The sequence below is a fragment of the Pseudomonas sp. B26(2017) genome, assembly GCF_002113045.1.
Classification (GTDB): Bacteria; Pseudomonadota; Gammaproteobacteria; order Pseudomonadales; family Pseudomonadaceae; genus Aquipseudomonas.
On the sequence record NZ_NEJJ01000016.1, the window covers coordinates 54,730 to 110,403 of the forward strand.

The following is a 55,674-nucleotide window of genomic DNA, read 5'->3' on the forward strand; positions in this document are numbered from 1 at the left end:
GTCGCTGAGACCTGTCACTGAAGGAAAACACGATGCCCGATCGCAAAATCATCATCCCCGAATCCATGAAGCCCATCGTCGAACGCGCCGGTTACGCTCCGGCGGTGCTGGTCGGCGATACGCTTTACTGCGCCGGTCAGGTAGGCCGCACGGCAGATCTGAAAGTCATCGAAGACCCCGAGCAGCAATTCGTTCGCGCCTGGGAAAACCTCGACGAGGTGTTGAAGGCCGGCGGTTGCACCTTCAACGATGTGGTGGAGATGACCACCTATCACGTCGACATGAGCCAACATATGCCGGTGTTTCGTGACGTGAAGAACCGCGTATTCCCCAAAGGCTTCTGCGCCTGGACCTGCATCGGCGTCAGCGAACTGGCCCATCCGGGGCTGCTGGTGGAAATCAAATGTGTGGCAGTGCGCAGGCGGGCTATACCTGTGTAGTGTTTTTCACTATCTCCGCGAGGCGTTGAACCATGGACTTGACCCTCTACTACCATCCGTTGTCGTCCTACTGCCACAAAGCCCTGATTGCCCTGTACGAACACGGCATCGCCTTCGAAAAACGCCTGATCGACCTGTCCAGCGAAGCCGAGCGGGCCGAGTTGCGGGCGCTGTGGCCATTGGTCAAGTTCCCGGTGCTGCAGGACCGCGCCCGCCAGCGCAACGTGCCGGAGTCGAGCGTGATCATCGAATACGTGGACCGCTATCACGCCGGAGCAGGCCGCTTGATCCCCGACGATTGGGACACCGCGCTGCAGGTTCGACTCTGGGACCGTTTCTTCGACAACTACGTGATGACGCCGATGTCGCAGATCGTCGCCGACCGCATCCACAGCAGAAACGCCGACCTGAGCAGCCAGCGCACCTTGCTGAACACCGCCTACGACATGCTGGAAAACCAGTTGGCGACCCATCAATGGATCGCCAGCCCGGACTACAGCATGGCCGATTGCTCGGCCAGCCCGGCGCTGTTCTACGCCAGTACGCTGGTGCCGTTTGGCGCCGACCGCCCTCGCCTCGGCGCCTATTTCGAGCGACTGGTACAGCGCCCGTCTTTCAGCCAGGTGATCGACGAAGCCAGACCCTGGTTTGACTTCTATCCCTTTGCTGAAGCGCTTCCCCAACGGTTTCGCTGAGGAACGGCCTCACGCCGGCTGGTGACTGGTCACGCAGTGAATCCCGCCACCGCCGGCCGCGATCGCGTCGATGTTGATCTGCACCACGTCGCGGTTCGGGTAGAGTTTTTTCAGCAGGTCGAAGGCTTTCTTGTCGGCGTCCTTGTCGCCAAACTCCGGGGCGATCACCGCGCCGTTGATCACGAAGTAGTTGATGTAACCGGCCGCGAAGTCGTCGTTGTCCTTGTTGAATTTGGTGCTGCGCGGTTTCAGCGGTGGCGATACGGTGTGGATCTGCAACGGGCGACCGTCAGCGTCGGTGGCCTTTTTCAGGATTTCCAGGTGCGCCAGCGTGACCTTGTTGTCGTAGGAACGCGGGTCGGTGTCGAGGTTGGCGATCACCACGCCGGGCGTGACGAAGCGCGCGTAGAAATCGACGTGGGCATCGGTGATGTCCTTGCCCTTGATGCCCGGCAGCCAGATGATCTTGCGCAAACCGAGGCGCGCTTTCAGTTCCGCCTCGACATCAGCCTTGCTCCAGCCGGGGTTGCGGTTTTCGTTGACCCAGCAGCTTTCGGTCATGATCGCGGTGCCGTGGCCGTCGACTTCAATGCCGCCGCCCTCGCCCACCAGTTCGCTGCGGATGTAGGTTGCTTGCGCGTCTTGCGCTACACGTTTGGCGATCTTCGCGTCCTTCGAGTGCTGCTGCTTGTTGCCCCAGCCGCTGAAGTTGAAGTCCACTGCGCCCAGGCCGTTCTTGTCGTCGATGACAAAATTGGCGCTGATGTCGCGCATCCAGATGTCGTCGAGGTTGGCGATCTGGTAGGTGATGTTGGACGTGCCGCAAATCTCTTCCGCCAGGCTGCGTTCGCTGCTGCGGCAGTAGATGGTCAGCGGTTCGTAGCGAGCGATGGCACGGGCGATCCGGCCCAGCGCTTCCTGGACGTCTTCGGTGAAGTCTTCCCAGATTGCGTCCTGCGCGCCGAAGGCCATGTAGGCGCGTTCGTGCTTGTCGCCCTCGTCGGGCATGAACCAGCGACCTTCGCTGGCCGCCAGCACGCGCGCCGGGGACAGGCCGAGGCCCATGACGGCAGCGCCTACGCCGGCGGCGACTGAAACCTGTTTGATGAACTCGCGACGAGTCGGCATGTGTACGTTCCTGATGTGTAAGGGGGCCACCGAAACGGCCCGGAAAAATCACTTGGCAGTGGCGGTCTTGAACTTGGTCCAGGTGCGCATGCGGGCGCGCATGTCAGCCTGGGGGATATCCTTGCCCGGTATCAGACGAGCATAGGTCGCTTCGTCAAGGTAGATGTCCGGGTTGTTGCGCATCGCCTCATCCACGCTTGGCCGGGCCTTGGCGTTGGAGGTCGGGTAACCGGTGAAATTGCTGATCGCAGCCATGTTCTCCGGACGCATCACGAAGTTGATGAACGCGTAAGCGTATTCCGGATGTCTGGCATCGACCGGAATGGCCATGGTGTCCATCCACACCGTGGTGCCCTCGCGGGGAACGCGGTACTGGAAGCGGGTCTGCTTGCCGGCGCTGTCCGAGGTGCGCTGGGCCTGGGTCATGTCGCCGCTGTAGCCGAGGGACAGGCACAGGTTGCCGTTGACCAGATCGGTCACCGGTTGCGACTGGAACTTGCGAATGTACGGCCTTAGCTTCATCAGCAAGTCACTGGCCGCTGCCAGATCCGCAGGCTTGGCGCTGCGCGGATCGCGCCCCAGATAATTGAGCACCACGGCCAGCACTTCGTCCGGCGAGTCGATCATCGAGATTCCGCAATCGGCGAACTTGGCCGCCAACTCCGGTTTGAACAGCATGTCGAGGCTGTTGACCGGCGCATCGGCCATGCGCTGCTTGATCTGCTCGGCGTTGTAGGTCAGGCCGATGGTGCCCCAGGTGTAGGGCACCGTAGCCTTGTTCGAATGCTCGTAACGGCTGCGCAGTTTTTGCAGGCCCGGTTCGATGTCGTTGATCGCCGCGACTTTCGAAGGATCCAGCGGCAACAGGCTGCCGGCGCGCATCAGGCGTTCAGCCACGGTGTCACCGGGGAAGATCAGGTCGTAGCCGCTGCCGCCGGAGAGCATCTTGGCTTCCAGGGTTTCGCTGCCGTCCATCACGTCGTAGATCACCTTGATCCCGGTTTCGGCGGTGAACTTTGTCAGCGTGTCTTCGGCGAAATAATCCGCCCAGTTGTACAGGCGCAATGTCTTGTCTTCGGCGTGCACGGCCGGCATCAAACCGGCCAGCGCGAGGCCCAGTGCGCCCAGCAACCACTTGTGTGAAGTAGGCATATCAGACTCCTTGGGGATTCCAGCGGGCGTTAAGGTGACGGCCGTCCTGGCTGAGCAAAGCGCCATACATTTCCGGACGACGGTCGCGGTAGATGCCCCAGCTCAGGCGATCTTCGCGCATGGCCGACAGATCCAGGCTTTGCACCAGCACGCCGGTGCTGGCGCGGTCGGCTTCGGCGAGCACTTTTCCCTTGTGGTTGCAGATGAACGATGAGCCGTAGAAATTCATTTGCAGCGTCGCATCGGTGCCGGCCACTTCGCGGCCAACCCGGTTGGAGGCGATCACCGGCAGCAGATTGGCAGCCGCGTGGCCGCGCATGGTCATCTGCCAGTGGTCGCGCGAATCCAGATCCGCACAGCCCGGTTCCGAGCCAATGGCGGTCGGGAACAGCAACACTTCTGCGCCCATCAATGCCAGGCAGCGGGCGGTTTCGGGGAACCACTGGTCCCAGCAGATGCCCACGCCCAGACGGCCGAACGCGGTGTCCCAGACTTTGAAACCGGTGTCGCCGGGGCTGAAATATTCCTTCTCCTGATAGCCGATGGCGTTGGGGATGTGGGTCTTGCGGTACACGCCCAACAGGCGCCCGTCGGCATCGGCCACGCTCAGGGAATTGAAGTAGGCATTGCCGGCCTTCTCGTACCAGCTCAGCGGCAGCACCACGCCCAGTTCACGGGCTAGCGCGGCGAAACGCGACAGCACCTGACTGTCGCGGTACTCCTCGGCCAGCGCCATATGGTGGTGGCTCTGCTCGATGCAGAAATACGGCGTGGCGAACAGCTCCTGCAACAGGATCACTTGCGCGCCCTGCGCCGCCGCTTCACGCACCAGTTGCTCGGCGCGGTCGAGGTTGCTGTTCAGGTCCCAGGTGCACGGCATCTGGGTGGTGGCGACTTTGAGCATCGTCATCGATCAACCCTCCACCGGCCAGGCAGGCTGCTGTTGGGTGATGCAATGCACACCGCCACCACCATGGGCCAGATGATTGATCCGCACCGGCACCACTTCACGGCCCGGGAACGCCTTGGCCAGGGTTTCTGCCGCGACATGGTCGGCCTCGATGCCGTACGCCGGCATGATGATCGCGCCGTTGGCAATGTAGAAGTTGGTGTACGAGGCGCAGAACACTTCGGCTTCGGTGTCCACCGCATCGGTGGCTTCGTACAGCTCGATCAACTCGAATTGGCGGCCCTGAGCGTCGGTCGCCAGTTCCAGTGCACGGCGGTTTTCCCGCACGACTTCGGCGTACACCGAGCTGCGATCGTGAGTCGCGTCCACCAGCAACACACCGGGACGGGCGAAGGCGCAGACGCCATCGACGTGGCCATCGGTCATGTCGCCGGTAACGTAATCCGGATCGCCCGGCAGCCAGATGGTTTTCTTCACACCAAGCAGGCGGCTGAAGATTTCCTCCATCTCGGCCTTGCTCACGCCGGGGTTGCGGTTGGGATTGAGCAGCACCGATTCGGTGGTGATCAAGGTGCCCTCGCCGTCCACGTGAATCGCGCCGCCCTCGTTGCTCAGCGCCGTGCCGAAGCACTCGCCGCCCAGGTGATTGAGCACGCGACGGGCCAGACTTTCGTCCAACTCGTGGGCCGACTTGCCGCCCCAGGCGTTGAAGCGCCAGCTCACACCGGCCAGACCTTGCTCAGGATGAACGACGAAGCTCGGGCCGGAGTCGCGACACCAGCTGTCGTTGACCGCCAGCGGGATCAGTTCGATGCTCGGCCCGCACAAGGCTCTGGCGCTGGCGATGGCCGACGGATCGACGACCATTTTTACCGGTTCGAACCGGGCGATAGCATTGGCAACGCGGGCGAAATCTTCCTGCACCAATGGCAGTGTCACGCGCCAGCCCGACTCCCACAGGGCCTTGTTGTGGGGCCAGACCATCCAGGTCGCGGCGTGCGTCACCCACTCCGCCGGCATCATCCAACCGCTATTGTTGTTTTTGGTCTGCTGCATGGTAAAAAGCCCTTTGAGTTAAGCCATTGTGTTCAATGAAAACAGCCTTGGCGGCGTTGACGTGCATGCTAATGGCGGCCTGAAGGGCAAACAAACGATGGATTTAGCGGAAAAATGATTAGAGGAACTTATCGATCATGCTGAAACACTGGCCACCCCTCAGCTCGTTGCGCGGCTTCGAAGCCGCTGCAAGATTGGGCAGCTTTCACAAGGCCGCCGAGGAACTGAGCCTCACGCAGTCGGCCATCAGCCAGCAGATCCGCAGCCTTGAGGCGTATCTGGAACAGCCACTGTTTTTCCGCCGCGGGCGCAGCGTCGCCCTGACCGACGCCGGCCACGACCTGCTCAGCACGACTCAGGCCATGCTGCAGCAGCTGTCGGTGGGCATTCGGCGGCTGGGGCAATACCAGAAGCCCAATCAACTGGTGCTCAACACCACGCCGGCGTTTGCCCGGCACTGGTTGCTGCCGCGTCTGGCGGATTTTCGACAACAGCACCCGCAGGTCGATCTATGGATCTTCAGCACCGACGAAGTGCCGGACATGGCGACACAAACCATCGACATCGCCGTGCGCGACGACATCAGTTCCCAGGCTGAATGCAGCTTCAAGGTGCTGCACGCTGATCGGCTCTATCCGGCGTGTCATCCGAGCCTGCTGGGCGTACCGGGCGCGCAGCGGACAACGCTGCACGGCGAGCGGGAAATGGACTGGAGCCATTGGGCGGTGGAATCGGGAATCGATGTCGGCCAGCAGGATCAGGGTTTGAATTTCTCTGATCCGGGCCTGTTGCTGGATGCGGCTTGCTCAGGTCTGGGGATTGCGCTGGTCAGTCAGTTACTCAGCCGTAAGGCCCGGGCCGACGGGCTGTTGCAGCCCTTGGTGGACGACACCATTCGCGGCCCGAACTGGGCGATGCTGACCCATCGCGACAGCGAGAATGACCCGATGGCGCGAAGTTTCAGTCAATGGCTGTCAACTCGACTGGCAGAACCCGACCTGCAGGCTCAGACCGTCGTGAAATGACCTGCGCCGAGCCGGCCTTCCAGCCGACCGAACAGAACGTAGTGCTGATAACCGCTGGTGAATGCCCCGGTGGAAATCGCGTTTTTGACGTCCTGGTTCATATGCAGGTATTGCGCTTCGTCGAAGTTCTCGGCACTGACTTCGCCATTGCGACCAAGTTTGTGGCTGTCGACCGGCACGCCCATGATCGTGTGCCGCTGGAAGTCGATGATCCGGTTGACGGCGTGACTCTCCAGCGGTCCCCGATTGGAGTGCGCCGAGTAGATGTGCAATCCGTTGTTCGCGCAGCGATTGCACATGTCGATGCAGTTCGACTGAGTGGACTTGCGTTCGGTCAATTGCGCCAGCGGCATGTCGAGATATTTGCCGACCTGATATTCGGTCTGATTGAAAATGGAACAACACAGGATGGTGTTGCCATTGCAGTCGAGCACCAGCCAGTCATCCTTGAGCGTGCAGGCCTGCTGCGGGTAATGGCGGACCAGATTGACCAGATCGTCGTAGGGCGGCAGCGCGAGCCGCTGCAAGGTTTCGCGATCGGTGTCGGTTACCGACGGGTCACGCTCGATCAGCGCCAGCGTTTTCTCCAGCGGCATCATCACGGAATAACCTGTCGAGAACTCGAAGCCCAGACGCTGGCTGAATTCGCGCATCAGCCCTTCTTCTTCCATGTTGTCCAGGTAGCGGTGGTAATAGACCTCGATCCGCGTGTTCAAGCCATGTTGCTGCTTGAGTTCATGCAGTTTGATCATATTGGCCTTGACGACTTCGATGTCACCGCCCACATGCCCTTGTTCGTACGTCTGCTGATAAAACCCGGACAGCGAGATGCGGAAAAACCATGGATTGGCGAGCATCGCCGTCTCCATGTTTTTTGCCAGATTCAAATTGGAACTGATACCGCTGCGCAAACCGGCCGCGTTGATGATTTCGACAAACTCACCGATTCGCGGATGGATCAACGGCTCGGTCCAGTTATACAGAAAGATCGACTCGACTCCTTCGCCTCGAGCCTTCTCGACAATCTTCCTGAACATGTCAACTTGCATGGCTTTTTTGAAGTTGACGTTTTCCGAGTTCCCCATCGGACACGAAGGGCAGCTCAAATTGCACGCGCCGACAATATCGATGTACATGTTCATTGCGGGTGACGCTCCATGTGTGAATAGCGGTGCATCCAGACTGTCGACTGTTGTGATTGCCGTTATTCGCTATTTATTTGACAGTCCGGGAGCGCAGCGAGCAAGTTCCGGGCCATTGGCATGCTCGGCCATCAACTCCACGATCCAATCGATAAATACCCGCAGCTTTTGGCTGATATGCCGGTTCGGCGGATACGCGACGTACAGCGGCATCGGCTCAAGATCCCAATCTTCGAACAGCGCCACCAGCTCACCCCGTGCCTCATATTCAGCCGACATGTAGCGAGGCAGCCAAAGCACACCCAGACCGGCAAGGCCGGCCGCCAGATAGGCGTTGCCATCATCGACCGCCAGCACATGCCGGCCCTTGATCAGGAGAGACTCGTTGGCGTTGCGCAAGGCGTAAGGCACCGGTTTGCCGGTGCGCGCCCAGAGAAATCCCACCACCCGATGCTGCGTGTCTTCCAGCTCCGCCGGATGCACAGGAGTGCCGGCGCGCGCCAGATAGCTCGGCGCCGCAAATACCCCCAGTTGCAGATCGGCAACCCGACGGGCCATCAGCGACTGATCCAGCAACTCGCCGCCGCGCACCACGCAGTCCACGTTTTCATCGATGATGTCGACGATGCGATCACTGACACCCATGTCGATCTGAATGTCCGGATAACGCCGGTGAAAGTCCGGCAACGCCGGTATCAGGATCAGGCGCGCCAGCGGGCTCGGCACATCCACCCGCAACCGCCCGCGGGGCGCCACAGAAGCCTGGTTAAGACCGGTTTCAGCATCGTCCAGGTCCGCCAGCAATCTGACAACCCGCTCGTAGTAAATAGCACCGTCAGCGGTAACGTTGACCTTGCGCGTAGTGCGGTTGAGCAACTTGACCCGCAGCCGCGCCTCCAGTTGCTGGACGAGCTGAGTCACGGTGGTCTTGCTCATGTGCAGGGTTTCGGCGGCCTTGGTGAAACTGCCCGCCTCCACGACACGGGCGAAGGCTTGCATCGCATCAAAACGGTCCATACCCCACCTCTGATAGCGGTTCGATTGTTTGGGATTTGCAAACAGTGAACGCCAAGGTTGCGCGTTTATCGTGTCAGCGCAAGCCCCTAAAGTTTCTCCATCGCAGGTTTTCAACCCATTGAAGGAGACACCTCATGACCCGTGCCCAACCAAAACGCGACGTGGTTTTCCCACCTGGACGCCATGCCCTGTACGAACGCAATCGCTATTCGCCGGCGGTTCGTTCCAACGGATTTCTGTTCGTTTCCGGCCAGGTCGGCAGCCTTGAGGACGGTTCGCCGGAACCTGATCTCAAGCAACAGGTGCGACTGGCCTTCACCAACCTCAATGCCATTCTGGGCGCGGCTGGCGGCAGTTTCGACGACGTGGTGGACGTGACGGTGTTCATGGTCGACCCGCAATCCACGTTTGAAACCATCTGGGAAGTGGTGCCGGAGTTCTGGGGTGAAGCGCCGCATCCGACCATCACAGCGGTCGGCGTGACGTGGCTATACGGGTTTCAATTCGAGATCAAGGTGATTGCCAAACTGCCGGAATGACCTGGCATCGCATCGATTTGCAGCACGGGCCGACAGTCTTCAGACTGTCGGCCCGCATTCCTTCTGCGATCCATCGCCATGCCCGACATCTTGTTGAAGCCCAGTCTGCCCGGCATTGCCCTACGCCGCTGGCGCGTGCTGCACCGCGTCAAGCAGGGCCATGCCGCCGAGTTGTTCAAGGTCACTCAGTCGACCATTTCCCGCTGGGAAAGCGGCGTGCAGGCGATGGACCCGGACGCCCATCTTCAGCTCGAAAGGCTGCTCGCGGCGCGACTCGACAGCGCCGCCGATCAGGCCCTCGCGCGACTGGTCACGGACAGCGCGCGCCCGGTTCACCTCGTCTGCGACCTGACCCATCGCCTGCTGGCCTGTTCGCCGGCTCGCGCCGCACAGTTCGCCAGCCCGCTGAGCGATCTGCTGGGGCAGTCGCTGTGGCGTTTTGCGACAGTGGAAATCCGGCACAAGGAATCCTTGCTGGATGACGCCGGTTGGCGAGAAGTCCAGGCGCCGCCGGCTCTGGAATTTCTGACGGGCAGCAATGACTCCGCCCTCGTGCCGATCCAGCCGGGCCTCTGCCGCTGGACGCGGATCGCCCTCTCCGACGGCACCGCCGCACGGCTGGTGGAAACGCTGTAGGCCATCCGCCGCATATTTTATGCGTGGACGATAAACGAGGCCGGGCCTAGGCTTTGAGCCCTGCTCTCTTTATCCCGGCCACCGTATGAACCTCGAAAAAATCAAGGGACGCCTCGACTTCCTGCGCGAAGCAGAACGGCTCAAGGACGTCCTCAGAAGCGCGCACACTTCCTCCGGGCGCAGCGAAAGCACCGCCGAACACAGCTGGCGCCTGTGCCTGATGGCGATCGTGTTCGCCGACGACCTGGCCGGGCTCGATGTGCTGAAAGTCCTGAAAATGTGCGTCATCCACGACCTCGGCGAAGCCATCAACGGTGACATTCCGGCGGTCGATCAAGCCGGTTTTCCCGACAAGGGCGAACAGGAGCGCAACGACTTGCTGCTGCTCACCCGCTCCCTGGACGACGCGTTGAGAAGCGAAATCCTCGCACTCTGGGACGACTACGAAAACGCCCGTTCTCCCGAAGCCAAAGCCGTGAAGGCACTGGACAAGCTGGAAACACTTTTACAACACACTCAAGGGAAGAATCCGCCAGACTTCGACTATGGCTTCAACCTGGCCTACGGCAAGCAATACACCAATGCCGATCCGCTGTTCGAAACCCTTCGGACCCTGATCGACCGCGATACCCGAGAACGCATGAACACAAACATCACAATCCGCAACGAACACCCCGAAGACATCGACGCCATCGCCCGAATCACCGAGGCCGCGTTCCAGCACGAAGAACACTCCAGCCACACTGAACAATTCATCGTCAACGCCTTGCGCCACGCCGGCCAGCTCAGCGTTTCGCTGGTGGCAGTGGAGAACGACACGGTGGTCGGCCATGTGGCCATTTCACCGGTGACGATTTCCTCCGGCACTCAAGGCTGGTATGGCCTGGGCCCAATCTCCGTGTGCCCGACCCGCCAGCAGCAAGGCATCGGCTCGGCGCTGATGAAAGCCTCGCTGGCGGAGTTGCAGCGAATTGGCGGCGTTGGTTGTGTGGTGCTCGGCGACCCGGGCTACTACAGGCGTTTTGGCTTCAAGGCCCATGCGGGTCTGGAGTTGCCGGGGATTCCGGCGGAGTACTTTCAGGCGTTGGCGTTTGGCGGGGAGTTGCCGGTGGGCGTGGTGAAATATCACGAGGCGTTCGAGGCTACCGAGTAGCGCCCCATCGCTTTTGATTGCTCACATTTCGTGGTCTATGGCTTCACCAAAGCGCTCTTGATGCCGTTTCGGCGATCAATGACTCTGTCCGTACGTTGTTTTTGCACTGACAGAAAAGAGCCAACGCCATGCCCAGCCCCAGAACCCTGTATCAGAAGCACATCGACAGTCACACCGTCTGCACCCTCGACGATCAGGGCCACGTGCTGCTTTACATCGACCGCCAGGTCGCCAACGAATACACCAGCCCGCAAGCCTTCAGTGGATTGCGCGAGTCCGGGCGCGATGTCTGGCGACCTGCTGCGACACTGGCGGTGGTCGATCATGTGAATCCCACCGCACCGAAACGCATCGCGTCCATGCCTGACGCCGGGGGCGCGCGGCAGGTGTCGTACTTCGAAGAAAACTGCCGCGACTTCGGCATCGAACTGTTCGATGTACTGGACAAACGCCAGGGCATCGAACACGTGGTGGCGCCGGAACAAGGCTTCATTTTGCCGGGCATGGTGGTCGCGGCCGGTGACAGCCACACCACCACTTACGGCGCACTGGGCGCGTTCGGTTTTGGTATCGGTACTTCGGAAATCGAGCACCTGCTGGCGACACAGACTCTGGTTTACAAACGCCTGAAAACCCTGCGGGTGATGGTCAACGGTGAGCTGGCCGAAGGCGTCACGTCCAAGGACATCATCATGGCGCTGATCGAAAAGATCGGCGCGTCCGGCGCCACCGGTTACGCCATCGAATTCACCGGCCCGACCATCAGCGCCCTCAGCGTCGAGGCGCGCATGACCATCTGCAACATGGCCGTCGAAGCCGGCGCCCGAGGTGCATTCATGGCGCCCGACGACAAGGTGTTCGCGTATCTGCAACTGAAGCCGCGTGCGCCCAAGGGCAAGATCTGGGAACAGGCCGTCGAGCGCTGGAAAACCCTGCACAGCGATCATGGCGCGGTGTTTGATCGTGAAGTCAGCCTCGACGTCGCCGCGCTGGAGCCGATGGTGACCTGGGGCACCAGCCCCGATCAGGCCTCACCGGTCAGCGGACACGTGCCGGACCCGGCCTCGCAGCCCGATCCGATCCTGCGTCAGGGCCTGCAGCGCGCCCTCGACTACATGGGACTGAAACCCGGCATGCCGCTGAACGAAGTGACGATCAGCCATGCCTTCATCGGCTCCTGCACCAATGCGCGGATCGAAGACTTGCGTGACGTTGCCCGCGTGGTGCGCGGCAAGCGTGTGGCGACCCACGTGCGGGCGATGATCGTTCCCGGCTCGACGCTGGTGCGCAATCAGGCCGAGGACGAAGGCCTGGCGCAGATCTTTCTCGACGCCGGTTTCGAATGGCGGCAATCAGGCTGCTCGATGTGCCTGGCGATGAACGATGACGTGCTCGCGCCGGGTGATCGCTGTGCGTCGAGCACCAATCGCAACTTCGAAGGCCGTCAGGGCGCCGGTGCGCGCACCCACCTGATGAGCCCGGCAATGGTCGCAGCGGCGGCCATCACCGGACATTTGACTGACGTGCGCAGCGTCGCGCTGGAGGCTTGAACCATGCAACCTTTCGACACTGTCAGCGGCAGCGCCGCGCCGTTTCTTGCGTCCAACATCGACACCGACGTGATCATGCCCAAGCAGTTTCTCAAGGGCATCGATCGTCGGGGGCTGGATCGCGGGTTGTTCTTCGATCTGCGCTTTCTCGCTTCCGGCGAACCCAACCCTGAATTCGTGCTCAACCAACCGGCCTGGCAAGACGCGGCGTTTCTGGTGACCGGCCCCAACTTCGGCTGCGGTTCCAGCCGCGAACATGCGGTGTGGGGCTTGAAGCAAGTCGGCATCCGGGCCTTGATCGGCACCACGTTCGCCGGAATTTTCTACGACAACTGCCAGCGTAATGGCGTGTTGGCGATTCAGCTCGACGAGGCTCGATTCAAGCGACTTGCCGATGTCATCAGCGACCCGGCGACCGCACAGATCAGCGTGGACTTGCCCCGACAGACGATCCGGCTGGCAGACGGCACAGAGGTCACGTTCGAGATCGATCAGTTGCGCAAGCAATCACTGCTGCTGGGACTGGACGCCATCGGCACCACGCTGCAACGCACCGAGCAGATCCGCGCCTTTGAAGCGCGGCATCTGGCGGACAATCCCTGGCTGCGCTGAACACAAAAAACGGGCGACTCACTTGAGTCGCCCGTTTTCATTCCACAGACAAATAGCGGAAGTACTCTTCCAGAAATTCCACGCACACCCGCAATTTCGCCGACTCACTGAGCCGCACCGGATAGACCGCCCAGACGTTGGCGCTTTGGGTGTACTCCTCCAGCACCTGCACCAGCCGCCCTTGCTCGAGCATCGGTTTGACGTCCCACATCGAGCGCAACAGAATCCCGCCGCCGCTCAAGGCCCACTCCAGCACGATTTCGCCGCTGTTGGAGGACAGCGGGCCATTGACGCGCACCGTCTCCTCTTGCCCGTCCTTGCTCAGGGCCCAGATACCGAACGCGTTGTTGCGTTCCTTGAGTACCAGACAATCGTGGTCTTTCAGGTCTTCAAGGGATTGCGGCGTGCCCCGGCGTTCAAGGTATTCGGGCGTGGCGCACAGCACGCGCCGGTTACTGACCAGTTTGCGTGCGATGTGCTGACCCGGCACGTCGTCCCCGACGAGGATTTCCAGATCGAACCCCTCGCCCACCAGATCGACCACGCGGTCGAATACGTCCAGCCGGATATCGAGTTTCGGGCACGTTCGAGACAACTGGCTGATCGCGGGCGCCACATGATTACGGCCGAAACCGAAGCTGCTGCAAATGTGCAGCGACCCCGCCGGTTGATGCCGGGCCTGGGAAATCTCGCCGAGGAACTGATCGAAATCTCCCAGCAGTTTCTCGGCCCAAATCCGCACCCGCTCGCCGTCGTCGGTCAGCGCGATGCGCCGGGTGGTGCGGTGCAGCAGTTTGCTCGCCAGCGTGGTTTCCAGCACCGAGATGCGTTTGCTGACATAGGCCGGTGAGAAGCCCAACTCATCGGCGGCGCTGGCAAAACCGTTCTTGCGGATGACGGTAAGAAAAACCCTGAGGTCTTCGGGCAAGGGAAACTGGTCACGATTCGTGTTCATAGGCCGGTCGCCCTCGCTGTTTGTCACACATTTTGCGAAGGATAACATCGAATCAACGCCTCGCCAGCCGGGGCCCGGCGTGGGCTGAGCCCCGGCGCCGTGATCAGGGTTGTCGAGTACTGGCGGTTTGCGTGCCCGGCTCGAACATTGCTTCGAACCGCGATTTGTTGGCCGCGTAATAGGCCGCGACCGCCTGGTCCGATGAGGTCTGGCGTGCCTGCATCATCAGGGTTTCCAGATCTGCCTGCGGGATCGAGTAGTGAGCGAAAAAGTACGCCACCTGCGGATATTCCTGGCTGAACCCCTTGCGCGCCATCGCGTGAATCTGCTCGGCGCCACCGAAAATCTGCTTCGGATCATCCAGATAGCGCAGCGACCATTTGGAGAACATCCAGTGCGGGCTCCAGGCATTGACCAGTGACCATTTGTCCCGCTTCAGGTTTCGATCCAGCTCATTGAGCATGCCGCTTTCCGAAGAGGCCACCAGTTTGTAGCCATCAAGCTTGTACTCCTCGATCGCCTTGACCGTGAGCTTGTACTGGCCGTTGCCCACCTCCGAGGTGAGGATCTTGCCTTCGAGTTTTTCCTTTACTTGCGGCTTGTTCAGATCCTCGACACTGGCCACTTCACTGATCGGCACCGAGGTCGGGACGGCCATGCCGATCCGCCCTTCATACAGCACGCCGAGGTCTTCGAGGCGATCTTTGTATTTGTCGTAGAACGCCTTGTGGGTACTCGGCAACCAGACCATCGGGATCAGGTCGATATTGCCGCTGGCCAAGGCCTGAAACTGAATGCCGATATCGGCCATCACCAGTTTCACCGGTTGTTTGAGGTGATCCTGAAGCGCGGCGCTGGCGAGTTTGACGGTGATTTCGGTGTCCGACCAGTTGACCCAGCCAATGCGCACGGGTGCAGGTTCGGCGGCCTGGGCCTGTGCAGCGAGCGTGGCCAGGGTCAGGGCGAAAAGCGTATTTCGATAAGGCGAATGAGCGTTCATCAAGCGTCTTCCTGTGAGGTGGGATCGGCAGGTATGTCTCAATCTGGACGGCCTTGCGGTTGAGGCGTCTGGCGCAATCCTATGCCTGGCCGAAGCACCGCGCAAGCAAAATGTACACATGTGTCAACCATGATTGACACGCCTGTACAGTTGACCTAATTTCAAGTCGCCGAGCCTGATCAAGCCCACCCCGGAGCGCATTACCATGTCCAGCGATCCCCTGTTGCAGCCTTACAAAATCAAGAACCTGACGCTCAGAAACCGGATCATTACCACCGCTCACGAACCGGCCTACCCGGTAGACGGCATGCCCAAGGATTTGTATCGCGCCTACCACGTCGAACGTGCCAAGGCTGGTGTCGCGCTGACCATGACGGCCGGTTCCGCCGCCGTTTCCAGGGACAGCCCGCCGGTGTTCAATAACGTGCTCGCCTACCAGGATGAGGTGGTGAAGTGGCTCAAAGATCTGACCGACGAATGCCACGAGCATGGCGCGGCGGTGATGATCCAGTTGACGCATCTGGGCCGCCGCACCCGCTGGGACAAGGCCGACTGGTTGCCAGTGGTTTCGCCGTCGCACCATCGCGAAGCGGCGCACCGTTCCTTCCCGAAGAAAATGGAAGACTGGGATATCCAACGCATCATCAAGGACTATGTGGACGCCGCCGAGCGGATGCATGCTGCCGGCATGGACGGTCTGGAGTTGCAAGCCTACGGGCATCTGATGGACCAGTTCTGGTCACCCTTGACCAACGAACTCGACGGGCCGTACGGCGGCTCGCTGGAAAACCGCATGCGCTTCACCTTCGATATTCTGCGCGGGATTCGTCAGCGGGTCGGCGAGGACTTCCTGCTGGGCGTGCGCTACACCGGCGATGAAGGCTTGCCCGGTGGCTTCGATGCCAGCGAAGGTTTGCAGATTTCTCACCTGCTGAAAGACAGCGGGCTGGTGGATTTTCTCAATGTCGTACGCGGCCACATCGACACCGATGCGGGCCTGACCGATGTCATTCCGATCCAGGGCATGCGCAATTCGCCGCACCTGGATTTTGCCGGTGAAATCCGCGCGGCCACCGGTTTCCCGACCTTCCATGCGGCGAAAATCCCTGACGTCGCCACCGCTCGCCATGCCATCGCCTCAGGCAAGGTCGATATGGTCGGCATGACCCGGGCGCACATGACCGATCCGCATATCGTGCGCAAGATCATCGAAAAACGTGAGGACGATATCCGTCCCTGCGTCGGCGCCAACTATTGCCTGGACCGCATCTACCAGGGCGGCGCCGCTTACTGCATCCACAACCCGGCGACCGGCCGCGAAACCACCATGCCCCACGAAATTCCCAAGGCCGCACGCAAACGCAAAGTGCTGGTGATCGGCACCGGCCCTGCGGGACTTGAAGCCGCGCGGGTCGCGGGTGAACGCGGTCATGACGTTACGGTGCTGGAAGCGGCGGATCGCCCCGGCGGGCAGATCCGTCTGTCCGCCCTCAGCGAACGGCGGCGGGAGATGATCAGCATCATCGACTGGCGCATGGCGCAGTGCGAACGTCTGGGCGTGAAGTTTCACTTCAACACCTGGGCCGAAGCCGACACGGTACTGCAGCATGAACCGGATCTGGTGATTGTCGCCACCGGCGGTCTGCCCCACACGGACGTGCTCAGTGCCGGCAACGACCTGGTGGTTTCAACCTGGGACATCATCGCCGGTGACATCAAACCGGGCCGGCATGTCTTGATCTATGACGATGCCGGCGACCACGCTGCGCTACAGGCTGCCGAAGTCATCGCCGCCAGCGGTGCGAGTGTCGAAATCGTCACCCCCGATCGCAGTTTTGCTCCGGAAGTCATGGCGATGAATCTGGTGCCTTACATGCGCAGCCTGCAGGATCTGGATGTCACCTTTACCGTCACTTATCGCGTCGATTCGGTCGAGCGCCGCGACGGGCGCCTGGTGGCAACGCTCGGCAGTGATTACGGTACGGTGCACAAGCAGCGGGTGGTGGATCAGGTAGTGGTCAATCACGGCACGATTCCGCTGGATGATCTGTATTTCGACCTGCGCGCGCATTCGAGCAACGGCGGCGCGGTGGAACAACACAACCTGATTGCCGGCAAGGCTCAGGACATCGTCACTCACCCGCAGGGACGTTTTCAGCTGTTCAGGATTGGCGACGCCGTGGCCGCCCGCAACACCCATGCGGCCATTTACGACGCGTTACGGTTGATGAAAGACCTCTGAAACCGGCCTTCCCTCCTGTTGCGGGAGGGAAATTGCCGTATCGACCAACTACAGGCCGCGCCGGGCAACCTGGGCGCCGGCCTGTATGGCTCGTCCCACAATGTCTTCGATGTTCTGACCGGTCATCGACTGCAACGCTGCCGCCGTGACGCCGCGATAAGCCATTAAGGCATCCAGCAGAGCTTGCGGCTCCCGCTCGGCCAGCAGTTGACCGCCGCCCACCACCACCGCCCGTGCCGCCCGCTGCGCAATCCGTGCGGGAATGCCGGCCGCTTCGGCCTGACTGGCGAGTGCAGCGCACAGCAGCGCCGGAAACGCCGGCCCGGTGCCGGACAACGCGCTCAGATAATCGATGCAGTCTTCATCGGGCACCTCGTCCGCCGTGCCCACGCACTCGAACAATCGCTGCAGCCAGTCGCGCTCCTCATCGGCCAGGGAGCCGGCCACGAACCACGGTGTATAGGATTGGCGGATATCCACCGCCGCGTTCGGCATGGCCCGCACCACCACTCGCGCGCCTGTCGCGGCACTGAGGGCGGACGCTGAAATGCCAGCCATCAGCGATACCACCGGTTTGCCCCGCGCATCGATCTGCAACTTGCGAAACTGCTCGGGCCGCACAGACAGCATGACGATATCGCTGCGGTCGACCAGTGACTGGTTGTCACTCAACACCCGCACTCCCGGTGCAACATCAGCACTGCCCGAGCGGTTCGAGATCAGCAGCTCGCTCGGCCTGATGAACCCCGGAGCCAGCAACGACTCGGCAATCGCCTTTCCCAGCCAGCCCGTGCCGCCGATGATTCCCAGCGTTCTATTGGTCATCGGGCAGCGCCTCTTCGAAGGTTTCCACCAGAGGGACAAACACCCCCGGCTCCGTCTCGGCATAGCCGAACTGACCGAAAAACCGATCCAGTTCGCGTCGTTTTGGGGACTTTCCGGTGAACACGGTGACGTACTGCGGGATTCGCCGGAATCGCACGATCACGTCTTCGGTGGTTTTCATCGAGATGTAGCCGATCTGCGTCAGATAGATCGTCCGGGCGCGGGCATCGGCCGCCCCCGGCTCGTAACCGAAACGGCGAAACATCGCGGCCAGCGCATTGATTCGTGCGTCGTCGGCCAGCGCGATTTGCGCGGCGACTTCATCCGATTGCAACGCCCAGCTGCGCACTGCGAATTCAAACTGCGAATCGAACAACGCGGGGTTCAGCCAGCACTCGAAAACATTGAGGATCGCCTCGGAAACGCTTTCGGCATAACGCTCGCACTGCCCCACCAGCCCACCCGTGTTCTTGTCCCGCCAACGGGCCAGCAGCGCCGCGAGCAGTTGCTCTCGATCTTCGTAGAACCAGTAGAAGCTGGTGCGCGACAGGTTCAGTCGCTTGGCCAGCGGCATCACCCTGACTGCGTCGACTCCGGATTCCTTCAAAGCCTCATACGCGGCGTCCAGCCAGACGTCCACGGAACCGCGCCATCCTGAATCCTGAGCCTTGTTTTTTGTCCGTCCTGCCTGCGTCATTGCAATGCACCTGTCTTTGAGACTTTGACCGGACTTTACACGCGCCGTACACGCAATGTACATCGGCGTACATTTTTCATTTCCGAACGCGCTTCAGCGCCCATGTCGATCTTGTTTCAATCGCTTGAAAGCGCCGCCGAAAGGCCGACCGGGCCTGCGCCAGAATTCCTGCGTTGAACAGAAATGACCGTTCGGCGCTTTTTCTGGCAGCCCTGCAAAAACGGGTCTAGGGTTGCGTGGCTGGCAAAATACTGGCCACTTGGCAAACGTCGCTCGACGAGCGCCATCAGCAGCACTGGAAGAAAAATCAGGGATGGTTTTTGTGCTTGCGCGGGTATTGCACTCTTGAAGAGTGAACGACCTATCCCTGTGTTTCGTTGCTTTCTATCAAGGACAGAAAGATGACCAACGTACAGGCGAGATTCCCCCGATTGCCCCACCGGCAACCCCCTTCATTGACGCCCGAAGCCAGGCCTGACGGTTTTGGCTGACGATCTGGGCCGGCGTTGCGGCGCCGTCCCTGCGCGAACCCTGTTTACGGATTGATCAGATCCCGACGGATCAGGCTGTCACGTCCCCGAGAATCCCGGTTGCCGGTGATTGCGGCCGATGTCGTTCGCCTGCCTGTCAGGAAAGGCGCCCCTTCTGCGCAAGGGGTCGAGCGGCAAACACCCACGAGGAAGGCCTCGATATGACTGGTTCAAATCACAACATCCCGCCCTACGGCGTCGCCATCCAGAGCGCGATCACCGGCGGCGATCTGCAGAAGATGAAGACTTTGTTGAAGCAGCGCGATTCAACGAAGCCGGAAGCGAAGGAGCTACAAACCGCGTACGAAAACCTGGCCAAAGAAGTTTCCAGACTGGAAAAACCCTGAGGCCATTTCCCACATTGCAATGGAGGCAATCAACATGTCAGCTACTCAGCAAAATGTCGGCTTGTTCCCGGTGAGCTACCGGATCGGTACGGGTCAGCCAGGGGCGCAGAGCCTTGCGCTGAACCTGCTGGTGTCCACGCCGCAGCAGCATGTCACCGGCAACGCCGCCGTGACTCAGGCGACCAATCCGCCGCTCGACATCGACTCGGACGTCTGGGGCGAATACACCTACATGACGGTGATGAAGCCCGGTGTCAGCAAGATCCTGATCACCGCCCAGGGCAACCATGGCGGACCTGGCTCCAACTCGATCATCAACTTCAAGATCCACCTGGTGGTTGGCACCGACTGGCGCGAAGGCGTGGCCAACTATGAGTACTTCGACGGCCAGCGCTGGCACGAACTGAACAACGTGCCGGCGCATCTGGTGGAGGTGCCTTCGAACGTGCTTCAGCCGTTCAATCCCGGCCCGGTAATCGAGCCGCACAAACCGGTTCTGCCGCTGTATGCCGCGCCGATTCAGGGCGCCATCGCCAGCGGAGATCTGGCGCAGATGAAAAGCCTGTCCGCGCAGGCCAGGCAGCAGCTGGAGCAACTGCCGCTGTTGCGCAAAGCGGTGGACGACGCCAACAAAGAAATCAGCCGCGTGCAAAGTCGCTGATCGGCTAATGGAACCATTACTTTCACAAGGAGCAGCATCATGTCGATCGGACTTTTTCACACCCGCCTCATCGCCAGTAACTCACTGCTGGGCGCACCGGTTCTGACCCTCGATATCGTGGTCGATACCGTCCGCAAAAAAGTCAGCGGAACCGCGAGCGTGTTCCAGAGCACCTGGCCACCGGTGAATTTCCATGCCCGGGTCTGGGGCGACTACTCCGAGGCCAGGCTGACGCCATCCACCGAGACCTACATCATTCTCACACTTGATGGCAGCCCGAGCGGCCCGCTGAGTCAGATTGCCCAGACCTTCCACCTCAAGGGCATCCTGAACGACTGGACCAGCGGTTTTATCGATTACCGCTACAACGACGGCGGCCAGTGGCAGGACGTGCGGCACGTCGCCGTGCATCAGGCACCGAGCGTCGAACCTCTTCCGCCCGAGCATCATGTCCAGCCGCTGTACGCCGTGGCCGTGCAAACGGCGAAGGAAAGCGGTGATCTGGCGCAGTTGAAAGTCGCGGTGCAGCAAGGCGAACAACAACTGGCCCACGAGGGTGCCTTGCGCAGTGCCCTTGAACAGCTGAATGCGGAAATCGCGCGACTGGAAGCGCGCTAAGTCGTACGGCCCGGGGGCGGTCACGGGTGACCGCCCCCGGTCTTCCAGCCAATCGAGGTCAGTCCAATCGTGCCGCGCACAGGCCCGTGCGCAAGGATCTCCCATGACAGACAAGCGCCCTGCCCGCTACCTCAGCGACACCGATCTCAAACGCTACGTGCCGGTGCACGTGGTCTGGGAAATCACCCTCGCCTGCGACCTCAAGTGTCTGCATTGCGGCTCCCGCGCGGGGCATCGGCGCCCCGATGAACTCAACACCCGCGAATGCCTCGACGTGATCGATTCCCTCGCCGCCCTGGGCACCCGCGAGATCACCCTAATCGGCGGCGAAGCCTATCTGCGCAAGGACTGGACGCAACTGATCCGCGCCATCCACGACCACGGCATGTACTGCGCGATCCAGACCGGTGGACGCAATCTGACCCCGGCGAAGATGCAGGCAGCGGTCGAAGCGGGGCTCAACGGGGTCGGCATTTCCCTGGACGGACTCGCGCCGCTGCACGACAAGGTGCGCAACGTACCCGGCTCGTTCGACAAGGCCGTCGATACTCTGCGCCGGGCCAAGGCGTCTGGGCTGGCCGTCAGCGTCAACACCCAGATCGGCGCGGCCACGTTGCCGGATCTGCCAGAACTGATGGACACCATCATCGAGCTCGGCGCCACCCATTGGCAGATCCAGATCACGGTGGCCATGGGCAACGCCGTCGACCATCCTGAGTTGTTGCTCCAGCCGTACAAGCTGCTGGAAGTGATGCCGCTACTCGCCCGGTTGTACCGCGAAGGACTGGATCGCGGCCTGCTGATGAACGTCGGCAACAACATCGGTTATTACGGCCCTTACGAACATCTGTGGCGCGGCTTCGGCGACGAACGCGTGCACTGGAGCGGCTGCGCGGCCGGCCAGACCGTGCTGGCACTGGAAGCGGACGGCACGGTCAAAGGTTGCCCGTCACTGGCGACCGTCGGGTTTTCCGGCGGCAACGTGCGCAACATGAGCCTGCACGACATCTGGCACTACAGCGAAGGCATGCACTTCGGCCGTCTGCGCTCGGTCGATGACCTGTGGGGGTACTGCCGAAGCTGCTATTACAACGACGTCTGCCGGGGCGGCTGCACCTGGACGTCGCATTCGCTGCTGGGCAAACCCGGCAACAATCCTTACTGCCATTACCGAACCCTGGAACTGCAAAAACAGGGTTTGCGCGAGCGCATCGTCAAAGTCGAAGACGCCGCCCAGCGCTCGTTTGCGGTCGGACGTTTTGACCTGATCACCGAACGCATCGACACCGGCGAAAAAGTCAGCAGCGTCAGCGACAGCGGGCAAGTGATCAAGCTCGCCTGGATCAATCAGGGCCAGTCCTCCCCCGAGGAAGGACGCCTGCCGACGCAACTGGCCCTGTGCCGCGACTGCCTGCAATACATCCACCCGCACGAATCGATCTGCCCGCACTGCCACGCCGATGTCGCCGCCGCCGAGGCCCGGCACCTGACCGACCGGGCGCGTCAGCAGGCGATCATGAAGACGCTGACCGGTTTGCTGGCGGGAATGCCGAGTTCGGTGAGCTGAGATGGCAGCGGCTGCCGTTCGCCCGGTTGCCGCTAAAAATCTCGAACTCGCCCGGTGGCGCTGTATCCAACGTTTAAGCCAACGGAGGTCAGCGCCATGAACAACGACAGCAAAGCCCCACCCACTGATACGTCCGGCAAACCGGTGAATGTGGTGAAACGCGATCTTGAGGATCGGGACGACGCCACCCGTGGTGTGGATGAAGTCATCACGCCCTCATCGACCCGCACCAAGGAGCAGGACGCGGAGGAGTTGCAACGCAAGGTCGACGAAATCGAACGCAAGGTTGCGGACGGCAACTGATCGGTTCGTCGAGGCAGGTTTTCGGGCTACAGCGCTCGCGCCAGTTTTGATGGCGCTCGCTGAAAAGCCCGAAAAACCTGAGCGGCGATGCCGTCCGGGAAATAAGTAGCTGTTTTCCATGAAATTTATCTGTTTCAGGGGTTCACAGATCGAAAGAGCGCTGGTAAAGTGCCGCCCACTGTTGCAGAGGTCCTCCCGGGACTGAAACCAATAGCTACAGGGGCGTCGCCAAGCGGTAAGGCAGCAGGTTTTGATCCTGCCATGCGTTGGTTCGAATCCAGCCGCCCCTGCCATTTTTTCCTCGTTTCACCCTCTCCAGTTCCCTCTCGTTTTTTCGTTATCGATCCTTTCCTGTTTGCATGTGCACCTGGCGTATTTCTTCACGCCCGAACAATCAATAAATCGCCGCTTTCATCAGCCCTCGCATTTTTTCTGCAGAGCTGATAAAAGCGGCGATTTTTTTTCCGCAAAAAAAATGCCCCGCAAGGTGCGGGGCAAAGAATTGGTTGGTTGCGGCCAACCAAAGGAGCATCTTCAAAAGCGTTAACCGTCAGGCGTTACAGGCACTCCTGGGCAGCCCGTTCAAAACTCGACGGCAGGAAACTCGACGCCAGCAAGTGGCGCTCATACAAAAACACTTTGCCGCCGTCCTGTGCCTTGTAGGCTTCCAGCACGTTGTCCGCCGCCACCTTGCTCGGCACCACGATCCGGTAGCTGCGCTGGGTCTGCGACACCGTCGGGTTCAGCGCGCTGCCCTGCAGTTTCGGCACCACGCATTCGGCGTACTGGGCAGGCGTCTTGTGCGTCTGCAGGGTCAAAGTCGGGTCGTTCGGCGCGGAGGCGCAAGCGGTCAGCAACAAAGTGGCGCAGGCCATGACAGGGATAACAAAGGTACGCATGGAAAAAATCCTGAAAATAAAAGGTTCGGTTCTTCGGCAACGTTCAGTGTCACGGGCACTGCCGTTGCCGTTTTTGATCAAGGAGTTCAGCCTGCACTCACCAGGGCCTTGAGCGAGTCGTCGAACTGTTTCAGGGCACTCAGTTGCAGGTCGCGCTGCTGTTCGATCCCGGCAGCGATTTCAGGCGCTGCCTTGTTGTGTACCCACACCGACGGCAGTTGCTTCTCCACCGCGCCTTCAGCCTTGCCGATGTATTGCAGGTTGGCGTCATAGAAGCGTGCGGCGAACCGCGCTTCGACCTGACTGTTGCGTTGGGTCAGCAAACGGTTGTGAGTGTCGAGCATCACCACTACGTCCGGATGAGCCTGCACCAGCGCATCGAGGCTGTCGTAGACGGTTACCGAGAGAAATTGCTGTTGCAGCGAACTCATCAGCCAGTCGATGGCCAGCTCCGGATCGGAGCTGTCGACGAAGGCGTCACGAATCCGCGCATCGAGCGCATCCTTGGCGCCGTTCACCGCCACATCGTGGTAACGCTCGAGGTATTGCAGGTTGTCCAGAGTGTTTTCGCTGTACAGCACACCGACGGTTTGCGAGTGCTGCAGCGCGGCGCTGCTGGCGGCGACGGGCAGAAAATGGCACGACTGGGCATCATCTGCATAAGCCGGGGCTACGGTAGCGGCCACCCCGCCCATCAGCAGGGCGACTACAGCCAGTCGGGTCAAAGTCTTCATCGCGCAAATTCCTTCAGCGGCGTGTTCGATGGAGGCGATTTTCCGCCCATCGGCGCCAAAGCAGAACTTGCGTTTCTTGATGGTCACTATTACTTGAAGCAATAGTTGAACCCCATGCAGACTGCGCCACACTCAATCACAACGAAAACAGATGAGGATTACCCGTGCGAACCTTTGACCTGATCCGCGATGCCGTCCTGCCCGAGTTCCGCGACCGGGTGGCCGAATACCTGGTTGAATACGAAACCGTGCTGAGCCAGTCAGCGGACAATTCAGAGTCGGTACAAGCCGTGGCCAATCAGTTGCGCGGTTATCTGCGCGGCCTCAATACCACCCGAGTGCTGGGCATGGCGGACTGGGAAGAGCTGGACCGACGTGTGCTGAACACCTGGCTAGCGCCCGCTCGATGACACGCTAGACTCTTCAGGCTGCGCCCGCAGCGCCAGACCTGGAGGTGTCCCATGAGCAATAACACCGAACCCACGACATTCACCGGCTGGGCCGCCACCTCGGCCGGCGCGCCGCTGGAGCGCTTCAGTTACGACCCCGGCCCGCTGGGCGACGAAGAAGTCGAAGTCGCCGTGGAATATTGCGGCGTCTGCCATTCCGACCAGTCGCTGATCGACAACGACTGGGGTGTCAGTCAATACCCCTTCATTCCCGGCCATGAAGTGGTCGGCCGCATCGTGCGCACCGGCCCGCAGGTGCGCGGTCTGGAAATCGGTCAGCGCGTGGGAATCGGCTGGTACAAGGGCAGCTGCATGCATTGCTCGTCCTGCATCGGTGGTTCCCATCACCTGTGCGCCACCGCAAAACCGACGATTATCGGCAGCCACGGCGGTTTCGCCGATCGGCTGCGCACGCATTGGGCCTGGGCGCTGAAACTGCCGGACAACCTCGACCCGGCACTCGCCGGTCCGCTGTTCTGCGCCGGCTCCACGGTCTTCAATCCGCTGGTGGAATTCGACATCAAGCCGACCGACCGGGTCGGCGTGGTGGGCATCGGCGGCCTCGGCCATCTGGCACTGCGATTTCTCAATGCCTGGGGTTGCGATGTCACCGCGTTCACCTCTTCCCTGAGCAAACAGGACGAAGCCAAACGCCTCGGCGCCCACAAGGTCGTCGCTTCCACCGACAGCGAGGCGCTGAAAGCGATTGCCGGCACCCTGGACTTTCTGCTGATCACCGCCAACGCCAACCTCGACTGGACGGCCATGCTCGCCACCCTGCGCGGCAAGGGGCGGCTGCACTTCGTCGGCATCGTGCCCGACGCGATTCCTGTGCATGTGTTCAACCTCATCCCTCAACAGAAATCCCTGTCAGCCTCCCCGGTCGGCTCGCCCGCCACGGCAGCGACCATGCTTGAGTTCTGCGCGCGGCATCAGATCCTGCCGCAGGTCGAGGAATTTCCGATGAGCAAGGTCAATGAAGCTGTTGACCATCTGCGCAGCGGCAAAGCGCGATACCGGATTGTGTTGAACGCCAGCAAATGAACCCGAAGACGCGTGAGTCAAAAACTCACGCGCCTTTTTTGCCTGAGAAACACCTTCAAGCCCGTGCAGATCTGAGCTTTCGAACTTATTCCATAAGCCCAGCACCTGCCGATTTAGCATTACGTTTTTCAGAAGAGAGGGAGCCATGGGCTCCCTCTCCTGCCTTCAGACGTCCTGCAATGCCCTCGGTCGCTGGCTGCGCTGTTCAGCCAGCGCATCCGGCGCCTGCTGCAACTGGAAGTCGAATTTCAGTTCGGCTCGGCGTCCCGCTGCATCCTCCAGAAACTCGACCTCCCCGACCAACCCTTCCCGGGTCGCGTACGCGAAGTCATCCCACAGGTATTTGTCCCCCGACAGATTGATCTGCGTCGTCAGGTGTCGATGGCCCGGTGCGGAAATGAAGAAATGAATATGAGCCGGGCGCTGGCCGTGGCGGCCAAGCAGGTTCAGGCACTCCTGGGTCGGGCCTTGCGGGTCGCAACCATAACCGGAGGGCACGATGCTGCGGGCGCGATAGCGGCCTTCGGCGTCGGTGATGATCCGCCGACGCAGGTTGTACTCGGACTGGCTCTGATCGAAGAACGAATAGGTGCCCCTGGTGTTGGCGTGCCACAGGTCGACCGTGGCGCCGGCGAGCGGCTGACCCTGCGGGTCGAACACCTGGCCTTCGAGCAACATCAGCGTGGCGACGCCCTCTTCGCGGCCGTCGTCCATCCGGCATTCACCTTCGTACAGCGGCGCACCGGCCACGTACAACGGGCCTTCGATGGTGCGCGGCGTGCCGCCGGTCAAGCCGATCTGCGCATCCTTGGCGTCCTGCAGCAGGTCGAGGAAATGCTCCAGACCGAGGCCGGCCACCAGCAGCCCGGCCTCCGAGCGGCCACCCAGACGGTTGAGGTAGTCGACGGCTTTCCAGAATTCGTCTTCGTTGATTTCGAGGTCTTCGATGATCCGGGCGGTGTCCTGCAACACCCGCAGGACGATGGTTTTCAAGCGTGAGCTGCCGCCATCGTTGGCAAAACCGGCGGCTTCTTCGAAGAACTTCTGCAGTTCGGCAGTGTGGGCAATCTTCACGGTCATGGTGTTCACCTCATCTTGTTGTTGTGTTTACTCAGCTCTCTCGGATCAACCACAGGTTTCAGCGGTGGATTCATTTTTTGGGCTCAGCGGTCGTCGGCGTGGATCGACGAGGGATGGCGGCAGAGGCCGTCGATTTCGATTTCCATGTAGGGAAACAGCGGCAGCAGCATCAGGGTGTTGTGCAAGGCTTCGACGCTCGGGACGTCGAACACGCTGTAATTGGCGTAGTGCCCGGCGATGCGCCAGAGGTGGCGCCACTGGCCTTCGCGTTGCAGGCGCTGGGCGAGTTCCTTCTCGTCGGCCTTGAGCCGGGTGGCAACGGCCGGGTCCATGTCGGCGGGCAACTTCACGGTCATTTTTACGTGGAACAGCATGGCGTTCTCCTTGGGGAATCAGTGCCGGCGAAAACGCGCCAGACGCTCTTCATCCAGCGTCAGGCCCAGGCCCGGGGTGCGTGGAATGTGCAGGTGGAAGTCGCGGTATTGCGGGCACTCGGTGACGATGTCTTCGGTCAGCAACAGCGGGCCGAACAGCTCGGTGTCCCAGGTCAGTTGCCTGAGGGTGAGGAAAGCGTGGGCCGAGGCCAAAGTGCCGACGGAACCCTCAAGCATCGTGCCGCCGTACAAGGCGATGCCGGCGGCTTCGGCGATTTGCGCGGTGCGCAACACGGCGCGCGGGCCACCGTTCTTGGCAATTTTCAGGGCGAATACGCTGGCGGCGCCGTCGGCGGCGAGGCTGAACGCGTCCTCGACGCTTTCAATCGATTCGTCGGCCATGATCGGCGCCGGGCTGCGCTGGTTCAGGCGAATCTGCCCGGAGCGGTTGACCCGCGAGATCGGCTGTTCGATCAGGTCGATGCCGTTGTCGCCAAGCACCTGACAGCCACGAATCGCCTGCGACTCGTCCCAGTACTGGTTGACGTCGACCCGCACACTGGCGCGCTCGCCCAGGGCTTTTTTGATCGCCACGACGTGTTTGAGATCCTGCTCCAGCGGGTTGGCGCCGATCTTCAACTTGAAGATCCGGTGCCGCCGCGCTTCCAGCATTTGTTCGGCTTCGGCGATATCGCGGACGGTGTCGCCGCTGGCCAGGGTCCAGGCCACTTCGAGGCTGTCGCGGACCCGGCCACCGAGCAGTTCGCTTACGGGCAGGCCGAGGCGTTTGCCTTGGGCGTCGAGCAAAGCGCTCTCGATGCCGGACTTGGCGAAGGTGTTGCCCTTGGCGATCTTGTCGAGTTTCTGCATCGCGGCGTTGATGTTGTCTGCGTCCATGCCGATCAGCGCCGGCGCCAGGTGCGCGTCGATGTTGGCCTTGATGCTTTCCGGGCTTTCGTAGCCGTAGGCCAGGCCGCCGATGGTGGTGGCCTCGCCGATGCCTTCGATACCGTCGCTGCAACGCAGGCGCAGGATCACCAGCGTCTGGTTCTGCATCGTGTGCATCGCCAGTTTGTGCGGGCGGATGGTTGGCAGGTCGACGATGATCGCCGACAGGTTTTCAATCAGGATCCGGTTCATTTCAGTGTCCATTCAAGCGTGATCAACCGAGGTCACCGCCGCCGACCGGCAGGGTCACGCCGGTGATGTAGGAGGCGTCGTCCGAGGCGAGAAACAGGATCGCGCCGACCTGTTCATCAATGGTTCCGTAGCGTTTCATCAGGCTGCTATCGAGGGTTTGCGCGACGATTTCCTGGTACCAGGCCTGTTCCTGCGCGGACTGTTCGGCGGTGTTGCGCGGAATGCGCCGGGGCGGCGCTTCGGTGCCGCCGGGCGCGGTGGCGTTGACCCGGATCCCGCGCTCGGCATTCTCGAAGGCCAGGCAGGCTGTGAGCGCATTGATCCCGCCCTTCGCCGCGCCGTAGGGGACGCGGTTCAGGCTGCGGGTCGCGATCGACGACACATTGACGATCGCGCCGCGTCCCTGCTTGAGCATGTATGGCAACGCGGCGTGGCAGCACCACAGCGTCGGGAACAACGAGCGGCGCACTTCGGCCTCGATCTGCTCGACTTCGTAATGCTCGAACGGCTTGGCCCAAATGGTGCCGCCGACGTTATTGACCAGCACATCCAGACGCCCGAACGCATCGATGGCGGCGCTCATCACCCGGGCGCAATCGGTGTATTGCTCAAGGTCGGCGGTCAGCGACAGCACGCCCTCGCCTTGCAGCTCGTGAACCAGCCCGGAGCGGTCGACGGCAATGACCTGCGCGCCCTCCTCCAGCAAGCGCTCGCACACCCGGCGACCGATGCCCTGCGCCGCGCCGGTGACCAGCGCGACCTTGTTGGCGAATCTGTTGTTCATGACAACCTCGCAATTCAGAAAGAAGACTCAGGCTGCCGCGAATTTCTCGTAGTAGAAGTTCGCCGGCGTGATGCCCTGCTCGCGGATGTACTGGCTGACCGCCTCGACCATGGGCGGCGGGCCGCACAGGTACACGTCGACATCGCCTTCGTTGAGGTGGCGCGGCTCGATGTGCTGGGTGACGTAGCCCTTGAGCGGGTGCTGGCTCTGCGGATTGGCCACGCAGGCGCCGAAGCTGAAATTCGGAATCCGCGCAGCGAAGGCTTCGAGGCGGTCGAGTTCCACCAGATCGAAATCGTTGGTCACGCCGTAGATCAGGTGAACCGGGTGCTCGCTGCCCTGCTCGGCGATCTTCTCCAACATCGCCGTGAATGGCGCCAGCCCGGTGCCGCCGGCCAACAGCAACAGCGGCCGCTTGATCTCGCGCAGGTAGAAACTGCCCAGCGGCCCGGCCAGATTCAGGCTGTCGCCAGCCTTGGCCAGCCCGGTCAGGAAACTGCTCATCAAGCCGCCGGGGACATTGCGGATCAGGAAACTGACCTCGCCGTTCTTCTGCAACGAGCTGAAGGAATAGGCGCGCGATTGCTCGCTGCCCGGCACTTGCAGGTTGACGTATTGCCCCGGCAGGAATGCCAGTTTGCTCAGGGACTCACCCTTGAGCGACAGCGCGATGGTGCTTTCGGAGAGCTGACGAACATCGCTGATCGCCGCCTGATAACTCGCCTGCCCGGTCTTGCAGACCTGCGAGCCCACCGGCACCCGCACCACGCAATCGCTTTCGGCGCGCATCTGGCAAGTCAGAACGTAACCCTGGGCCAGTTCGTCATCACTCAAGGCGTCTTCGATGAAGTTGTCGCCCATGTCGTATCGCCCGGCCTCGGCGAAACACTTGCAGGTGCCGCAGGCGCCGTCGCGGCAGTCCAGCGGAATGTTGATGCCCTGGCGGTAGGCCGCGTCGGCAACGGTTTCGCGGCCCGAGGCCTCGATGAAACGGGTGATCCCGTCTTCGAAATTCAGTGCGATCTGGAAACTCATGGTGCACCTCGCTCACAGCGTCGAGCCCGGCTCGCCGCCGTCTCGATCAGATGTGATAGATGTCGATGACCTGACGGACGTAATCGTTCTTCAGCACGACTTTCTTGGCCTTGATCAGCGGCTGTTCGCCGCGCAGGTCGAGGGTGTAGAAGCTGGTGCCGAAGTAACTGTCGGTGACCTGATAACGAAAGCTCAGGGTGTGCCAGTTGAAGCGCACCTGACATTGGCCTTCGCCCTGCTCGACGATCTCGATGTTGCTGAGGTTGTGCGAGGTGCGGGTGTCGGGAATCGTTGCGCTGGAGCGCTCGGTCTTGATCCGGAATACCCGGTCTTCGAGGCCGCCACGGTTGCCGTACCAGATCAGCGAGATTTCGCTTTGCGGGTCTTCGGTCAGGGTGTCGTGGTCGTCCCAGGCCGGCATCCAGAAACTGGCGTCGGCGGCGTAGAGTTCCAGCCACTGGTCCCACTGGCCGTCGTCCAGATAGCGCGCCTCGCGGTAGAGGAAATCGCGCACGGTGTCGTAGAGATTGCTCATCACACAGCCTCCACGGGAATCAGATCCGGCTCGGTCGAAGCAGCCTTGAGCATGGTTTCCTGCCAGTACTTGTGTTGCAGCACGAACAGGCCTTCGTCCTCGGTGCGCATGCCGGACAGCAAGGGCTTGAGGTCGATTTCCTCGGCCGCCGCGTCCGCGCCTTCAACCCAATGCGTCGCGCCACGGGACATATCGTTCCAGCCGCGCCCGGCGCCGTAGCCGGTCTGACACGAGCGGAACTCTTCGAGGTCATCCGGGGTGGCCATGCCGCTGACGTTGAAGAAGTCTTCGTACTGGCGGATGCGTTTGGCTCGGGCCTCTGCGCTCTCGCCTTTGGGGGCGATGCAGTAGATGGTGATCTCGGTCTTGTCGACGGAAATCGGCCGGGCGATGCGGATCTGTGAGCTGAACTGATCCATCAGGTACACGTTGGGGTACAGGCACAGGTTGCGCGAGTTCTCGATCATCCAGTCGGCGCGGGCCTGGCCGAAGTCCCGCGCCAGCTCATCACGGCGCTCGTAGGCCGGACGATCCTCGGGGTTGGCCCAGCGGGTCCAGAGCAGCAGATGGCCGTGGTCGAACGAGTAGAAACCGCCGCCCTTTTTCGCCCAGCTGCCGGCGCTCATGGTCTTGATTTCTTCACCGGCGTCGCGCTGCTGACGCTGATTCTGAGTAGCGGCGTAGTTCCAGTGCACGGAGCTGACGTGATAGCCATCGGCACCATTTTCGGCGGTGAGTTTCCAGTTGCCTTCGTAGATATAGGAACTGGAACCGCGCAGCACTTCCAGGCCCTCGGGGGACTGATCGACGATCATGTCGATGATCTTGGCCGACTCGCCCAGATGCTCGGCAAGCGACTTCACATTGGCATTCAGGCTGCCGAACAGAAAGCCGCGATAGGATTCGAAACGCGCGACTTTGGTCAGGTCGTGAGAGCCTTCGCAGTTGAAGCCTTCGGGATAGCCGGCTTCGCTTGGGTCCTTGACCTTGAGCAGTTTGCCGCTGTTGTTGAACGTCCAGCCGTGGAACGGGCAGGTATAGCTGGAACGGTTGCCGGACTTGTGCCGGCACAACATAGCGCCGCGATGGCTGCACGCATTGAGAAAGGCATTCAGCTCACCGGCCTTGTTGCGGGCGATGAACACGGGTTGGCGACCCATGGTGGTGGTCAGAAAATCGTTGGCGTTGGGGATCTGGCTTTCGTGGGCGAGGTAGATCCAGTTGCCTTCGAAGATGTGCGCCATCTCCAGTTCAAACAGCCGCGGATCGGTGAACATTTCCCGTTTGCAGCGGTAGGCACCCTTCTCGGGGTCCTCTTCAAGCATGGCATTGAGGTAGTCGATTCCCAGGGACATGGCCGGGGCCTCCATTGTTATTGTTCAGGCCAGGCCAGATTAGGGAGGCAACGCGGGCGGCAATATCCGAATCCTGCAGAGCGCTATCCGTTTTGTGCAGGACGGCGCGGCAGGTGCTTCAGATTGTTTCGGGGCGGGGATTCAGTGACGGCGTTTGAAGGTCACGGACGGCAATTCGCCGAACTGTTGGCGATAGCTTTCGGAGAACCGGCCGAGGTGCAGGAAGCCGTAGTCCAGCGCCAGTTCGGTGAGGTTGCGCACCGGACAGCTCGGGTCGCTTAGGCAGGCATGAATGCGTGCCAGCTTGCGCTGGCGGATGTATTGCATCGGGGTCACGCCGAGCTGGCGTTCGAACAGCGCGTACAGGGAACGCGGGCTCATGTTCGCCTGGGCCGCCAGGTGTTCGGCGGGCAGATCCCGCTTCAGGTTGCGTTCGATGTAGTCGAGGATGCGTTCAAAACTGACGCTCGGCGAACTCAGGCATTCACGGCTGACGTTGGTGTTCATCAGCGAAATCAGTTTGCTGCCGACGATCTGCGCGTAATGCTCCTGCACCCGCAGCAACGGGTCGCTGGCCTCGGCTTCCTGGCAGATCATGCCCAGCAGGTGGGTAAACCCTTCCAGCTCGTCGAGCCGGTAATGATTGCGCAGAAACCGGATGCCGCCGGCAGGATGCAGCCAGCGCTGCTCGTCGCACACCGACTCCAGCACGCTGACCGGCACCTTGAGGATGAATTTCTCGCAATCGTCGGAATAAGTCAGGTCGACCGGATCGTCCGGGTTGATCAACAGCAATTCGCCCGGCACCAGATGATGCTCACGCTGGTGCCCGCGCCACAGGCAGTTGCCTTGCAGCAGGACTTGCAGGTGATACACGGTTTCCAGCGCCAGCGACGTCACGCGAACGCTGCCGCCATAGCTGATGCGGCACAGATCGAGGTCGGCGAGTTTGCGGTGGTTGAGGCTGGCTTGCGGGTGGGTGGTTTTGGACAGGCCGATGAAATGCTGGCCGACGTGCTGGTTCACATAGTCGGAGACGGCATACGGGTCAGCGTGGCGAAACACGCTGCTGCGGTCGCTCAGCAGGCGGCTGTCCATGGGCAAGGCACTCGATCTTGTCGTTATGGTGATGGTCACGGTTTGCGCCATCACCGGTCACAGTACGCCGGCGTGCCGGATCGGGCAATTGGACGAAGGTTTGGCTGTCCGGTGATCGAACGATTTCAATCACCGCGCTCTCGTCGGATCAAAGCAGACTCCACGACACCCCGACATACATCGCCATGCCCTCGCCCGGCGTGGAGCGTGCGGCGTCCAGTCCTTTATCGTCATAGCCCGGCGTAACGGTTGCGGCGTAGTGCTTGTCGGTCAGGTTGCGCATGTCCAGCCAGGTCTGCCAGTCGCCTTTGGGTGCGTTGTAGCCCAGCGTCGCGCCGAAGGTGGCGTAAGGATCGGCGTAGTAACTGTTGGCGTAATCCACTGCGGTTTTCGAGACCAGTTGCGTGTTGACCGCCGCGAAGAAGCCCTGCGGGAAGTCGTAGCGCAGTTCGCCCTGGTAGTAATGCATCGGCAGGCCCGGCAGGCGGTTGTCGCCGAAGCGATCGTCGTCGCGGTAGTGGAAGTCGCTGAAGGTGTAGGCCTGGCGCAGGCTCAACTTGCCGCCATCGTTCGATGTCCACAGATTGCTGTTGAGGCTGGCTTCAATACCTTGGTGCACGGTCGGGCTGGCGTTGAGTTCGTAAGGCGTGGTGGCGTTGGCGTCCGGCAACACCGAAAGCAATTCGTGGCGCACCTGGGCGTAGTACCACGCCAGGCTCCATTCGCCGAGCGTGCTGTCGCCACGGCCGCCAAGTTCCAGGGTGGTCGCGGTCTGGTTCTGCAGTTTGACCGGATCGCGCTGGGTGCCGGTGGCGGCGCCGCTGCCGGCCGGGAACCGCACGTTGGAGCTGTAGATCAGCGACCACGGATGCGGCGCTTCGACCGAGCGGCTGAGGTTGCCGAACAGTTGCAGGTCCGGCGTCACCTGATAGCGCAGGCCCAGACGGGGCGCGTAGTCCCAGTCACCGAGGCTGGTCTTGCCGCCACCTTCGGGATAGGTCACGGCGCTTTCGCGGCGGGTGTAGATCGCGGCGAGGCCGGTGGTCAGCCACAGGTCGTCGGCGATTTCCAGGTCGTTGCCCACGTGCAGGACAGAATCCGAACCCTGATAAGTGAAGTTGCGCATGTGAGTGCCCGGCGCATAGCTGGCGGTGTTGCCGGTGGGAATTCGCACCCGTTCGCTGGCACCGTCGTTGGGCAGGTGTTTGGTCACCCGCAGGCCCACGGTGCTGTTGCTCTCCATGCCCCAGAGCGTGTCGCGGCGCTTGTAGTCGAACGTGCCGCTGACATCGGTGTACGCGACCTTCAAGCGGTTCGGGCCTTCGCGCAGGTCCATCGGGTAATCGTGATAAACCAGACCGGTCTGGATACTCGAATCGTCATCGATGTAGTACGTGGTCTTGTTGCCGATGAAGGTGCTGCCGGGCTGATCGCGGCTGTCGTTGCGCGTCACGTAGGCCGGGTTGGCCGCGCGTGGATCATGTTCGATGGAATGTTTGGTCACCCGGCCGGCGAGGTCGTTGTCGGTCTCGCGGTGACGGATGTAGAAGCGGGTTTCCAGATTCGGATTGAAGCGATAACCGAAGTTGGCGATCACGCCCTGGCTCTTGCTCGCGGTGTGATCCTGATAACCGTCGGAATGCGCGTCGGTCATCGACAGGTAGTAATCGAAATCGCCCAGCACCTGACCGGAGCTGACTTGTCGCTGGGCATAACCGTGGCTGCCCATGACGTAGCGCACATTCAGCAGCGGTGCGTTATAGCCGGTGTGGCTGACGTAATCGACGGCTCCGCCGAGCGCCAGCGCACCGCGATCAAAACCGTTGGCGCCGCGCAGCACTTCTACATGGTCGAGCCACAGCGGCTCCAGCAATTCGTAAGGCGTGCCGCCGGGACCGGTAAGCGGCAGGCCGTCGAGCATCGTGTACAGCCCTGACGCGTGAGCACCGGGAGCGCGGTTGATGCCCGAGCCACGGATCGAAATCTTCGTCCCTTCGTTGCCCGCCGACTGGGCATAGACACCCGGCTGGTACGCCAGCACGTCCTGATTGCTGGCAACCCGGCCCTGTAATGGCTGGCGCATATCGACCACGTTGCTGCCACCCGGCACCTGGGCCAGACGAGCCTTCGCCTCCTCCACCGACGCATCCTCACCGCTCTGATCCTCGGCCCCGATCAGCACTTGCCCCAGCTCCAGTCCCTGGGATTGCGCCTTGACCGGACAGACAAGGGCCAGCCCCAGCAAGGCAGCGGGCAGGGTTTTGAGCGAAGGCATCGAGAGAACTCCAGACAGGCGGGAACGGACAGTGACAACTGCGACGTATGAAAGAACGAAGGAAACACATGGCGATTTGGTTTTTTATCAGGTGCTCAGGCCGCTGAACTGCCCGTTGGAGCTTCGTGAAACCCGCCCCCCGTCAATTCCTGCATTTGGCCAACACCACCTGACAGGTGTCCGGCGTTCCTCCGGAACGTCCGGCGTAACGCATGCAGTTGGCCATGGATTTTTGCCGGGCCATGTTCAGGCTGGAGCCCCAGGCCAGACCACCCTCCCCGACCGTCGGCAACGCCTTGGCGTAACAGCTGTCGCCAACACCTGATGGCGGATAGTGCGTTCTGTTCGAGCATCCCGAAGCCAGCATCACGCTGAAGGCGATCAAGAGCCACGACGAGCAGTGAAGCGCGACTGTTCTGCTCATCCCGTTTCCCCCTCGAAAGACGACCGCGATCCGTTGAGTCTAGTCGCTGCGTCCGTATTCACTGGGCGGTCGCCTGTCGATACTGACGCGGTGTGAACCCGGTCGAAGCCTTGAATTGGCGAGTGAAAGCGCTGTGATCGGTGTAACCGCATTGCAGCGCCACCTCGGTGATCGGCAGGTCGGTGTGCAACAACCGATGGGCCTGTTCCAGCCGCACTTTCTGGATCATCTGCCGAGGCGTCAGGTGGAACACCCGTTTGCAGTAACGCTCCAGTTGCGCCACCGAAATACCGGCGATCCGGGTCAGTTCGCCCAAAGTGACACGCCGATTGAAATGCGCGCGGATGTGTTCGTCGACCGCCGCCAGACGCTGAAACGCCGGGTGGGTTTCGCTGGCCGATTGCAGATCCACCGAAATCCCCGCCAGACCGATGATCTCGCCGTCACGGTTGTACAGCGGACGCTTGTGCGTCAGGCACCAGCCCGGTTCGCGACTGCCGTACAGGTGCAGTTCCAGCTGATCCTCCAGCACGAATCCCTCCTCCAGCACCCGCCGATCCTGCTCGGTGTAACCCGGCCCCAATTGCGCCGGAAATACCTGCGCGCTGGTTTTGCCGAGCAAGGGTTTCAGGTCTTTCAGCCCGCAGCGCTGCACCAGTGTGCGGTTGGCCAGGACGTAACGCGCCTGCACATCCTTGATGAAGATCGCCGCGTTGGGGATCACGTCGAGCATCGGCAACAGCGGTGCCACCCCCGCCAGCAGTGCCTCGAGGGTGTGCGGACGATTGTGTTCATCGCCCTGGCACAGGATCGCAAATGCGTTCTGCATGGTGACGGTTTTCCCCGGTGAGTGGATCGGGCTGAGGTGTTCGCGTGCAGATTGCAGCAACGTTTCAGGCGTGTCGAGCGCCGCGGACTTTCTTCGCAACTGTGCCGATTTCGTCATCCGCAGCTGCGCAAAACATCAATCGCCCGACGCCTGATGAGTTCACTGTTTAGCCGTTCCAGTGACTTCACACCTGCCTATCCAATAACTCACAAGAAGGCGATGCCATGTCAGGCCAAGGCAAGTTCAAAAAACAACTTTCATTGATCGACCTCACCTTTATCGGGCTGGGGGCGATCTTCGGTTCCGGCTGGTTGTTCGCGGCCAGTCACGTGTCGGCGATTGCCGGGCCGGCGGGGATTTTTTCCTGGTTGCTGGGCGGGTTTGCCGTGTTGCTGCTGGGCATCGTCTACTGCGAACTGGGCGCTGCGCTGCCCCGGGCCGGCGGTGTGGTGCGTTACCCGGTTTACAGCCACGGGCCGTTGCTCGGTTACCTGATGGGTTTTATTACGCTGATCGCGTTTTCCAGTCTGGTGGCGATCGAGGTGGTTGCTTCGCGCCAATACGCAGCGGCGTGGTTTCCCGGCCTGACCAAGGCCGGCAGCGGAGATCCGACCCTGCTCGGCTGGCTGGTGCAGTTCGGCCTGCTCTGCGTGTTCTTCCTGCTCAACTACCGCAGCGTAAAAACCTTCGCCAAGGCCAACAATTTGGTCAGCGTGTTCAAGTTCATCGTGCCGCTGCTGGTGATCGGCGTGCTGTTCACCTTCTTCAAACCGGAGAATTTTCAGGTTCAAGGTTTCGCCCCTTTCGGGCTCTCGGGCATCGAGATGGCCGTCTCCGCCGGCGGCGTGATCTTCGCCTACCTCGGCCTGACCCCGATCATCTCGGTGGCCAGCGAAGTGAAGAATCCCCAGCGCACCATTCCGATTGCGCTGATCCTGTCGGTGCTGCTCTCCACCGCGATCTACGTGTTGCTGCAAACCGCCTTTCTCGGCGGCATCCCGACCGAACTGCTCGCCAATGGCTGGGCCGGGGTTTCCAAGGAATTCGCCCTGCCGTACCGCGACATCGCCCTGGCGCTGGGCGTGGGCTGGCTGGCGTATCTGGTGGTCGCCGACGCAGTGATCTCCCCCAGCGGCTGCGGCAACATCTACATGAACGCCACGCCTCGGGTGATCTACGGCTGGGCGCAGACCGGCACGTTCTTCAAGGTTTTCACCCACATCGACGCGAAGTCCGGCATCCCGCGTCCGGCGCTGTGGCTGACCTTTGCCCTGTCGGTGTTCTGGACCCTGCCGTTCCCGTCCTGGGAAGCGCTGATCAACGTGGTGTCCGCCGCGCTGGTGCTCAGCTACGCCGTGGCGCCGGTGTCCGTGGCTGCGCTGCGTCGCAATGCGCCTGATATGCCGCGCCCGTTCCGGGTCAAGAGCATGGGCGTGCTGGGGCCGGTGTCGTTCATCATCGCTGCGCTGATCGTTTACTGGTCGGGCTGGAACACCGTGTCCTGGCTGCTTGGCCTGCAAATCCTGATGTTCGTCGTCTACCTGCTCTGCGGCCGCTTCGTGCCGACCGCCCACCTCAGCCTGTCCCGACAAGTGCGCTCGTCCGCGTGGCTGATCGCCTTCTACGCCGTGACCATCGTCCTGTCGAAACTCGGCACCTTCGGCGGCCTGGGCATCCTCACCCATCCGTTCGACACCCTGGTCGTCGCGGCCTGTGCGATGGGCATCTATTACTGGGGCGCCGCCACCGGCGTACCGGCACACCTGCTGCGTCTGGAGTCCGAAGAGGATGAGAGCGAAGTCGCTTCGACGTCCCCAGCCTCCGCCGCCAACCCGCGCACTGCCGGCGCTTACTGAAATCACTCAACGGGACCTGTCCATGAAACGAGTACATGTCATTGATTCCCACACCGGCGGCGAACCCACGCGCCTGGTGATGAAGGGTTTTCCCGAGCTGTCCGGCCGCACCATGGCCGAGAAGCGCGACGCCCTGCGCAACCAGCATGACCAGTGGCGCCGCGCCTGCCTGCTGGAACCGCGCGGCAACGATGTGCTGGTGGGCGCGCTGTATTGCGAGCCGGTGTCGCCGGACGCCACCTGCGGGGTGATCTTCTTCAACAACGCCGGTTACCTCGGCATGTGCGGCCACGGCACCATCGGCCTCGTTGCATCGCTGCAACATCTGGGGCTGATCGCGCCGGGCGTGCACAAGATCGACACCCCGGTCGGCCCGGTCAGTGCCACGTTGCATGAAGACGGCGCAGTGACGCTCGGCAACGTGCCCGCCTATCGCTCGCAAAAACAGGTGGCGGTGGAAGTGCCGGGATACGGCCGCTTCCTCGGTGATGTGGCCTACGGCGGCAACTGGTTTTTCCTGGTCTCCGAACACGGCCAGACGCTGACGATGGACAACGTCGAAACCCTCACCGACCTCACCTGGAAAATGCTCAAGGCCCTGGAAGACCAAGGCATCCATGGCGAGGACGGCGCGCTCATCGATCACATCGAACTGTTCGCCGATGACGCCGAGGCCGACAGCCGCAACTTCGTCATGTGCCCCGGCAAAGCCTACGACCGCTCCCCTTGCGGCACCGGCACCAGCGCCAAACTGGCGTGTCTGGCCGCCGACGAAAAACTCGCGCCGGGAGAGCGCTGGGTGCAAGCGAGCATCACCGGCAGCCAGTTCGAAGGCCGCTTTGAATGGGAAGGCGAGCGCATCCGCCCCTACATTACCGGCCGCGCCCACATGACTGCCGACAGCACATTGCTGATCGACGAGACCGATCCGTTTGCGTGGGGCATCTGAGCCGCTGCGCTGTTGTTTCAATCCCATCCGAATGACCGTTCCAAGGAGAACAATAATGAGCGACAACATCTTCACCGGCTGCATGCCCGCCCTGATGACCCCGTGCACCGCCGCGCGCAAACCGGACTTCGATGCCTTGGTGGCCAAGGGTCGCGAGCTGATCGACATCGGTATGAGCGCGGTCGTGTATTGCGGCTCCATGGGCGACTGGCCGCTGCTCACCGAAGCCGAGCGTCAGGAAGGCGTGGCGCGACTGGTGGCCGCCGGCATTCCGACCATCGTCGGCACCGGCGCGGTCAACACCCGTGAAGCGGTGTCCCACGCCGCCCATGCGGCGAAAGTCGGCGCACAGGGTTTGATGGTGATTCCTCGAGTGCTGTCCCGCGGCGCTTCGGCGGCAGCGCAAAAAGCCCACTTCGCGGCGATTCTGCAAGCCGCACCGAACCTGCCGGCAGTGATCTACAACAGCCCTTACTACGGCTTTGCCACCCGCGCCGACCTGTTCTTCGAACTGCGCCGTGAATACCCGAACCTGATCGGCTTCAAGGAATTCGGCGGTGGCGCCGACCTGCGCTACGCCGCTGAAAACATCACTTCCAAGGACGATGACGTGACCTTGATGGTCGGTGTCGACACTCAAGTGGTGCACGGCTTCGTCAACTGCAACGCCACCGGCGCCATCACCGGCATCGGCAATGCCCTGCCCCGGGAAGTGCTGCAACTGGTGGCCCTGAGCAAGCAGGCGGCCAAGGGCGACGCCAAGGCCCGACGCCAGGCGCGCGAGCTGGAATCGGCGCTGGCGGTACTGTCGTCCTTCGACGAAGGCACGGATCTGGTGCTGTATTACAAACACCTGATGGTGCTCAACGGCGACAAGGAATACACCCTGCATTTCAATGAAACCGATGCGCTCAGCGATTCGCAGCGTCATTACGCAGAAGCGCAGTACACGCTGTTCCGTCACTGGTACGAAAACTGGTCGGCGGAACAGAACTTCGCCTGACCTGCCGCTGCGCTCAAGCCCGCCGCCAACCACGGCGGCGGGCCTTATTCGTGACCTGCTCTATTGATAAGGAATGCGCCATGACCCTGACGGGCCAACTGCTGATCGGTCAGCAAACCCTCACCGGCGACCGCGACGTCATCCACGGGATCAACCCCGCTACCAACACGCCTTTGCAACCGGCCTACGCCGGCGGCTCTGCCGAACATGTAGAGCAGGCCTGCGCCCTGGCCTGGGCGGCGCTCGACCGTTATCGCGAGACAACGCTCGAGGCGCGGGCCGAATTCATTGAATCCATCGCGAGCGAAATCGAAGCCTTGGGCGACGAACTGATCGACCGCGCCATGGCCGAAACCGGCCTGCCGCGACCGCGCCTGCTGGGCGAACAGGGCCGCACCTGCCAGCAACTGCGGCTGTTTGCCCGCACCGTGCGGGCCGGTGAATGGCTGGATGTGCGAGTCGACAACGCGCAACCGGAGCGCCAGCCGATGCGGCGTTCGGATCTGCGTCAGCGGCAGATTCCCTTGGGCCCGGTGGCGGTGTTTGGCGCGAGCAACTTTCCACTGGCGTTTTCCGTGGCCGGTGGCGATACCGCTTCGGCGCTGGCTGCTGGCTGCCCGGTGATCGTCAAGGCCCACGGCGCCCATCCCGGCACCAGCGAACTGGTCGGCCGCGCCGTGGCACGGGCAGTCAAGGCCTGTGGTTTGCCGGAAGGTGTGTTCTCGTTGCTGTACGGCTCGGGCCGTGAAGTCGGGATTGCACTGGTCAGCGATCCACGGATCAAGGCGGTCGGCTTCACCGGTTCGCGCAGTGGCGGCCTCGCGCTGATCAAAGCGGCTCAAGCCCGGCCCGAGCCGATTCCGGTGTATGCGGAAATGAGTTCGATCAATCCGGTGTTGCTGTTTCCGGCAGCGCTGCAGAATCGCGCCGAAGCCTTGGCCCAGGGTTTTGCTGCATCGCTGACCTTGGGTGCCGGTCAGTTCTGCACCAATCCCGGTCTGGTCATCGCCCGCAAGGGGCCGGCGCTGGACGCCTTCATTGGCGCCACCGCCGAACTGATCCAGCGCAGCCCCGCGCAGACCATGCTGACGCCGGGGATCTTCAATGCCTACGAATCCAGTGTGAATGCCTTCGCGGAAAATGCCCGGGCGCGCATTGCCGCGGTCGGCCAGCGAGCCACCGATCCGAATCAGGGCCAGGCCCATGTGTTCGTCACCGATGCCGCCGACTTCCTCGCCGATCATTCGTTGCAGGCCGAAGCCTTTGGCGCCGCTTCGTTGATCGTGCAATGCGCCAGCGACGCTGAAATCCATCAGTTACTCGAACAGCTGGAAGGTCAGCTGACCGCCACGCTGCACCTGGATCACGAAGATCTTGAACAGGCCCGCACATTGCTGCCAATCCTGGAGCGCAAGGCCGGACGGCTGCTGGTCAACGGCTGGCCGACCGGGGTCGAAGTCTGCGATGCGATGGTGCATGGCGGGCCATTCCCGGCGACCTCCGATTCGCGTACCACATCGGTGGGCACCGCCGCGATCCTGCGTTTCCTGCGCCCGGTCTGTTATCAGGATTTCCCCGACAGCCTGCTGCCAACCGCGCTCAAACACGCCAATCCACTGTCGCTGCGCCGTTTGCTCGATGGCCAAAGGGAAACCGCGAAAAATGCCGAATAACCCGCACGACATCGCCGTGGTCGGCGCCGGCATCATCGGCGTCGCCAGCGCCCTGCGCCTGGCTCGTCAGGGCTTGCGGGTGGTGGTGATCGACCCGCAGGATCCCGGCCACGGCGCCTCGTTCGGCAACGCCGGGCACCTGGCGACCGAGCAAGTGTTTCCGATTGCCGACAGTTCGATCCTCAAACGCCTGCCGGCCATGCTAATGGATCCGATGGGCCCGCTGCGCCTCGACTGGAAATACCTGCCCCGCGCGCTGCCCTGGTTTGCGCGGCTGCTGCTGAACCTGCGCTCGGCGCCGTTCCAGCGCACCGTTGCCGGGTTGCGCGCGCTCAATGAAAGCTCGCTCGACGCCTGGCAGCGCTTGCTCAATGACATTCAGCGTCCCGAGCTGTTGAAGATGGAAGGTTCGCTGCTGGTGTTCGAACGCCCCGACTCACGTCCGACCCTCGAAGCCTTGCAGCGCCGCATGCAACAGCAACAGGTGCCGGTCGATTGGTGGCAGGCCGGTGCGGTACGCGAGATCGCGCCGCAACTCAGCGAACAGATTCAGGGCGGGCTGTTTTTTCCGAACACCGGGCATTTCATCGATCCTTACCGCGTCGTTCATGAGTTGGTCGAGGCGGCGAAAGCCCTCGGCGTGCAGTTTGTGAAACAGGCGGTTCAGGGCGGGCAACTGCACGAGCATGGCGTCAACTTGATGACCGGAAGCGGCGCGCTGTCCGCTCGCCAGGTACTGATCGCCTGCGGCGCCCACTCGGCCAGACTCACCGCCGCACTGACCGGCAAAAAAGTCCCGTTGGACACCGAGCGCGGCTATCACCTGATGCTGCCTCACGAACACAACCGGCTGCCCTTCCCCGTCACCTCGCTCGAACGCAAGTTCATCATGACCCCGATGTCCGACGGGCTGCGCCTGGCCGGCACCGTTGAATTTGCCGGCCTCGAAGCCCCGCCGACCATGGCCCGCGCCTGGCAGTTGCATCGGTTGAGCAAGGGCTTGTTTCGTGAGGAATTGAGTGTCGAGGCGGCCACGCCGTGGATGGGGTTCCGGCCGTCGCTGCCTGATTCGTTGCCGGTAATTGATCGGGTGTGTGACGGGAGGGTGTTGCTTGCGTTCGGGCATCAGCATCTGGGGCTGACGCAGGCGGCGGTGACGGCGGAGATGATTGGGGGGATGGTTTTGCCGTCGGCGCAGAAGACGGCTCCTATTCTTGCGTCGAGCGAGCCCTATCGGCTGGATCGCTTTTGAGTGGCCGTCTATCGGGCGCCCTGCTGATATTCCCGGGGCGTACAACCGAACTCTCGGCGAAACACCGTGTGCAGGTACTGCGCGGATTTGAAACCGCACGTGCGGGCAACGTCCGCAATTGCCGTGTCGGACTTTTCCAGCCCGCGAGTGGCCGCCGCCAGTTTGAAACGCAGAATCTCGTCATGCACGCTACAACCGCGCACCGTGCGAAAGTGCGACTCCAGCGAGGAACGCGACACACCGACATACGCCGCCACTTGCGCGGTCTTGATGCCCTGGCAGGCATATTGACGGATAAACAGCAGCGCCTGCATGACGTAAGGGTTGCCCAAAGGTTGATGCAGGCTCGACACCTGCACGTTGATCGCTTCAGGCGGGATCAGGAAATGTTCGCCCGTTGACGGCTTGCCGTGCAGCATCTGGTGCAGCAGTTGCGCGGCGGTGCGGCCCATGGTTTCGGTGCCCTGGATCACCGAACTCAGGGGAACCCGGGTCAGGCTGCGGGTCAGCGGGTCGTTGTCGATGCCGATCAACGCCACCTGCTCCGGAACGGCGATGCCGGCGGTCAAGCAGGCTTGCAACAACTGCCGGGCGCGAGCGTCACTGACCGCGATGATGCCAATGGGTTTGGGCAGGCTTTGCAGCCAGGCGATCAGCTGTTCGACGGCGCTGTCCCACAGCGGCGCACTGGTGCCCATGCCGCGATAGACCTCGGCGTGCAAGCCGTCCCGCTGCATCAATCGGAGAAAAGCCTTTTCGCGCTCCTGGGCCCATCGATTGGCCTGCGCCTCAGGCAGGCTGAAGCAAGCGAATCGCTGCAGCCCGGCCTCGATCAGGTGTTCATAAGCCAGCGTGATCAACGCGTTATTGTCGGTCGCGACGTACGGAATCCCTTTGGGATAGGCCCGCTCATCCTGATAAGAACCGCCCACCGCCACCACGGGCAACTTGATGTCGGCCAGCGCCTCGCCAATCAGCGGATCGTCGAAGTCGGCAATGATCCCGTCACCCTGCCAGCGCTCGATGCCTTTCAAGCGGCAGAGAAAGTCCTCTTCCAGGAACAGATCCCAGGACGCGCGCGTGCTGCTCAGGTAGTTGCCGATGCCGCTGATGATGCCGCGGTCATAGATCTTGCTCCCGTTGAACAACAGGGCGATGCGGTGAACAGGCGGTACGGTTTTCATTGTTTTTATGCTTGTGCCGGGCCTCTTGCCGTTGAGGCGGTCTGCACAGACTAGGCGCGCCGAAGGTGAATCTCAATACGCAAAATCGCACTCGGTGTTGGTGATTTTCGTAATCGGCAGGCACAGGGCCGTTGCTAGTATCGGGACACGCCCCCCCCACAACAACAACCAAGAACAACAACCAAGAACAACAGGACATTGCCAATGCCGTACTTCCCCGATGTCGACCGGATTCGCTACGAAGGTCCTGCCAGCGATTCTCCCCTGGCCTTCCGTCACTACGACGCCGACAAGATCATCCTCGGCAAGCCCATGCGCGAACACCTGCGCATGGCTGCCTGTTATTGGCACACCTTTGTCTGGCCGGGCTCCGATGTGTTCGGTGCCGGGACGTTCAAGCGCCCGTGGCAACATGCCGGTGACCCGATGGAAATCGCCATTGGCAAGGCTGAGGCCGCGTTCGAGTTTTTCTCCAAGCTGGGTATCGATTACTACTGCTTTCATGACACGGATGTCGCCCCCGAAGGCAATTCGCTGAAGGAGTACCGCAACCACTTCGCACAGATGGTCGATCACCTGGAACGCCATCAGGAAGAAAGCGGGATCAAGCTGCTGTGGGGCACCGCCAACTGCTTCAGCAATCCGCGCTTTGCCGCCGGTGCCGCCAGCAACCCGGATCCTGAAGTGTTCGCTTGCGCAGCTGCCCAGGTCTTCAGCGCCATGAACGCGACTCAACGCCTCAAGGGCTCCAACTATGTGTTGTGGGGCGGTCGCGAAGGCTATGAAACCCTGCTAAACACCGACTTGAAACGTGAGCGCGAACAACTGGGTCGCTTCATGCGCATGGTGGTCGAGCACAAGTACAAGATCGGCTTCAAAGGCGACCTGCTGATCGAACCCAAACCGCAGGAGCCGACCAAGCACCAGTACGATTACGACAGCGCCACGGTGTTCGGTTTTCTCCAGCAGTTCGGTCTGGAAAAGGAAATCAAGGTCAACATCGAGGCCAACCACGCGACCCTGGCCGGCCACAGCTTTCATCACGAGGTGGCGACGGCCGTCTCGCTGGGGATTTTCGGCAGCATCGACGCCAACCGGGGCGATCCGCAAAACGGCTGGGACACCGATCAATTCCCCAACAGCGTCGAGGAAATGACCCTGGTCACCTATGAAATCCTCAAGGCCGGCGGGTTCGGCAATGGCGGGTTCAACTTCGACTCCAAGGTGCGCCGCCAGAGCCTCGACGAAGTCGATCTGTTTCACGGTCACGTCGGCGCCATGGACGTGCTCGCCCAGTCGCTCGAGCGAGCCGCCGCCATGGTCCAGAACGATCAGCTTCAGCGGCTCAAGGACCAACGCTATGCCGGCTGGCAGCAGCCATTCGGCCAGTCGGTGCTGGCGGGTGAGTTCAATCTCCAGTCACTGGCCGAGCACGCCTTCGCCAACGAACTGAACCCGCAGGCCGTCAGCGGCCGGCAGGAAATGCTTGAAAACGTCGTCAATCGTTTCATCTATCGCTGATCGCCCACGAGGACTACGGGCGCTGTGACATTTGCGCGACAAATCTGTAGTCCGTTGTGTCTGCTGATTCTCTACAGTTCCACCAGCCCGATATTCATCGTCAGGCCGTGTCTTTCAAACAAAAATAAAAGGACGCACCACCATGAAGAACGTAAAACGCACGCTGTTTGCCGGCGCCCTGGCGTTGCTTTCGCTGCCGGTTATGGCCGACGCTGCCCACCCGAAAATCGGCTTCTCCATCGATGACCTGCGGCTGGAACGCTGGTCCCGTGACCGGGATTACTTCGTTGCGGCAGCGGAGAAAATGGACGCCAAGGTCTTCGTGCAGTCGGCCGATGCCAACGAGCAAAAGCAGATTTCGCAAATCGAAAACCTCATTTCCCGTGGCGTCGATGTCATCGTCATCGTGCCGTTCAACGCCACCGTGCTGACCAATGCGGTAGCCGAAGCGAAGAAGGCCGGGATCAAGGTCGTGTCCTATGACCGCCTGATACTCAACGCCGATATCGACGCCTACATCTCCTTCGATAACGAAAAGGTCGGCGAAATGCAGGCCAGCGGTGTGCTGCACGCGGCGCCCAAGGGCAATTACTTCCTGCTGGGCGGTGCGCCCACCGACAACAACGCGAAAGTCCTGCGTGAAGGTCAAATGAAAGTGCTGCAACCGGCCATCGACAAGGGCGACATCAAAATCGTCGGCCAGCAATGGGTCAAGGAATGGAACCCTACCGAGGCGCTGAGCATTGTTGAAAACGCCCTGACCCGCAACGACAACAAAATCGACGGTATCGTCGCCTCCAACGACGCCACGGCCGGCGGTGCCATTCAGGCCCTGGCCGCTCAGCAACTGGCCGGCAAGGTGCCGATCTCCGGGCAGGACGCGGACCTGGCAGCGGTCAAGCGAGTGATCTCCGGTACTCAAACCATGACGGTTTACAAACCGCTGAAACTGATTGCCTCCGAAGCCGCCAAGCTCTCGGTGCAACTGGCGCGAAACGAGAAACCCGCCTACAGCTCGCAATACGACAACGGCAGCAAAAAAGTCGACACCATCCTGCTCACCCCGACTCCGTTGACCAAGGACAACATCGACCTGCTGGAACAGGACGGCTTCTACACCAAGGCGCAGATCGCCGGACAGTGACACTTGAGTAATGCCCCGCAGGCGTTCTGCGCCTGCGGGTTCAGTCCTGTATCTGCCGCTTGTGAGTCTCTGCCATGTCCGACTTTCTGTTGCAAATGAACGGCATCGTCAAAACCTTCGGCGGTGTCAAAGCGCTCAACGGCATCGACCTCAAGGTCAGACCCGGTGAATGCGTCGGGCTGTGCGGCGAGAACGGTGCCGGCAAGTCCACGCTGATGAAAATCCTGTCGGCGGTCTATCCCCACGGCACCTGGGACGGTGAAATCCTGTGGGACGGTCAGCCGCTCAAGGCGCATTCGATCAGCGAAACGGAAGCCGCCGGCATCGTCATCATTCACCAGGAACTGACGCTGGTTCCCGACCTCTCGGTGGCCGAAAACATTTTCATGGGCCATGAGCTGACGCTGCCGGGTGGGCGGATGAACTACCCGGCGATGATCCACCGCGCCGAAGCCCTGATGCGTGAACTGAAAGTGCCGGACATGAACGTGTCGCTGCCGGTTTCGCAGTACGGTGGCGGTTATCAGCAACTGGTGGAAATCGCCAAGGCCCTGAACAAGCAGGCACGGCTGCTGATCCTCGACGAGCCTTCTTCGGCCCTGACCCGTTCGGAAATCGAGGTATTGCTGGACATCATCCGCGACCTCAAGGCCAAGGGCGTCGCCTGCGTCTACATCTCCCACAAGCTCGATGAAGTGGCCGCTGTGTGTGACACCATTTCGGTGATCCGCGACGGTAAACACATCGCCACGACCGCCATGGAAAACATGGATATTCCCCAGATCATCACCCAGATGGTCGGCCGGGAAATGAGCAACCTCTACCCCACTGAACCACACGACATCGGCGAGGTGATTTTCGAGGCGCGCCACATCACCTGCTACGACGTCGACAACCCCAAACGCAAACGGGTCGACGACATTTCGTTCAACCTCAGACGCGGGGAAATCCTCGGCATCGCCGGGTTGGTCGGCGCCGGTCGCACGGAGCTTGTGACCGCGCTGTTCGGCGCCTACCCCGGTCGCCACGAAGGCGAGGTCTGGCTGGACGGTCAACCCATAGACACCCGCACACCGCTCAAATCAATCCGCGCCGGCGTGTGCCTGGTGCCCGAAGACCGCAAGCGTCAGGGGATCATTCCCGATCTGGGGGTCGGCCAGAACATCACCCTGGCCGTGCTGGACAGTTTCTCGAAACTGACCCGCATCGACGCCGAAGCCGAACTGGGCAGCATTGATCGGGAAATTTCGCGCCTGCACCTCAAGACCGCGAGCCCGTTCCTGCCGATCACCAGCCTGTCCGGGGGCAATCAACAAAAAGCCGTGTTGGCAAAGATGCTGCTGACCCGGCCCAGGGTTCTGATCCTCGATGAGCCGACCCGAGGGGTGGATGTCGGCGCCAAATACGAGATCTACAAGTTGATGGGGATGCTGGCCGCCGAAGGCGTGTCGATCATCATGGTGTCTTCGGAGCTGGCCGAAGTGCTCGGTGTTTCCGACCGCGTACTGGTGATCGGTGAAGGCCGGTTGCAGGGCGATTTCATCAACCATGAACTCACTCAGGAACAGGTGCTCGCCGCGGCGCTCAGCCAGCCCGACAGCCATAACAATAAAGATCGGAAATCCGCGTAAATGAATCAGGTCAAACAACTCTTCACTCGCTACAAGATGCTCGCACTGGTGTTTGCCGTGGCGTTGATCTGGCTGTTCTTCAGCTGGCAGACCGAGGGCGGATTCCTGACACCCCGCAACCTCTCCAACCTGCTGCGCCAGATGTCGATTACCGGGATTCTCGCCTGCGGCATGGTACTGGTCATCATCAGCGGCGAGATCGATCTGTCGGTCGGCTCATTGCTGGGCCTGCTCGGCGGCGTGGCAGCCATTCTTGATGTTGTCTATCACATACCGCTGCTGGCGAACCTGAGCCTTGTGGTGGTGTGCGGGCTGCTGATCGGCCTCGCCAACGGCTACATGGCGGCGTACCTGCGCATTCCGTCGTTCATCGTCGGGCTGGGGGGCATGCTGGCTTTCCGGGGCATCTTGCTGGGGATCACCGGAGGCACGACCATTGCGCCGGTGTCGCCGGAACTCGTCTACATTGGCCAGGGTTATCTGCCACATACGATCGGCGCCGGTCTGGGTGTCCTGCTGTTCGCACTGACGCTGTTCCTGACCTGGAAACAACGGCGCAATCGCGCCCTTCACGGCCTCGCGGCACACTCATTAGTGCGTGACGTGGCACGCGTGTTGTTGATCGGCGCGGTGCTGGCCGGTTTCGTCCAGACCCTCAACAGCTACGACGGCATTCCCGTGCCGGTCCTGCTTTTGCTGATTCTGCTGGGCGGATTCAGCTACGTGACCAGCCAGACCGTGTTCGGCCGACGCGTCTATTCGGTGGGCAGCAACATGGAAGCGACGCGCCTGTCCGGTATCAATGTGCAGGCCGTGAAGCTGTGGATTTTCGGGATCATGGGCGTAATGTGCGCCCTCGCCGGCGTGGTCAACACTGCGCGCCTGGCCGCCGGCTCGCCCTCGGCCGGCAGCATGGGCGAACTCGACGCCATCGCCGCCTGCTTCATCGGTGGCACCTCGATGCGCGGCGGTTCCGGCACAGTCTACGGCGCACTTCTCGGCGCACTGGTCATCACCAGCCTGGACAACGGCATGTCCATGCTCGACGTCGACAGTTACTGGCAGATGATCGTCAAGGGCAGCATTCTGGTGTTGGCTGTCTGGGTGGATGTGAGTACGCGGACCGGTCGGCGGTGAGCGGGTTTTAACTACCCGAACGCCCCCCGCACAAAATCAATGAAGCTCCGCAGTTTGGGTGTCAGCCTCGGATCCGGTGCATACAACAGATTCATCGGCGAAACCGGCACCCTGTACTGCGGCAGCAGACTCACCAGTGTGCCGCTCCTCAGCGAATCCTTGACCAGTTCCAGCGGCAGCATCACCACCCCCAGCCCTGCCACTGCTCCGGACAGCAACGGGTCGCCCTGATTAATCGTCAATCGGCTTTTAATCGGCACGTCGATGCAGCCTTCCGGGCCTTCGAATCGCAGATGTGAGCGGCCGTCCGAATAGGCGAACGCCAGGCATTCATGTTCCTGAAGATCCCAGGGCGTGGTGATGGGTGGGCGGCGTGCGAGGTAGGACGGTGCCGCGCACAGCACCATGTGATAGGGCATCAGCGGCAATGCCTTAAGCCCGCTGTCGGCGAGTTCGCCGATGCGAAACACTGCGTCATAACCGCCGTCCACCAGGTCGACCAGTTCGTTCGACAGCGTCAGATCCACCGACACTTGCGGATAACGAACCATGTACTCCAGCAGTTTCGGCGACAGCGTGCTGACACCGAACGTGACGGGTGCATTGATCCGCAACCGGCCGCTGGGCACGCCTCGAGTCACGGCGGCCATTTCTTCGGCGGCGTCCATGTCGGCCAGAATCAGTTTCGCCCGCTGATAGAACGTACGGCCGAAATCCGTGAGGCTTTGCTTGCGGGTGGTGCGGTTGAGCAGCGAAACGCCCAAGTGTTGCTCGAGCATTTTCACCTGCTTGCCGACCATTTGCGGGGACTGGTTGAGTTCGTCCGCCACCGCGCTGAAGGAGCCCAGCTCCACCGCTTTGACGAAGGTGGCCATAAGTGTGAGGCGATCCATTGGAAACTCGTTGTTTCTAGTGTTGCGCCATCCTAGGCCTTTATCCGGAACAGGCCAAAGCCTAAATTGGCGTCCATGGCACCGGTTTACGCCGGTGCAATTCATCGATAACCGAGGAAGTACAGATGGCACGCATTGTCAGGATTCATGAATACGGTGACGCGAGCGTCCTGAAACTGGAAAACGTCGACGTCCCGGCACCGGCGGCGGACGAAGTGCAGATCGAGGTCAAGGCCTTTGGCCTGAATCGCGCCGAAGTGATGTTCCGCAATCACGCTTATCTGCAGGAAGCCGAGTTTCCCAGCCGTCTCGGCTACGAAGCCGCCGGCGTGGTGGTCGCGGTCGGCGCCAACGCCAGCGAATTCAAGATCGGTGATGCCGTCAGCCTGATTCCGCCGCTGGACATCGCGCGCTGGGGCACTTACGGCGAGCTGGCCAATGTGCCCGCCCACCTCACGGTCAAGCACCCGCAGAACCTGTCATTTGAACAAGCGGCGGCGTCCTGGATGCAATACGTCACCGCGTGGGGTGCGCTGGTCGAACAGGCCAAACTGCAAAAGGACGACTTCGTGATCGTCACCGCCGCCTCCAGCAGCGTCGGCCTGGCAGCCTTTCAGATTGCCAAAATGGTCGGTGCCACTTCGATTGCCATCACTCGAACCCGCGCCAAGAAACAGGCCTTGCTCGACGCCGGCGCGGCGCACGTGATCGTCAGCGACGAGGAAGACATGGTTGCAGCAGTCATGGCCTTGACCGACGGCAAAGGCGCGCGAGTGGTGTTCGATCCGGTGGGCGGCCCGTCGTTCGAACCGCTGACCCAAAGCATGGCGCGCGGCGGCATCCTGCTGGAGTATGGCGCCCTGAGCCCGGAGCCGACGCCGTTCCCGCTGTTTACCGTGCTGGGCAAATGCCTGACCCTCAAGGGTTACCTCTACGCGGAGATCGTCTCCGATCCGGCCACCCTGGCACGCGCCAAGACTTTCATCGGCGATGGGCTGGCGTCCGGCGCGCTGCAACCGATCATTGCCAGGACATTCACCCTGGATGAAATTCAGGAGGCGCATCGCTTTCTTGAAGCCAATCAGCAGGTCGGGAAGATTGTCGTCACGGTTTGAGGTGACAAGTCCCCTGCTCTTCTGTTTGCGCTAGAAACGACGAAAGCCTGCTTTTTTCAAAGCAGGCTTTCGTCTATCCGGCATGCGGTTATTTCTGATGCGCGGTCAGCGCTGCATAACCATTCATCAAGTTGCGGTAGTTCGGGATGCGCTGGGACAGCAGGTTGCCCAGGCCTTCGATGTCGTTGCGCCAGTCGCGGTGCAGTTCGCAGGCCACCGAGAACCAGTTCATCATTTGTGCGCCGGCCTGGGTCATGCGGTTCCATGCGGCCTGTTGCACGGTGGTGTTGAAGGTGCCGGAGGCGTCGGTCACCACGAACACGTCAAATCCTTCCGCCAATGCCGACAGGGTCGGGAACGCTACGCAGACGTCAGTCACGACACCGGCAATGATGATCTGCTTGCGGCCGGTGGCCTTGATTGCCTTGACGAAGTCTTCGTTGTCCCAGGCGTTGATCTGGCCTGGGCGGGCGATGTACGGCGCGTCCGGGAACATTTCCTTGAGTTCCGGCACCAGCGGGCCGTTCGGGCCTTGTTCGAAACTGGTGGTGAGGATGGTCGGCAATTCGAAGAACCTGGCCAGATCGGCCAGCGCCAGCACGTTGTTCTTGAACTCGTTTGGCGAGAAGTCCTGAACCAGAGAAATCAGACCGGTCTGGTGGTCGACCAGCAGAACCACGGCGTCGTCTTTGTTCAGGCGGTTGTAGGTTGGAGTGCTCATGTTTGAATCCCTTTTTAGTTGTGGAAGTGCGTTTGCGTTCAAGATGGGCACAGATTACTGACTCGCCTGAAAGCGATAAATCGTCTGAAATGCGTTTCACCGTCAACCCAAAGCGGACAATCCACAATGTTTGCTTCCAGACTGAGTGCCGGAGAACCCGGTTTGCCGATCAGCGTTTCCGCCAGTCAGCGGTATTCTTTGAAAGGAACTGCCACGTGTGGCCAAGAACTGGAGCCTGATGGTTGGCTTGCCGATAGTGGGAAAACGCCGTAAGCCGACGCTTCACGATTTATTTACCGGCTCAACCTTGGAATCGGTCCACACTCCCTCATATGAAGGAACATCTGCGACCCATTCGAGAGGAAGGACAAGCCATGACCACTCAAACCGAAACCGCCATTCTCGCCGGCGGCTGCTTCTGGGGCATGCAGGACCTGTTGCGGCGCTACCCCGGCGTGCTGAAGACGCGGGTCGGCTACACCGGCGGCGATGTGCCGAACGCCACTTACCGCAACCATGGCAATCATGCCGAAGCCATCGAGATCCTCTTCGATCCGGCTGTGATCAGCTATCGGCAGATCCTCGAATTCTTCTTCCAGATCCACGATCCGAGCACGCCCAACCGTCAGGGCAACGACCTCGGTCCAAGCTATCGTTCGGCGATCTATTACCTGAACGAGCAACAACGCGATATCGCCGAAGACACCGCAGCCGATGTCGATGCGTCAGGCCTTTGGCCAGGTCGTGTGGTCACCGAAATCGAACCGGCGGGACCGTTCTGGGAGGCGGAACCGGAGCATCAGGATTACCTCGAGCGCATACCGAATGGCTACACCTGCCACTTCATTCGCCCGAACTGGAAACTGCCCAAACGCGGTTGAGGTCCAGCGCGGTTCGGTGCTGTAACCCATTCATCTATTGCTGCAGCGACACCTGACTGCTTGTATCCTTGCACGCGATGAGGACAAGCGACTGCCGTCATTGCCTTGATCCAATAGCCTCTGGAACGGACTTTCCATAAGGTAGTGACGTGAAGCGAGATACCCACCTGGTTGTGCTTTTGCTGTTGGTTATCGGCTGCTCCCTGGCCTCACTGACTGTCTGGAAGGTGCTGGCCTCTCGAGAGCGAGCGCTGGAGGAAGTGGACATTCACGGGTTGAACCTGACCCAGGCGCTTGTCACCTATTCCGAAGGCATCGTCCGCCAGAGTTCGGCGCTTTTGCTCGGGCTCGTCGAACGCCTGGAAACCGAAGGCAGTGGCCCCGTTCAGATCCAGCGGATCAGTTCGCTGATCGACCGGCAGGAGTCGCTGATGCCACAGCTCAGCGGCATCACCATCTACGACAGTCAGGGACGCTGGCTGATGTCCTCCAACCGGCCGATTCCGGCCGGGGCCAATAGCAGTGATCGCACCTATTTCATTCATCACCGCGATGATCCCTCCCCCGAAACCTTTATCGGTCCGCCCATTCAAAGCCGCACCAATCAGGAATGGGTAATTACTGTCAGTCGACGTTTCAATGATGCTCGCGGTGAGTTTGCCGGAGTGGTCGCGGTGACCTTGGGCATCGAGAACTTTCTGCGGCTGTTTGGAAAGATCGATGTCGGCCAGGAAGGTGCCATCGGGTTGTCCTATACCGACGGTACGTTGCTGGTTCGCTATCCCTTCCGCGAGCAGGACATGGGGCGCAATTTTTCAAAGTCACCGATCTACGCCAAGTACCTGGTGGATCACTCTGTCGGCACCGCCTCGTTCACCTCCAGCCTGGACGGTGTGGAAAGGCTCTACGCCTTTCGCAAAAGTGACCGGCTGCCGCTGATCACGACTGTCGCACTCGGGAAACGCGAAGCCCTCGCCGCGTGGCGAACGGAGGCGCTGCTATCGGCCGTGGTGGTGACGGGCCTGCTGGCGCTCACGGGTCTCATCGGCTGGTTTTTGATACTGGATATTCGACGCAGAACCCAGGTAGAAGCGGAGTTGATGGGCACTCAGCAGCAGTTGCTTTCGTCAAACAGGCAACTTGAGCTGTTGGCGATGAAGGACGCCCTGACCGGTCTGGCCAATCGACGCTGCTTCGATGTGACACTGGACGTAGAGGCGCGACGAGCGCAGCGCGACGGCACATCCTTGGCATTGCTGATGATTGATATCGACTACTTCAAACTGTTCAACGATTCCCACGGGCATGTTGCCGGCGACGATTGTCTGCAACGCGTTGCTAACGTGGTGGAGGCGTGCGTGCGCCGTCCCTCGGATCTTGTGGCGCGGTATGGCGGTGAAGAGATGGGCGTCATCATGCCCAATACCGACGGCGAAGGTGCGCAGATCGTGGCGCAACTGATCCTCGACCGATTGAAGCAAGCGAACATTTCCCACGAATCCAGCCCGTTGGGACGAGTGAGTGTCAGCATCGGGATTGCCACTGCCACCGGCTCCCGGCTAACCCCCGTGCAAGGTTTGATCGAAGCCGCCGATGAAGCGCTTTACAGTGCCAAGGCCCTGGGGCGAAACAGGTGGGTGAAACTGCCCGGCTTGATCTAGCCTCAAGTGAAACCACGCGGGAGAAAACCACCATGCCCCCTCCCCGAGCCACTCGCGCTGACAAGCCGTAGATGGAATGCCTGTGTATGGGGCACGCAAAATCAAAGGGTCGTACACCAAGGGGCCGATGGTTGCGGGCAAAAGCCCGGTGATCGATCTTCCCCAACGTCATGCCGGGGCCAGCCCCACCGTTCAAGC

Annotated in this window: 55 protein-coding genes, 1 tRNA gene and 1 pseudogene (1 of these 57 only partly in view); 31 read left to right on the forward strand and 26 right to left on the reverse strand. The window is 61.3% G+C overall.

The annotated features are described in order from the left end of the window. The 3 genes in view from CAF79_RS22215 to CAF79_RS22225 are tightly spaced (at most 32 nt apart) and all read left to right on the forward strand, a layout consistent with a single transcriptional unit that may run on beyond the window. Positions 1 to 8: the final stretch of a PaaI family thioesterase gene (locus CAF79_RS22215; protein WP_085700314.1), read on the forward strand. It extends 487 nt beyond the left edge of the window; only the last 8 of its 495 coding nucleotides appear in the window; the start codon falls outside the window, past its left edge; it ends in the stop codon at positions 6 to 8. A 24-nt stretch (positions 9 to 32) separates the two neighbouring features. Then, positions 33 to 440 carry a RidA family protein gene (locus tag CAF79_RS22220; protein WP_085700315.1) on the forward strand — a complete coding sequence of 136 codons (408 nt, stop codon included), beginning with the start codon at positions 33 to 35 and terminating at the stop codon, positions 438 to 440. Positions 441 to 472: 32 nt separating this feature from the next. Beyond that, on the forward strand, positions 473 to 1,135 hold the full coding sequence (locus CAF79_RS22225) for a glutathione S-transferase family protein (RefSeq protein ID WP_085700316.1): 663 nt from the start codon (positions 473 to 475) through the stop codon (positions 1,133 to 1,135). A gap of 9 nt (positions 1,136 to 1,144) precedes the next feature. Here the strand turns inward: CAF79_RS22225 and CAF79_RS22230 are convergent, their stop codons facing one another. Genes CAF79_RS22230 through CAF79_RS22245 form a run of 4 tightly spaced genes read right to left on the reverse strand, consistent with a single transcriptional unit; the run spans position 1,145 to position 5,381 of the window. Beyond that, positions 1,145 to 2,263 (reverse strand): agmatine/peptidylarginine deiminase, encoded by a 1,119-nt coding sequence (locus tag CAF79_RS22230; protein ID WP_085700317.1) that lies wholly within the window; start codon positions 2,261 to 2,263, stop codon positions 1,145 to 1,147. Between the two features lie 48 nt (positions 2,264 to 2,311). Further along, complete coding sequence (locus CAF79_RS22235) at positions 2,312 to 3,415, reverse strand: extracellular solute-binding protein (protein ID WP_085700318.1); 1,104 nt, start codon at positions 3,413 to 3,415, stop codon at positions 2,312 to 2,314. 1 nt (position 3,416) lies between these two features. Then, on the reverse strand, positions 3,417 to 4,325 hold the full coding sequence (gene aguB, locus CAF79_RS22240) for an N-carbamoylputrescine amidase (RefSeq protein ID WP_085700319.1): 909 nt from the start codon (positions 4,323 to 4,325) through the stop codon (positions 3,417 to 3,419). 3 nt (positions 4,326 to 4,328) lie between these two features. Beyond that, positions 4,329 to 5,381, reverse strand: coding sequence for an agmatine/peptidylarginine deiminase (locus CAF79_RS22245; RefSeq protein WP_085700320.1), 1,053 nt, complete (start codon positions 5,379 to 5,381; stop codon positions 4,329 to 4,331). Positions 5,382 to 5,518: 137 nt separating this feature from the next. Here CAF79_RS22245 and CAF79_RS22250 point away from each other — a divergent pair, with 137 nt between their 5' ends. Next, entirely contained in the window at positions 5,519 to 6,406 is an 888-nt protein-coding gene (locus CAF79_RS22250) for a LysR substrate-binding domain-containing protein (RefSeq protein WP_085700321.1), read from the forward strand. Here CAF79_RS22250 and CAF79_RS22255 read toward each other — a convergent pair. Further along, positions 6,388 to 7,443, reverse strand: a complete 1,056-nt coding sequence (locus CAF79_RS22255; RefSeq protein WP_256579470.1) for a radical SAM protein — start codon at positions 7,441 to 7,443, stop codon at positions 6,388 to 6,390. The genes CAF79_RS22250 and CAF79_RS22255 overlap by 19 nt on opposite strands. Before the next feature lie 174 nt (positions 7,444 to 7,617). Beyond that, positions 7,618 to 8,565 (reverse strand): LysR family transcriptional regulator, encoded by a 948-nt coding sequence (locus tag CAF79_RS22260; RefSeq protein WP_085700323.1) that lies wholly within the window; start codon positions 8,563 to 8,565, stop codon positions 7,618 to 7,620. 134 nt (positions 8,566 to 8,699) lie between these two features. Between CAF79_RS22260 and CAF79_RS22265 the strand changes: the two genes are divergently transcribed. The 6 genes and pseudogenes from CAF79_RS22265 (at position 8,700) to leuD (ending at position 13,055) form a co-directional block, all read left to right on the forward strand. Beyond that, complete coding sequence (locus CAF79_RS22265; RefSeq protein WP_085700324.1) at positions 8,700 to 9,104, forward strand: RidA family protein; 405 nt, start codon at positions 8,700 to 8,702, stop codon at positions 9,102 to 9,104. A gap of 78 nt (positions 9,105 to 9,182) precedes the next feature. After that, positions 9,183 to 9,740, forward strand: coding sequence for a helix-turn-helix transcriptional regulator (locus CAF79_RS22270; RefSeq protein WP_085700325.1), 558 nt, complete (start codon positions 9,183 to 9,185; stop codon positions 9,738 to 9,740). Between the two features lie 85 nt (positions 9,741 to 9,825). Continuing rightward, positions 9,826 to 10,383, forward strand: a pseudogene (locus CAF79_RS29530) (HD domain-containing protein); the annotation flags it as partial. Then, a complete protein-coding gene (locus CAF79_RS29535) occupies positions 10,381 to 10,893 on the forward strand; it encodes a GNAT family N-acetyltransferase (protein ID WP_256579473.1) in 513 nt (170 codons plus the stop codon). The pseudogene CAF79_RS29530 and the gene CAF79_RS29535, both read left to right, overlap by 3 nt. Before the next feature lie 128 nt (positions 10,894 to 11,021). Then, the gene (leuC, locus tag CAF79_RS22280; RefSeq protein WP_085700327.1) at positions 11,022 to 12,443 is read left to right on the forward strand and encodes a 3-isopropylmalate dehydratase large subunit; all 1,422 of its coding nucleotides are present in this window, start codon (positions 11,022 to 11,024) and stop codon (positions 12,441 to 12,443) included. 3 nt (positions 12,444 to 12,446) lie between these two features. Then, a complete protein-coding gene (leuD, locus tag CAF79_RS22285) occupies positions 12,447 to 13,055 on the forward strand; it encodes a 3-isopropylmalate dehydratase small subunit (RefSeq protein ID WP_085700328.1) in 609 nt (202 codons plus the stop codon). 37 nt (positions 13,056 to 13,092) lie between these two features. On the opposite strand, the gene CAF79_RS22290 is transcribed toward leuD, so the two are convergent. Further along, positions 13,093 to 14,010 carry a LysR substrate-binding domain-containing protein gene (locus CAF79_RS22290; RefSeq protein WP_085700329.1) on the reverse strand — a complete coding sequence of 306 codons (918 nt, stop codon included), beginning with the start codon at positions 14,008 to 14,010 and terminating at the stop codon, positions 13,093 to 13,095. Between the two features lie 103 nt (positions 14,011 to 14,113). Further along, positions 14,114 to 15,010 (reverse strand): glycine betaine ABC transporter substrate-binding protein, encoded by an 897-nt coding sequence (locus CAF79_RS22295; protein ID WP_085700330.1) that lies wholly within the window; start codon positions 15,008 to 15,010, stop codon positions 14,114 to 14,116. A gap of 205 nt (positions 15,011 to 15,215) precedes the next feature. Here CAF79_RS22295 and CAF79_RS22300 point away from each other — a divergent pair, with 205 nt between their 5' ends. Continuing rightward, positions 15,216 to 17,252 carry an NADH:flavin oxidoreductase gene (locus CAF79_RS22300; protein WP_085700331.1) on the forward strand — a complete coding sequence of 679 codons (2,037 nt, stop codon included), beginning with the start codon at positions 15,216 to 15,218 and terminating at the stop codon, positions 17,250 to 17,252. A 48-nt stretch (positions 17,253 to 17,300) separates the two neighbouring features. Here CAF79_RS22300 and CAF79_RS22305 read toward each other — a convergent pair whose 3' ends face one another. Together CAF79_RS22305 and CAF79_RS22310 are read right to left on the reverse strand one after the other, a co-directional pair. After that, positions 17,301 to 18,077 (reverse strand): pyrroline-5-carboxylate reductase, encoded by a 777-nt coding sequence (locus tag CAF79_RS22305; protein ID WP_085700332.1) that lies wholly within the window; start codon positions 18,075 to 18,077, stop codon positions 17,301 to 17,303. Further along, positions 18,067 to 18,774 (reverse strand): TetR/AcrR family transcriptional regulator, encoded by a 708-nt coding sequence (locus CAF79_RS22310; RefSeq protein WP_085700333.1) that lies wholly within the window; start codon positions 18,772 to 18,774, stop codon positions 18,067 to 18,069. Before CAF79_RS22310 ends, CAF79_RS22305 begins: the two co-directional genes overlap by 11 nt. Before the next feature lie 691 nt (positions 18,775 to 19,465). Between CAF79_RS22310 and CAF79_RS22315 the strand changes: the two genes are divergently transcribed. The 6 genes from CAF79_RS22315 to CAF79_RS22340 all read left to right on the forward strand — a co-directional run bounded on the left by CAF79_RS22315 (position 19,466) and on the right by CAF79_RS22340 (position 23,093). Further along, positions 19,466 to 19,651, forward strand: coding sequence for a DUF1843 domain-containing protein (locus tag CAF79_RS22315; RefSeq protein ID WP_085700334.1), 186 nt, complete (start codon positions 19,466 to 19,468; stop codon positions 19,649 to 19,651). Positions 19,652 to 19,685: 34 nt separating this feature from the next. After that, a complete protein-coding gene (locus tag CAF79_RS22320; protein ID WP_007955470.1) occupies positions 19,686 to 20,312 on the forward strand; it encodes a DUF1842 domain-containing protein in 627 nt (208 codons plus the stop codon). Between the two features lie 39 nt (positions 20,313 to 20,351). Further along, positions 20,352 to 20,930 carry a DUF1842 domain-containing protein gene (locus CAF79_RS22325; RefSeq protein ID WP_085700335.1) on the forward strand — a complete coding sequence of 193 codons (579 nt, stop codon included), beginning with the start codon at positions 20,352 to 20,354 and terminating at the stop codon, positions 20,928 to 20,930. A gap of 103 nt (positions 20,931 to 21,033) precedes the next feature. Further along, positions 21,034 to 22,497, forward strand: a complete 1,464-nt coding sequence (locus CAF79_RS22330; RefSeq protein ID WP_085700336.1) for a GDL motif peptide-associated radical SAM/SPASM maturase — start codon at positions 21,034 to 21,036, stop codon at positions 22,495 to 22,497. Between the two features lie 96 nt (positions 22,498 to 22,593). Further along, a complete protein-coding gene (locus CAF79_RS22335) occupies positions 22,594 to 22,800 on the forward strand; it encodes a hypothetical protein (RefSeq protein WP_085700337.1) in 207 nt (68 codons plus the stop codon). A gap of 218 nt (positions 22,801 to 23,018) precedes the next feature. Further along, positions 23,019 to 23,093, forward strand: a tRNA-Gln gene (locus tag CAF79_RS22340). A gap of 264 nt (positions 23,094 to 23,357) precedes the next feature. Here CAF79_RS22340 and CAF79_RS22345 read toward each other — a convergent pair. Together CAF79_RS22345 and CAF79_RS22350 are read right to left on the reverse strand one after the other, a co-directional pair. Continuing rightward, positions 23,358 to 23,699, reverse strand: coding sequence for a hypothetical protein (locus CAF79_RS22345; RefSeq protein ID WP_085700338.1), 342 nt, complete (start codon positions 23,697 to 23,699; stop codon positions 23,358 to 23,360). Positions 23,700 to 23,785: 86 nt separating this feature from the next. Beyond that, positions 23,786 to 24,433, reverse strand: coding sequence for an ATPase (locus tag CAF79_RS22350; RefSeq protein ID WP_085700339.1), 648 nt, complete (start codon positions 24,431 to 24,433; stop codon positions 23,786 to 23,788). 164 nt (positions 24,434 to 24,597) lie between these two features. Between CAF79_RS22350 and CAF79_RS22355 the strand changes: the two genes are divergently transcribed. Both CAF79_RS22355 and CAF79_RS22360 read left to right on the forward strand, forming a co-directional pair. After that, positions 24,598 to 24,843 (forward strand): hypothetical protein, encoded by a 246-nt coding sequence (locus CAF79_RS22355; RefSeq protein WP_085700340.1) that lies wholly within the window; start codon positions 24,598 to 24,600, stop codon positions 24,841 to 24,843. 51 nt (positions 24,844 to 24,894) lie between these two features. Beyond that, entirely contained in the window at positions 24,895 to 25,926 is a 1,032-nt protein-coding gene (locus tag CAF79_RS22360; RefSeq protein WP_085700341.1) for an NAD(P)-dependent alcohol dehydrogenase, read from the forward strand. Between the two features lie 165 nt (positions 25,927 to 26,091). On the opposite strand, the gene catA is transcribed toward CAF79_RS22360, so the two are convergent. From catA to CAF79_RS22415, 11 genes are all read right to left on the reverse strand, one after another. Beyond that, a complete protein-coding gene (catA, locus tag CAF79_RS22365; RefSeq protein WP_085700342.1) occupies positions 26,092 to 27,006 on the reverse strand; it encodes a catechol 1,2-dioxygenase in 915 nt (304 codons plus the stop codon). Positions 27,007 to 27,089: 83 nt separating this feature from the next. Then, entirely contained in the window at positions 27,090 to 27,380 is a 291-nt protein-coding gene (gene catC, locus CAF79_RS22370) for a muconolactone Delta-isomerase (RefSeq protein ID WP_085700343.1), read from the reverse strand. Between the two features lie 18 nt (positions 27,381 to 27,398). Further along, the gene (locus tag CAF79_RS22375) at positions 27,399 to 28,520 is read right to left on the reverse strand and encodes a muconate cycloisomerase family protein (RefSeq protein ID WP_085700344.1); all 1,122 of its coding nucleotides are present in this window, start codon (positions 28,518 to 28,520) and stop codon (positions 27,399 to 27,401) included. Between the two features lie 22 nt (positions 28,521 to 28,542). Continuing rightward, a complete protein-coding gene (locus CAF79_RS22380; protein ID WP_085700345.1) occupies positions 28,543 to 29,304 on the reverse strand; it encodes a 1,6-dihydroxycyclohexa-2,4-diene-1-carboxylate dehydrogenase in 762 nt (253 codons plus the stop codon). A 27-nt stretch (positions 29,305 to 29,331) separates the two neighbouring features. Continuing rightward, positions 29,332 to 30,339 (reverse strand): benzoate 1,2-dioxygenase electron transfer component BenC, encoded by a 1,008-nt coding sequence (gene benC, locus CAF79_RS22385; RefSeq protein ID WP_085700346.1) that lies wholly within the window; start codon positions 30,337 to 30,339, stop codon positions 29,332 to 29,334. A gap of 46 nt (positions 30,340 to 30,385) precedes the next feature. Next, positions 30,386 to 30,874 carry a benzoate 1,2-dioxygenase small subunit gene (gene benB, locus CAF79_RS22390; RefSeq protein WP_011333747.1) on the reverse strand — a complete coding sequence of 163 codons (489 nt, stop codon included), beginning with the start codon at positions 30,872 to 30,874 and terminating at the stop codon, positions 30,386 to 30,388. Beyond that, positions 30,874 to 32,229: a benzoate 1,2-dioxygenase large subunit gene (gene benA, locus CAF79_RS22395; RefSeq protein WP_085700347.1), complete on the reverse strand. Its 1,356-nt coding sequence runs from the start codon at positions 32,227 to 32,229 to the stop codon at positions 30,874 to 30,876. Before benA ends, benB begins: the two co-directional genes overlap by 1 nt. Positions 32,230 to 32,370: 141 nt before the next feature. Next, a complete protein-coding gene (locus CAF79_RS22400) occupies positions 32,371 to 33,327 on the reverse strand; it encodes an AraC family transcriptional regulator (protein ID WP_085700348.1) in 957 nt (318 codons plus the stop codon). Between the two features lie 148 nt (positions 33,328 to 33,475). Next, the gene (locus CAF79_RS22405) at positions 33,476 to 35,602 is read right to left on the reverse strand and encodes a TonB-dependent receptor domain-containing protein (protein ID WP_085700349.1); all 2,127 of its coding nucleotides are present in this window, start codon (positions 35,600 to 35,602) and stop codon (positions 33,476 to 33,478) included. Between the two features lie 142 nt (positions 35,603 to 35,744). After that, positions 35,745 to 36,026 carry a hypothetical protein gene (locus CAF79_RS22410; RefSeq protein ID WP_085700350.1) on the reverse strand — a complete coding sequence of 94 codons (282 nt, stop codon included), beginning with the start codon at positions 36,024 to 36,026 and terminating at the stop codon, positions 35,745 to 35,747. A 58-nt stretch (positions 36,027 to 36,084) separates the two neighbouring features. Continuing rightward, a complete protein-coding gene (locus CAF79_RS22415; protein WP_085700351.1) occupies positions 36,085 to 36,855 on the reverse strand; it encodes an AraC family transcriptional regulator in 771 nt (256 codons plus the stop codon). Positions 36,856 to 37,079: 224 nt separating this feature from the next. Here CAF79_RS22415 and CAF79_RS22420 point away from each other — a divergent pair, with 224 nt between their 5' ends. The 5 genes from CAF79_RS22420 to CAF79_RS22440 all read left to right on the forward strand — a co-directional run bounded on the left by CAF79_RS22420 (position 37,080) and on the right by CAF79_RS22440 (position 43,588). Continuing rightward, positions 37,080 to 38,711, forward strand: a complete 1,632-nt coding sequence (locus tag CAF79_RS22420) for an APC family permease (RefSeq protein ID WP_085700352.1) — start codon at positions 37,080 to 37,082, stop codon at positions 38,709 to 38,711. Between the two features lie 22 nt (positions 38,712 to 38,733). Continuing rightward, positions 38,734 to 39,660: a 4-hydroxyproline epimerase gene (locus CAF79_RS22425; RefSeq protein WP_085700353.1), complete on the forward strand. Its 927-nt coding sequence runs from the start codon at positions 38,734 to 38,736 to the stop codon at positions 39,658 to 39,660. A 55-nt stretch (positions 39,661 to 39,715) separates the two neighbouring features. After that, positions 39,716 to 40,663, forward strand: coding sequence for a dihydrodipicolinate synthase family protein (locus CAF79_RS22430; protein ID WP_085700354.1), 948 nt, complete (start codon positions 39,716 to 39,718; stop codon positions 40,661 to 40,663). 80 nt (positions 40,664 to 40,743) lie between these two features. After that, the gene (locus tag CAF79_RS22435) at positions 40,744 to 42,336 is read left to right on the forward strand and encodes an aldehyde dehydrogenase (NADP(+)) (RefSeq protein WP_085700355.1); all 1,593 of its coding nucleotides are present in this window, start codon (positions 40,744 to 40,746) and stop codon (positions 42,334 to 42,336) included. After that, positions 42,326 to 43,588, forward strand: a complete 1,263-nt coding sequence (locus tag CAF79_RS22440) for an FAD-binding oxidoreductase (protein ID WP_085700356.1) — start codon at positions 42,326 to 42,328, stop codon at positions 43,586 to 43,588. The genes CAF79_RS22435 and CAF79_RS22440 overlap by 11 nt, the downstream gene beginning before the upstream one ends. Positions 43,589 to 43,596: 8 nt before the next feature. On the opposite strand, the gene CAF79_RS22445 is transcribed toward CAF79_RS22440, so the two are convergent. Then, positions 43,597 to 44,772: a XylR family transcriptional regulator gene (locus CAF79_RS22445; protein ID WP_085700357.1), complete on the reverse strand. Its 1,176-nt coding sequence runs from the start codon at positions 44,770 to 44,772 to the stop codon at positions 43,597 to 43,599. 204 nt (positions 44,773 to 44,976) lie between these two features. Here CAF79_RS22445 and xylA point away from each other — a divergent pair, with 204 nt between their 5' ends. The 4 genes from xylA (at position 44,977) to CAF79_RS22465 (ending at position 50,205) form a co-directional block, all read left to right on the forward strand. Next, positions 44,977 to 46,293, forward strand: a complete 1,317-nt coding sequence (gene xylA, locus CAF79_RS22450; RefSeq protein ID WP_085700358.1) for a xylose isomerase — start codon at positions 44,977 to 44,979, stop codon at positions 46,291 to 46,293. Between the two features lie 142 nt (positions 46,294 to 46,435). Further along, positions 46,436 to 47,437 carry a D-xylose ABC transporter substrate-binding protein gene (gene xylF, locus CAF79_RS22455; RefSeq protein WP_085700359.1) on the forward strand — a complete coding sequence of 334 codons (1,002 nt, stop codon included), beginning with the start codon at positions 46,436 to 46,438 and terminating at the stop codon, positions 47,435 to 47,437. 74 nt (positions 47,438 to 47,511) lie between these two features. Next, entirely contained in the window at positions 47,512 to 49,068 is a 1,557-nt protein-coding gene (xylG, locus tag CAF79_RS22460; protein ID WP_085700360.1) for a D-xylose ABC transporter ATP-binding protein, read from the forward strand. Continuing rightward, entirely contained in the window at positions 49,069 to 50,205 is a 1,137-nt protein-coding gene (locus tag CAF79_RS22465; protein WP_085700361.1) for a sugar ABC transporter permease, read from the forward strand. A gap of 11 nt (positions 50,206 to 50,216) precedes the next feature. Here the strand turns inward: CAF79_RS22465 and CAF79_RS22470 are convergent, their stop codons facing one another. Next, on the reverse strand, positions 50,217 to 51,098 hold the full coding sequence (locus CAF79_RS22470) for a LysR family transcriptional regulator (protein ID WP_085700362.1): 882 nt from the start codon (positions 51,096 to 51,098) through the stop codon (positions 50,217 to 50,219). Positions 51,099 to 51,223: 125 nt separating this feature from the next. Between CAF79_RS22470 and CAF79_RS22475 the strand changes: the two genes are divergently transcribed. Further along, positions 51,224 to 52,213, forward strand: a complete 990-nt coding sequence (locus CAF79_RS22475) for a zinc-dependent alcohol dehydrogenase family protein (RefSeq protein ID WP_085700363.1) — start codon at positions 51,224 to 51,226, stop codon at positions 52,211 to 52,213. Between the two features lie 88 nt (positions 52,214 to 52,301). Here the strand turns inward: CAF79_RS22475 and ycaC are convergent, their stop codons facing one another. Beyond that, positions 52,302 to 52,934 carry an isochorismate family cysteine hydrolase YcaC gene (ycaC, locus tag CAF79_RS22480; RefSeq protein WP_085700364.1) on the reverse strand — a complete coding sequence of 211 codons (633 nt, stop codon included), beginning with the start codon at positions 52,932 to 52,934 and terminating at the stop codon, positions 52,302 to 52,304. A gap of 374 nt (positions 52,935 to 53,308) precedes the next feature. Here ycaC and msrA point away from each other — a divergent pair, with 374 nt between their 5' ends. Then, entirely contained in the window at positions 53,309 to 53,815 is a 507-nt protein-coding gene (gene msrA, locus CAF79_RS22485) for a peptide-methionine (S)-S-oxide reductase MsrA (protein ID WP_085700365.1), read from the forward strand. Between the two features lie 149 nt (positions 53,816 to 53,964). Continuing rightward, positions 53,965 to 55,476, forward strand: a complete 1,512-nt coding sequence (locus CAF79_RS22490) for a sensor domain-containing diguanylate cyclase (RefSeq protein WP_085700366.1) — start codon at positions 53,965 to 53,967, stop codon at positions 55,474 to 55,476. The last annotated feature ends 198 nt before the right edge of the window (positions 55,477 to 55,674 follow it).

Coding starts and splice junctions, on each gene's coding strand:
- CAF79_RS22220 (WP_085700315.1), top strand. CDS start 33: ATGCCCGATCGCAAAATCATCATCCCCGAATCCATGAAGCCCATCGTC.
- CAF79_RS22225 (WP_085700316.1), top strand. CDS start 473: ATGGACTTGACCCTCTACTACCATCCGTTGTCGTCCTACTGCCACAAA.
- CAF79_RS22230 (WP_085700317.1), bottom strand. CDS start 2,263: ATGCCGACTCGTCGCGAGTTCATCAAACAGGTTTCAGTCGCCGCCGGC.
- CAF79_RS22235 (WP_085700318.1), bottom strand. CDS start 3,415: ATGCCTACTTCACACAAGTGGTTGCTGGGCGCACTGGGCCTCGCGCTG.
- aguB (WP_085700319.1), bottom strand. CDS start 4,325: ATGACGATGCTCAAAGTCGCCACCACCCAGATGCCGTGCACCTGGGAC.
- CAF79_RS22245 (WP_085700320.1), bottom strand. CDS start 5,381: ATGCAGCAGACCAAAAACAACAATAGCGGTTGGATGATGCCGGCGGAG.
- CAF79_RS22250 (WP_085700321.1), top strand. CDS start 5,519: ATGCTGAAACACTGGCCACCCCTCAGCTCGTTGCGCGGCTTCGAAGCC.
- CAF79_RS22255 (WP_256579470.1), bottom strand. CDS start 7,443: ATGTTCAGGAAGATTGTCGAGAAGGCTCGAGGCGAAGGAGTCGAGTCG.
- CAF79_RS22260 (WP_085700323.1), bottom strand. CDS start 8,565: ATGGACCGTTTTGATGCGATGCAAGCCTTCGCCCGTGTCGTGGAGGCG.
- CAF79_RS22265 (WP_085700324.1), top strand. CDS start 8,700: ATGACCCGTGCCCAACCAAAACGCGACGTGGTTTTCCCACCTGGACGC.
- CAF79_RS22270 (WP_085700325.1), top strand. CDS start 9,183: ATGCCCGACATCTTGTTGAAGCCCAGTCTGCCCGGCATTGCCCTACGC.
- CAF79_RS29535 (WP_256579473.1), top strand. CDS start 10,381: ATGAACACAAACATCACAATCCGCAACGAACACCCCGAAGACATCGAC.
- leuC (WP_085700327.1), top strand. CDS start 11,022: ATGCCCAGCCCCAGAACCCTGTATCAGAAGCACATCGACAGTCACACC.
- leuD (WP_085700328.1), top strand. CDS start 12,447: ATGCAACCTTTCGACACTGTCAGCGGCAGCGCCGCGCCGTTTCTTGCG.
- CAF79_RS22290 (WP_085700329.1), bottom strand. CDS start 14,010: ATGAACACGAATCGTGACCAGTTTCCCTTGCCCGAAGACCTCAGGGTT.
- CAF79_RS22295 (WP_085700330.1), bottom strand. CDS start 15,010: ATGAACGCTCATTCGCCTTATCGAAATACGCTTTTCGCCCTGACCCTG.
- CAF79_RS22300 (WP_085700331.1), top strand. CDS start 15,216: ATGTCCAGCGATCCCCTGTTGCAGCCTTACAAAATCAAGAACCTGACG.
- CAF79_RS22305 (WP_085700332.1), bottom strand. CDS start 18,077: ATGACCAATAGAACGCTGGGAATCATCGGCGGCACGGGCTGGCTGGGA.
- CAF79_RS22310 (WP_085700333.1), bottom strand. CDS start 18,774: ATGACGCAGGCAGGACGGACAAAAAACAAGGCTCAGGATTCAGGATGG.
- CAF79_RS22315 (WP_085700334.1), top strand. CDS start 19,466: ATGACTGGTTCAAATCACAACATCCCGCCCTACGGCGTCGCCATCCAG.
- CAF79_RS22320 (WP_007955470.1), top strand. CDS start 19,686: ATGTCAGCTACTCAGCAAAATGTCGGCTTGTTCCCGGTGAGCTACCGG.
- CAF79_RS22325 (WP_085700335.1), top strand. CDS start 20,352: ATGTCGATCGGACTTTTTCACACCCGCCTCATCGCCAGTAACTCACTG.
- CAF79_RS22330 (WP_085700336.1), top strand. CDS start 21,034: ATGACAGACAAGCGCCCTGCCCGCTACCTCAGCGACACCGATCTCAAA.
- CAF79_RS22335 (WP_085700337.1), top strand. CDS start 22,594: ATGAACAACGACAGCAAAGCCCCACCCACTGATACGTCCGGCAAACCG.
- CAF79_RS22345 (WP_085700338.1), bottom strand. CDS start 23,699: ATGCGTACCTTTGTTATCCCTGTCATGGCCTGCGCCACTTTGTTGCTG.
- CAF79_RS22350 (WP_085700339.1), bottom strand. CDS start 24,433: ATGAAGACTTTGACCCGACTGGCTGTAGTCGCCCTGCTGATGGGCGGG.
- CAF79_RS22360 (WP_085700341.1), top strand. CDS start 24,895: ATGAGCAATAACACCGAACCCACGACATTCACCGGCTGGGCCGCCACC.
- catA (WP_085700342.1), bottom strand. CDS start 27,006: ATGACCGTGAAGATTGCCCACACTGCCGAACTGCAGAAGTTCTTCGAA.
- catC (WP_085700343.1), bottom strand. CDS start 27,380: ATGCTGTTCCACGTAAAAATGACCGTGAAGTTGCCCGCCGACATGGAC.
- CAF79_RS22375 (WP_085700344.1), bottom strand. CDS start 28,520: ATGAACCGGATCCTGATTGAAAACCTGTCGGCGATCATCGTCGACCTG.
- CAF79_RS22380 (WP_085700345.1), bottom strand. CDS start 29,304: ATGAACAACAGATTCGCCAACAAGGTCGCGCTGGTCACCGGCGCGGCG.
- benC (WP_085700346.1), bottom strand. CDS start 30,339: ATGAGTTTCCAGATCGCACTGAATTTCGAAGACGGGATCACCCGTTTC.
- benB (WP_011333747.1), bottom strand. CDS start 30,874: ATGAGCAATCTCTACGACACCGTGCGCGATTTCCTCTACCGCGAGGCG.
- benA (WP_085700347.1), bottom strand. CDS start 32,229: ATGTCCCTGGGAATCGACTACCTCAATGCCATGCTTGAAGAGGACCCC.
- CAF79_RS22400 (WP_085700348.1), bottom strand. CDS start 33,327: ATGGACAGCCGCCTGCTGAGCGACCGCAGCAGCGTGTTTCGCCACGCT.
- CAF79_RS22405 (WP_085700349.1), bottom strand. CDS start 35,602: ATGCCTTCGCTCAAAACCCTGCCCGCTGCCTTGCTGGGGCTGGCCCTT.
- CAF79_RS22410 (WP_085700350.1), bottom strand. CDS start 36,026: ATGAGCAGAACAGTCGCGCTTCACTGCTCGTCGTGGCTCTTGATCGCC.
- CAF79_RS22415 (WP_085700351.1), bottom strand. CDS start 36,855: ATGCAGAACGCATTTGCGATCCTGTGCCAGGGCGATGAACACAATCGT.
- CAF79_RS22420 (WP_085700352.1), top strand. CDS start 37,080: ATGTCAGGCCAAGGCAAGTTCAAAAAACAACTTTCATTGATCGACCTC.
- CAF79_RS22425 (WP_085700353.1), top strand. CDS start 38,734: ATGAAACGAGTACATGTCATTGATTCCCACACCGGCGGCGAACCCACG.
- CAF79_RS22430 (WP_085700354.1), top strand. CDS start 39,716: ATGAGCGACAACATCTTCACCGGCTGCATGCCCGCCCTGATGACCCCG.
- CAF79_RS22435 (WP_085700355.1), top strand. CDS start 40,744: ATGACCCTGACGGGCCAACTGCTGATCGGTCAGCAAACCCTCACCGGC.
- CAF79_RS22440 (WP_085700356.1), top strand. CDS start 42,326: ATGCCGAATAACCCGCACGACATCGCCGTGGTCGGCGCCGGCATCATC.
- CAF79_RS22445 (WP_085700357.1), bottom strand. CDS start 44,772: ATGAAAACCGTACCGCCTGTTCACCGCATCGCCCTGTTGTTCAACGGG.
- xylA (WP_085700358.1), top strand. CDS start 44,977: ATGCCGTACTTCCCCGATGTCGACCGGATTCGCTACGAAGGTCCTGCC.
- xylF (WP_085700359.1), top strand. CDS start 46,436: ATGAAGAACGTAAAACGCACGCTGTTTGCCGGCGCCCTGGCGTTGCTT.
- xylG (WP_085700360.1), top strand. CDS start 47,512: ATGTCCGACTTTCTGTTGCAAATGAACGGCATCGTCAAAACCTTCGGC.
- CAF79_RS22465 (WP_085700361.1), top strand. CDS start 49,069: ATGAATCAGGTCAAACAACTCTTCACTCGCTACAAGATGCTCGCACTG.
- CAF79_RS22470 (WP_085700362.1), bottom strand. CDS start 51,098: ATGGATCGCCTCACACTTATGGCCACCTTCGTCAAAGCGGTGGAGCTG.
- CAF79_RS22475 (WP_085700363.1), top strand. CDS start 51,224: ATGGCACGCATTGTCAGGATTCATGAATACGGTGACGCGAGCGTCCTG.
- ycaC (WP_085700364.1), bottom strand. CDS start 52,934: ATGAGCACTCCAACCTACAACCGCCTGAACAAAGACGACGCCGTGGTT.
- msrA (WP_085700365.1), top strand. CDS start 53,309: ATGACCACTCAAACCGAAACCGCCATTCTCGCCGGCGGCTGCTTCTGG.